Source organism: Pannonibacter phragmitetus DSM 14782 (assembly GCF_000382365.1).
GTDB classification, from domain to species: domain Bacteria; phylum Pseudomonadota; class Alphaproteobacteria; order Rhizobiales; family Stappiaceae; genus Pannonibacter; species Pannonibacter phragmitetus.
This window is the reverse complement of record NZ_KB908219.1, coordinates 173015-220441: the sequence shown is the minus strand read 5'-3', so window position 1 is coordinate 220441 and position 47427 is coordinate 173015. Positions and strand designations below refer to the sequence as shown.

Genomic DNA, 47427 nt, shown 5'->3' with positions numbered 1-47427 from the left:
AACGGTGGAGACCGCAAGCTTCACCATCACCGCAACGGACGCCAACAGCGATACGGGCGCTAACGCCTACTCCCTGCAGATCAATGCAGCCCCGGCCTCAAACGTCGCCACCCTGGCGAACCTCGTCCTGTCTCAGGGTACGCTGACGCCTGGCTTCGCCAGCGGCACAACCAGCTACACCGCCTCCGTAGGAGACGCCGTCACATCGCTGAGCGTCACACCTGCAGCTACAGACGCAAATGCCACCATCACCGTGAACGGAATGCCCGTCACTTCCGGCAATGCCTCGGGTGCAATCAACCTCGTCACCGGCACCAACGCCATCACCGTTGTGGTGACCGCACAGGATGGCGTCACAACCCAGACCTACACGATCACCGTCAACCGTGCAGCGCCACCGGCAAGCATTGCCTTGTCACCTGCGGCAGGCGGCCTCACAGCCGCTCAGGCGGGCACAGCCTACAGCCAGACCTTCACCGCATCCGGCGGGTCAGGATCCTACAGTTATGCCGTTACCAGCGGCGCCCTGCCTGCTGGCCTCACCCTTGCCGCCAACGGCGCGCTGACCGGAACCCCGACCACCGAAGGCACCGCGAACTTGACCTACCCAGCGACGGACGCCAACAACGACACGGGCAGCGCGGCCTATTCCCTGCTGATCAATGCCGCCCCGGTCACCATCACCCTGTCGCCCCCAGCTGGCAGCCTCACAGCCGGACAGGTGGGCACTGCCTACAGCCAGACCTTCACTGCATCCGGCGGCACAGGCCCCTACACCTATGCCATCACCAGCGGTTCCCTGCCTGCAGGCCTCACACTTGCCGGAACGGGCGAGCTGACCGGCCCCCCCACAAGCGCAGGGACCGCAAACTTCACCGTGACGGCAACGGACGCCAACAACGATACGGGCAGCGCCGCCTATTCCCTGCAGGTCACCGCGCCCCCCGTTTCAATCAGCTTCTCGCCCGCAGGCGGTGCTCTGCCTGAAGCGATGGCCGGGGAGGATTACACCGCCGCCATCACGGTGAGTGGCGGGACTGGCCCCTATCTCTTCAGCGTCAGTGCCGGAGCTCTGCCTCCCGGCATGGTTCTGAACGTTTCGACCGGCGCGCTGAACGGGCCTCTCAATGCGGATGCAGAAGGCAGCTACAGCTTCACCATTCAGGTGAGCGACGCCAGCAACGCCGTTGCTTCTGCTGCCTATACGCTCGAGGTCAAGAAGCGTGCCGTGACCGTGACGGACAAAGTCGTAACTGTTCCGGCCGGATCGACGCCCGGCAACGTCAATCTCGCCACGGGAGCGACCGGTGGGCCGTTCATTGATGCAAACCTTCTCTCGGTCGAACCTGCAAATGCTGGGACGGCACGGATTGTAAACAGCCAGTTTGCCCAGGCTGGCGGCGGCGGCTCGGCAGGCTTTTATCTGAAGTTCACGCCCAATCCGTCCTACTCCGGTCAGGTGATCATTCGCTTCTCCCTGACCAGTGACCTCGGCGTCTCAAACACCGGCAGCGTGATCTACAACCTCGGATACAATCCGGAAAAGGTCGCCACAGAAATCGACAGCATCGTTCGGGGCTTCGTGCGGACCCGGCAGGGCCTCATTGCAAACGCAGTGAAGGTGCCCGGGCTGCGTGACAGGCGTCGGATGCAGACGGCGAATGAGATCGTCAGCATGCGTTTCACGCCCTCGGAGCGCGGCATGTCGCTTGGATTTGCCACCAGCCTGGAGCAGATGAATGCGGCCAGCAATGCCCTGACGCCGGATCTCAAGGCTGAGGCGATGGCCTTCAACGTCTGGATCCAGGGCTCAGCCACCGCCCATACGCGCAAGCAGAATGACGGCCGCTGGGGCAGCTTTGCCATGCTTTCCGCCGGTGCGGACTATCTTCTGGCCGACTGGGCTCTGCTTGGTGTGTCTTTCCACTATGACCGTATGAGCGACCCAACCCCCAACGGGGCGCGGCTGAGCGGCAACGGCTGGCTGGCCGGTCCCTATGCCTCCATCGAGGTCTACCGGAATGTCTTCTGGGACACGCGGCTCTTCATCGGCGGATCGTCCAACGACATTGACACGGAGTTCTGGGACGGCAACTTCGACACCACCCGCTGGATGGCCGACACGGCTCTGTCCGGTGAGTGGAACCTGGATGCTGCCACGACGCTCTCCCCCACCTTGCGTGCAGTCTATCTGTCAGAGAAGGTCAAGGACTACGGCGTCCGGAACAGCGCCGGTGACCAGATTCTCATGGACGGTTTCATCGAGGAGCAGTTCCGGGTCAGCGGTGCCCTTGAACTGGCACGGCTGTTCATTCTGGACAATGGCATGCTGCTGACGCCCGCCGTTGAACTCACGGGCGGCTATGCCGGTCTTGGCGGCCGGGGTGCCTTTGGCGCCGCCGAAGGCAGCCTGACGCTGACCGACGGCTCCAGATGGCGGCTCAACGCCGGTGTCAAAGTCAATGTGGAGGGAGACGGCAGCACGTCCCTCACCGCAAAGGCCGGCGCGGGTATCCGCTTCTGATACCAAGGCGCCGAGGTCCTCAAACGCCTGCGGATCTGGCCCTTTCCCGGTGTCTCAAGACCACCGGGAAAGGGTGTTACAGAAACCGGAGGGGGGACAGGGGCGCGGGGTCGATGACCGGCGGCACGCCGGTGATGAGATCGGCCAGAATATGCCCGGTGACCGGTCCCAGCGTGAAACCGCAATGGCCATGGCCGAAGTTGAGCCAGAGGCCGCTCTCGCCGGGGGCAGCGCCCAGCACCGGCAGACTGTCCGGGAAACAGGGGCGCGAGCCCATCCAGGCACCGGGTTCGGCAGGAACCGTCAGCGGAAAGATCTCGCGGGCCTTGCGGAAAGCCCGCTCCACCTGCACCGGCGTCGGCGCCGCATCCCGTTCGGCCAGTTCAATGCCCGTCGTCAGACGGATGCCCTTTTCCATCGGCGCCAGAACATAGCCCATTTCCGCATCCACCACGGGCCGCGACAGCCCCGCCCCGGCCCTCGCCTTGTAGTGCTGGTGGTAACCGCGCTTGACGGCGAGCGGGAAGCGGTAGCCGAAGCCTTTCAGGATATCCATGGACCATGGCCCCAGACACAGGGCAACGGCGCGCCCGCGCACCGGCCCCTTGTCCGTGGCAATGGCCCAGCCCCCGTGCGAGCGCGTCAAACGCCTTGCATCCCCGATCATGATCTCCCCGCCCTTCTCCGCCAGCGACCGGGCAAAGGCCTTGGTGACGGCGCCGGGATTGGACACCGATTCGCTCTCGGGCCAGAAGATGCCCCGGCAGCCTTCCGCCGTGAGATAGGGCTCCAGTTCATTCAGATCGAGATCATCCAGTTCGTGATAATCGACGCCGAAGATCCGGGCATAATGACGCTCGGCCACCGTCGCCTCGAACCCTGCCTCCGTGCGGTAGACATGAACGGCCCCCGTCCGGCGGTAGTATTTCAGCGCCTCAGCCGCCTCAGCCAGCACCCGGTGCTCGCCGGCGGCATAGGCCTCCAGCGCATTCATCGCATGGGCAAGGCGCTGCACGCCCGTGCGGCTGCCATGGCGGCGGAACGCCATCAGCCAGGGCAGCAGACGCATCACGGCAGAAAGGCTGTAATTGGCGCCGGGCCAGCGCCCCAGCGCGATGTTGAGCAGGAATTTCGCATCTCCGGGAAAACCGGGCGGCAGGAATCCGTTGCGCTCTATGATCCCGGCATTACCATGGGACGTCTCTTCGCCGGGCTGGCGGCGGTCGACAAGGGCAACGTCAAGCCCCCGTCGCTGCAACTGCAGGGCGGTCGAGGTTCCGACCATGCCGGCGCCAAGCACGATGACGTCAACTGTGCGCACCTGCCACCCTTCCAGCCCTGCCTTCACCCGCCCGAGTTGCTTAACATTCTGACGCTTATAGCCTCTTTCGCCAACACCTAAAGGAGAGAATTACCGTATGGCCCTTTCCCTCACAGGCGCGCTCGGCTGGCTGGGCCGCCGGGGCACGGGGGCGGTGGCCCTGAGCGCCTTCGCCGGCATGGTGCTGCCGGGCCTCTCCTCCCTGGCGCGGCCCTTTGTGTCCGAAGCCATTTTCGCGCTGCTGGTGCTGGCCTTCCTGAAAGTGGACCAGACCGCCGTTCTGGCCCGGCTGCGCCGCCCCGGGCTGGTGCTGGCGGCCAGCCTCTGGATGATGCTTCTGTTGCCCACGGGCGCCGCCCTCCTCGCCGCGGCGGCGGGCTTGCGGGAGGCTGCGCCCGATCTTGCCATGGCGCTGTTCATCGTCACGGCAGCCCCGGCCATCATGTCCTCGCCTGCCTTCATGTATTTCCTGAAGCTTGACGGCGCGCTCAGCCTCACGGTTCTGGCCCTGTCCATGCTGCTGGTGCCGCTCACCGCTCCCTTCACCGCCTATCTCATTCTGGGCGAGACGCTGCCGCTCGACAGCCTGACACTGGGCCTCAAGCTGTTCGGCCTGCTGGCCGGGTCCATGGCTGTTGCCGCGCTGCTGCGGCGGCTGGCAGGCGAAGCAAGGATCGCCGCCGCGCAGGATGTGATCAGCGGCGGCAACGTGCTTTTGCTGTTCTTCTTCGCCGTCGCCGTCATGGATGGTGTGGCGGCAAGCTTTGCCAGCCGCCCGCTGGTGTCGCTCGGCATCGTGGCCCTCACCTATGCGGTGACGCTGACACAGGCCGGCCTGACGATGCTGGTCTTTGCCCCGGCCCTGCGCAGCGATGCCTTCGTCATCGCCTATTCTGCCGGAAACAGGAACATGGGGCTGATGGTTGCCGCCCTTGGCGGCACCCTGCCGGACCTTGCCTGGCTCTATTTCGGCCTGGGCCAGCTGCCGATCTACACCCTGCCCTATCTCGCCCGCCCGCTGGCCCGGCGGCTGACGGCATCAGCCCCGGCAAAGCAAGCCTAGCAACGCTGTTGCTTGCAGGGAAATGACGGCTCACCCTGCGGAAGGCAATCAAGTCAGGTGTTACACCTCAGGAACTGCTTGTCCTTGCCGGGACGAGTGAGGCCATGCGCAGGGCTGTCTCAGGGTCGGCGGGCAGGAAGGCTTCAATCGCAAGCTCAGACAGGGTCACGTCGAGCGCTGTCCCGAAGATCGTGGTTGTGCTGATGAACGAGAGCAGGCCTTCTTCAGTCTGCAGCCGCAGGGGAACGGCGATACCCTCAGCACCGGAACAGCCGCTTACCCCCGCCATCTCGCGGCTTGTCGCGGCCGGATAGCGCCGCAGCTCTGCTTCAAGGGCCTGTAGAGAAACATCAGCAGAGGCTTCGATCTGCGCGGCAAGACGGGCCAGAACATGGCGGCGCCATTCGCCGAAGTTCACAATCCTCGGCGCCAGCCCTTGCGGATGCAGGCTGACGCGGAGGGCGTTCACCGGCGGCTCCAGCAGCTTTGGATCCACACCGGCAAGCAGAACGGCAAGCGCACCGTTGGCGTCGACCATGTTCCAGTGGCGGTCGACGGCCAAGGCGGGGTGCGGCTCAAACGCCTTGAGGATGGTTCCGACGGCCTCGCGAGCCGCCGCCATTCCCGGATCTTCCAAGGCGCGGCCCGCGAACATGGGGGCATAACCGGCGGCCATCAGCAAGGGGTTCTGGTCTCTGAGCGGCACCTTCAGCTGCTCCACAAGGCGTAAAATCACGTCCTTGCCCGGCACCGACCGGCCCGACTCGATAAAGGAGAGATGCCGTTGCGAGATACCGGCGTCCAGAGCCAGTTCAAGCTGGCTGAGCCTCCGGCGCTGCCGCCAGACGCGCAGCATCGTGCCGATTGAACCGGGATTTGTGACATTGGCGGAAGCCGTCATGGTTTTCATGGACGCAGAATAGTGGGAGCCGCTGCTTCGAAGCTATTACCTTGGAGGTAATCGCCTTCAGAAGCAATCCGGAGAAGTCTGGGCATAGCAGAGGCGGGATGGTCCCGCTTCCAGCACTCGACAGGACAGTCCAATGCCTCTTCTTTCCCTGAAAACAATCCTTCTCGCAGATGCAGCAGCCTGCCTTGCCATGGGCGCGCTGCTGATTGCCGCAGCCTCGCCCCTGGCAGCGATCACGGAAATACCTGCGGCACTCTCCACCTGGGTTGGCGTGCTTCTTCTGCCCGTCGCCGCTTTCATTGCCGCCATCGCGTTCCGCTTCTGCCACATGACCGCAGTGGCAGGGATCATCATCCTGGGAAACATTGGCTGGATCGTGGCCAGCATGGCGCTGCTCGTCATGGACGTGATTGCGCCGAACGCTTTTGGAACGGCGTTTATCATCGCCCAGGCTCTGGCCGTTGCCGTCTTCACATGGCTTGAAACCACAGTAGTGGCCCGGCGTTTCCATGCTCATTCCGCTTGAGCCGGAATGTCTGCATCAGGAAGGATTGAGACATGACAGCCTATGCCATCGCCCGGATCAGCAAGATCGAAATGGGTCCCGGCATCGTGACCTATCTGGAGATAGATCGACGGCACCCTGGTGCACTTTGGCGGCCGGTTCATTTTCCATGGCGGCGGAAAAACCCTGCTGGAAGGTGACTGGAGTGAAGACCTCGTCATCATCGCCTTTCCGTCGATGCCAGATGCTCAAGCATGGTATGCATCTCCGGCCTATCAGGCGATCCTGCCACTGCGAACGGAAAACGCCGCTTCGGATGTCATCCTCATGCAAGGGGTGGATGCAGATCACCGGGCAACCGGTATTCTTGCCAATTGAGCAAATCCGCTTGCTGCGCGCCTCTGCCGGTCCTGACGGCAAGCGCGCAGCGGTTTCCCGCAGTTGCAGCCTGAACAGCCACGCCATGCCGATACGCCGGAGCGGGCTCGGACTGTACTTTGGCCAAATCTTCGCTTTCGCTCAGTTTCGTGCCCCTTCACCGCCGCATGGCATTGAGCCTCTGGCCCGTCTCTGATAGACCCCAGCCAGTTTTCCCAGAATGAGGACCCGCGATGATCCCGCGCTATTCCCGCCCCGACATGGTTGCCATCTGGTCTCCCGAGACGAAATTCCGCATCTGGTTCGAGATCGAAGCCCATGCCTGCGACGCGCTGGCTGATCTTGGCGTGATCCCGCAGGAAGCGGCGCAGACCATCTGGGAAAAGGGCGGCGCGGCCACCTTCGACATTGAGCGCATCGACGAAATCGAGCGCGAGACGAAGCACGATGTCATCGCCTTCCTCACCCATCTGGCCGAGATCGTCGGCCCGGATGCCCGCTTCGTCCATCAGGGCATGACCTCCTCGGACGTTCTGGACACCTGCTTCAACGTGCAGCTGGTGCGCGCCACCGATCTTCTGCTGAAGGACATGGACGCGCTGCTGGCCGCCATCAAGCGCCGCGCCCTTGAGCACAAGGACACGGTCTGCATCGGCCGTTCGCATGGCATCCATGCCGAGCCCGTCACCTTCGGCCTGAAGATGGCAGAGGCCTATGCCGAGTTCGACCGCTGCCGCAAGCGCCTGATGAATGCGCGTGAGGAAATCGCCACCTGCGCCATTTCCGGCGCCGTCGGCACCTTCGCCAACATCGACCCGCGTGTGGAAGAGCATGTGGCGCAGGCTATGGGCCTCAAGGCCGAGCCGGTCTCCACGCAGGTCATCCCGCGTGACCGCCACGCCATGTATTTCGCCACGCTCGGCGTCATCGCCTCGTCCATCGAGCGTGTGGCCACCGAAATCCGCCACCTGCAGCGCACGGAAGTTCTGGAAGCGGAGGAGTATTTCTCCCCCGGCCAGAAGGGCTCTTCCGCCATGCCGCACAAGCGCAACCCGGTGCTGACCGAAAACCTGACGGGCCTTGCCCGCCTCGTGCGCGGCTTCTCCATCCCGGCGATGGAAAACGTCGCCCTGTGGCATGAGCGGGATATCTCCCACTCCTCCGTCGAGCGCATGATCGGCCCGGACGCCACCGTCACCCTCGACTTTGCGCTGGCCCGCCTCACCGGCGTCATCGACAAGCTGCTGGTCTATCCCGAGCGCATGATGGGCAACATGGACCGTCTCGGCGGCCTTGTGCATTCCCAGCGCATCCTGCTCGCCCTGACCCAGGCCGGCTCCTCGCGCGAGGAGGCCTACCGTCTGGTGCAGCGCAACGCCATGAAGGTCTGGGAGAGCTATCAGGTTTCCGGTTCGGCCGGTGTGGACTTCCTGAGCGAGCTGCTGAACGATGCAGATGTGCGCCAGTATCTGTCCGAAGACCAGATCCGCGACCGGTTCGACCTCGGCTATCACATCAAGAACGTGGACGTGATCTTCAAGCGCGTCTTCGGGGACAGCTGAGACCATGAAGATCGCCGACGCCGACATCCTGCTCATTCCCGGCTATGCCAACAGTGACCCCGGTCACTGGATGCGCCGCTGGGAAGAGAAGATGGCCAACGCGCGGGTGGTGGAACAGGACAACTGGTTCACGCCCTCGAAGAAGGTCTGGATGGAGACGCTGCTGGCCGCCATCGCGGCGGCGGAGCGCCCGGTGGTGCTGGCCGCCCATTCCCTCGGTTGCATTCTGGTTGCCCATGGCGCCCATGTGCTGCCGAAGGACAAGGTGAAGGGCGCCTTCCTCGCCGCCCCGTCCGACTGGGACCGGCCCGGCCTCGTGCCCGCCTTTGACGGCGGCGACTTCGTGCCGGTGCCGCGCATGCCCCTGCCCTTCCGCACCCATGTGGTGGCAAGCCAAAACGATCAGTACTGCGATTTCGAGGTGGCCAAGGGCTTCGCCCACAGCTGGGGCGCCACGTTCCAGGATGCGGGCTACGCCGGCCACATCAACCTTGAGAGCGGCCACGGCCCCTGGCCGGAAGGCATGATGTCCTTCGCCCATTTCATGGCGCGGATGTAATTATACCCTCTCTCGATGAGCTTGCCTCATCGAGAGAGGGTTAAGCCCGTGCGGCGCTTGAGCAAATTCAAGGCGTGATGCGTCAGCATCTTAGCGCCTTGGTATTATACCCTCTCTCGATGAGCCAGTCTCATCGAGAGAGGGGCAAAGTCCTTACGGCGGCTGACAAGTCTTTCAACATTCCCGCGCCAGCCTTTACCCCCTCACGCAACCCGGTTGCGGGGCTGGATCATGTCGCGGATGTGCTTGCCGGCCAAAACACTGGCCGGAATGGCGAGAAGCAGGCCGCAGGCTGCAGCCCCTGCCAGCATCAGCGGATTGAAGTGGTCGAGACCATAGACCGACAGCGGCACAAGAGCGCCGATACCGGCCAGTGCCGGTCCGATGATGATGAAGAGAATCGCGGCAAGCTTCCACATGACACAGGCTCCGGTTACGTATGCCCGGCGCGCAGAAGCACGCCGCAACATCCCGATCACCGCGCCTGCCGTCCGGGCGCCACTGCCCCATGCCGGTGATCTTCCCCGTCAAGTTGCGCTGGCCGGAACGGATGGTCCTTGATCCGGATCAAGCAAGCCGTGCCAGAACGTCGCGGAAGGCGCCCTGAATGACCGGCAGATCCATGCCATGGGCGAGCAGACGGTAGCCCATGGCCTCAGCAGCCTTCACATCCTCCGGCGTCATGCAGAAATAGCCCGCAATGCGCCCGGCGGTGCGGGTCTTGCCGATGATCAGTTCTGCGGCCTCCCGAACGGCATCGCTGTGGGGGTTGAGCGCAGCGCCATTGGACAGCGTCAGCGACAGGTCGCCCGGCCCGACGAACACCCCGTCAATGCCCGGCACAGCCAGAATTTCATCCAGCGCTGCGACGGCCTCCGGCGTTTCGATCATGGCAAAGGCCAGAACCTCGCTGTTGGCGCTGGCGAGATAGTCCGGCATGGTCTGCCCGGCCAGCATCGATGCACGCACGGGACCCCAGCTGCGGCTGCCCAGCGGCGGATATTTCATCGCAGCGGCAAAGGCTCTGGCGTCTTCCGCAGAATTGATCATTGGCCCAATCACCGCCTCGGCACCCGCGTCGGCGGCACGGCTGGCCATGGCATTGCCGCCCACGGGAATACGGACGATCCGGTGCGCTCCGCCCAGCGCCACGGCAGCCAGACAATCGCGGATGCTGCCCGCATCATGAATGCCGTGCTGCATGTCCAGCGTCACCGCGCCGAAGCCCGCCCGCGCCATGGCCTCGGCCACCACGGGCGCCGGCAGCACGGACCAGGCCGTCACCACCGTTTCATCTGCCTTGAACCGCGCTGCGAGTGTCTTCCTGTCTGCCATCCGGACCTCCCTTTTTCTGCCTCATCAGACAGGATGTCAGACAACCCGGCAAGGCAGAATCAGGCTGCATCCGTTCGCCATCCCCATGCCCAGCAAAAAACCTCCGCACCGGAGGCACGGAGGTTCTGTCACACGTCCAATCAGATGATGCTTCAGATGCCCTTCTGGATCTGGTCGATCGCGGTGTGCATCAGCTCGTCCATGGTACGGCGAATCTGGTGGTCGGACTGATCCACATGGCCCTTGTCGAAATCGGCGCGGATCTTGCGGAAAACGTCCTCATCGCCAGCTTCCTCGAAGTCGGCACGGACCACTTCCTTTGCGTAGTCATCTGCCGCTGCAGCAGAAAGCCCAAGCTTTTCCGCAGCCCACAGGCCCAGAAGCTTGTTGCGCCGGGCGTTCGCCTTGAAGCGCAGCTCCTCGTCATGAGCGAACTTGTTTTCGAAACTCTCCCCACGACCGTCAAACGTGCTCATGAAATGCCTCCTCTTGTGCAGACAGCAAACCTTCAACCACCTGCGTGGCCCCACTCATATGGTATCTGTTCCGCGCTCTGCATATCCCCCGCAATGATGCAAATCAACGCGCTAGCGCAGAGACTGACGCGACGTGAGCCGCTCCCTCAAATGATTACCCCGGCTCCATTGTACTTTTGCAAAGGATCGTTTAAGTTCCGCGCCGCTGATGCGGGGCTGATTGTCGATGTTGAATGAAATGGCCAGCACTTGCGCCACTTCAGAATCGCACGCACAGGAGTTTCCCGCATCGATGGATTTTCTCAAGCAAACACGGTACGTGCCCATGAATCGCCGCCGGCGTATCTATGAAGGCAAGGGCAAGATCCTCTATGAGGGCCCTGAGCCTGGAACCTTGATCCAGCATTTCAAGGACGATGCAACCGCCTTCAACGCCAAAAAGCACGAGATTGTGGACGGCAAGGGTGTGCTTAACAACCGCATCTCCGAATACATCTTCAATCAGCTGAATGGCATGGGCATCCCGACCCATTTCATCCGCCGGATGAACATGCGCGAGCAGCTGATCCGCGAAGTCGAGATCATCCCGCTCGAAGTCGTGGTGCGCAATGTTGCAGCCGGTTCGCTCGCCACCCGCCTCGGAATCGAGGAAGGCGTGCAGCTGCCGCGCTCCATCATCGAGTTCTATTACAAGAACGACGCCCTCAACGACCCGATGGTCGCTGAAGAGCACATCACCGCCTTTGGCTGGGCCACCCCGCAGGAACTCGACGACATCATGGCGCTCGCCATCCGCGTCAACGACTTCCTGTCCGGCCTGTTCCTCGGCGTCGGCATCCGCCTTGTCGATTTCAAGATCGAATGCGGCCGCCTGTTCGAAGGTGACATGATGCGCATCGTCGTCGCGGACGAAATCTCGCCGGACAGCTGCCGTCTGTGGGATATCGCCACCAACGACAAGATGGACAAGGACCGCTTCCGCCGCGACATGGGCGGGATGCTGGAAGCCTATCAGGAAGTCGCGCGCCGTCTCGGCATCCTGAACGACAACGAGCGCCCGAACGGCTCCGGCCCGACGCTCGTCCAGTAAGGCTCAACACCCTCAAGGCCCCGTCCAGCTTCTGCCGGACGGGGCCTTTTGTGTTTGCGGGCAGCTATCTGCAACTTGCCGCAGTCACTTGCGCCAGGCCCCCTCCTCCACAAACGCATCCCGCGTGGTTGCCGCGAGCATGCGTTCCAGCTCTGCCCTGTTCAGCCGCATGCAGTAAGCCGGCCGGGCACGCTCGAAACGCCAGCCTTCACTCAGCGGCCCGGCATCCACCACATCGAAACCGAATTGCCCGGTCAGACGGGCAACGGTAGCCTTCGCGTCCGCATCATCCCCAGCAATCGGGAGCGCGCGGCGGTCTGTTGCACCGGACGGGCGCCCATCCTTTGCAACATCAGCCATCACGATGGCGTTGAACGCCTTGACCACACGCGATTGCGGCAAATGCGCCGCCAGCAATTCGCTTGTTGTCGTTTGCTGCCGGTCCAGCTCTTCAATCGTGCCATCCCGTTCCGGATAGTAGTTGTTCGTGTCGATCACGATCTTGCCCGCGAGCAGCCCGGCCGGGATAGATCTGTACGCCTTCAGCGGCACAGCAAAGACGACGATGTCACCGAATGCAGCGGCTTCTGCCGCCGTTCCGGCAGCGCAGCCGAGGGCACTGCGCACGCTGAACAGCGTGTCTGGTCCGCGCGAGTTGCTGATCATCACCTCATGGCCATTGGCGCCGGCAAGCTTCGCAATGGCCTGACCAACAAAGCCTGCACCGATAATTCCTATTCTCATGACTCACTCCCTTTTCAGGTGTTGCAGCCATGATCTAAATTAACAACCAATCAGGAATAAATTTCACATTTGGCGCAACACTAACAACATCAGGTAGGCAATTGATGGACAGGCTCACCAGCATGGCTGTTTTCGTGAAGGCTGCGGATCTTGGCTCCTTTGCCAAGGCAGCGGCTGCGCTGAACCTGTCACCGCAAATGGTCGCCAAGCATGTGCTCTTCCTCGAAGACCGGCTCGGCACGGCCTTGCTCAACCGGACGACACGGCGGCAAAGCCTGACAGATATCGGCCGGGCCTATTACGACCGCTGCAAACTTGTGCTGGCGGAAGCAGAGGCGGCGGACGGTCTTGCCAATGAAATGCGCAAGACCCCGCGCGGCATCCTGCGGATCGGCGCGGGCAAGACATTCGGAGCTTTCGCACTGGCTCCGTTCCTCAAGAACTGGCTGTCGGAGCATCAGGGCGTGGAGGCCGACCTGGTACTCGAGGACCGCTACACCGACCCGCTGGACGAAGGACTTGATGTGATCATCCGCATTGGAGAGCTGGCGGACACGAATCTGATTGCTCATCCGCTGGCGCCCTACCGCCTGATCACCTGCGCTTCACCGGCCTATCTTGCCGAACACGGCACGCCCGTTCATCCCTCAGACCTCGAAAGCCATCAATGTCTGGGCTTTGCCAGCTGGTCACGCACCTTCGGCTGCGAGTGGACATTTGCAAAGGATGGCAGAACTCAGACAATCAATGTGCAGGGACGGCTGCGAAGCAACGACTGGGCGGCGCTGCTGAATGCTGCTGTAGCAGGAATGGGGATTACACTCGGCCCGGAAAGTGTCCTGACGGCGGAACTGACGTCCGGACGGCTTGTCCGGGTGCTGCCGGATTATGATGGCCCGGCCAAGCCGGTACATCTTCTTTATCCGGCATCCCGCCGTCCGGCTGCAGCCTTGCGCGCCTTCATCGAGGCAGCCGTAAGAGAATTCGGCGATCCCCGACCAACCCGGCAAAAGCCGTCGCGCGCCGGCACCTGATCCACCGGAACAGGGAGGAAACGGCCCTGCCCAAGTGCAGCACAGCAATATGCCCTTAAGTTTGTGCCTATGGGGCGAAGCCCCTTCCGTCACGGGGCTGGTTGGTGTAAGCAGCGCGGCAGAAAAGGGCCAAATTGGCCATGGCGATTAACGGAAAGACGAGAGCGATGAAGGCACGTGTCACCGTCACCCTGAAGAACGGCGTTCTGGACCCCCAGGGCAAGGCCATCGAAGGGGCGCTCGGCGCTCTCGGTTTTGACGGCATCAATGGCGTGCGCCAGGGCAAGGTCTTCGACGTGGAGCTGAGCGACCGCGATGCGGCCAAGGCCCGCGAAGAGCTGACCGCCATGTGCGAGAAGCTGCTCGCCAACACCGTCATCGAGAACTACGCCATCGAAATCCTCTGAGGCAGAATGAGGCTGCGGCCATGGATCCGGATGCAAAAAGGGCAATCCGCTTTCTCCTGATCAAGGCCGCCATTTTCATCCTGCTGCCGGCGGGGCTCAGTCTTCTGGCTGTGCTCTTCCTGCTCAAGAGCTGAATTTCAAGCTGAACTGCCGGGCCGCACGGCCCATCCGATCCGCCGCAGTCCGCCAGGACGACACACGGGAAGCCTGCCATGAAGTCCGCCGTCATCCTCTGCCCCGGCCTCAACCGCGACCGTGACATGCTCTACGCACTGGAGCAGATCACCGGCCAGAAGCCTGCCACGGTCTGGCACACGGACACGGACATTCCGGATGTGGACCTGATCGTCATCCCCGGCGGTTTCTCCTATGGTGATTATCTGCGCGCCGGTGCCATTGCCGCCCGCTCGCCGGTGCTGCAGGAAGTGATCGCCCGTGCCGCCAAGGGCGTGCATGTGCTGGGCGTGTGCAACGGCTTCCAGATCCTCACCGAGGCAGGCCTGCTGCCGGGCGCGCTGATGCGCAATGCCGGGCTGAAGTTCATCTGCAAGGAAATCGAGCTGGAAACGGTCAACGCCAAGACGGCCTTCTCCAATGCCTTCCGGCAGGGTGAGGTCTGGCGCTGCCCGATCGCCCATCACGACGGAAATTACTTCGCCGATGCCGAAACGCTGAAGGCCATCGAGGACAACGGCCAGGTGGTGTTCCGTTACGCCAACGGCTGCAACCCGAACGGCTCGCTCAACGACATCGCCGGTGTGATGAACAAGGCCGGCAACGTGCTCGGCATGATGCCGCACCCGGAAAACCTGATCGAAGACCTGCAGGGCGGCACCGATGGCCGCAAGATCTTCGAAAGCCTGCTCGGCCAGCTGGTGGCCTGAGGCAGCCAGGACAAGGGGAAAGATCCATGAAGAAGCTGGAACTCCCCCGTGACCTGCAGACCCGGATTGCCAGCCGTCTTTCGGATTTCTGCCGGGATGAGCTGGACGTGGATCTGGGAAACATGGACGCGCTGCGGCTCCTGGATTTTCTGGCACAGGAAGCCGGCAGCGCCTTCTACACCCTTGGTGTCCGTGATGCCGCCGCACAGGCTGCAAAGCGCTTCGAAGATCTCTCGGACGATCTGTCCGGCCTTGAGCGTCAGGACTGGCGCTGAAACCCTCTTGTCCTCCCCTGCCCCCACCGGGCATGCTGGGAAAAACGGGCAAGGGGCACAGCATGGACGACACTTTCTTTCAGCCGGTATCCGGGTTCGAGCTGCCGCGTTTTGCCGGCATTCCCACCTTCATGCGCCTGCCGCATGTGAACATAGCCTCGCCGGAGGCCGAGCGCGTCGACATCGGCCTCATCGGCGTACCCTGGGACGGCGGCACCACCAACCGTGCTGGCGCCCGCCACGGGCCGCGGCAGCTGCGCGATCTCTCCACCATGATCCGGCAGGTGCATCCGCACACGAGGGTCAATCCCTTCGGTCTGGCCAATTGTGCCGACCTGGGCGATGCACCGGTCAATCCGGCCGATGTGCAGGATGCATTGGCGCGGATTACCGGTTTCTATGACCAGATCGTCGATCTCGGCATCACGCCGCTGACGGCGGGCGGCGATCATCTGGTCTCGCTGCCGGTCCTCAGGGCACTGGCCCGCAGCGGGCCGCTGGGCATGATCCATTTCGATGCCCATACCGACCTCTTCGACAGCTATTTCGGCGGCTTCCGCTACACCCACGGCACGCCCTTCCGCCGCGCCATCGAGGAGGAGTTGCTGGACCCAGAACGTGTCGTGCAGATCGGCATTCGCGGCACGATGTATGACGGGGAGGATATCGAGTGGGGCGAGGCGCAGGGCGTGCGCATCATCATGATCGAAGAGCTGATGGAGCGCGGGGTCGATCACGTGATGGCTGAGGCCCGTGAGCGGGTGGGGAGAACACCGGCCTACATCAGCTTCGATATCGACGTGATCGACCCCGCCTTTGCCCCCGGCACCGGCACACCGGAAATCGGGGGCATAACCTCGTTTCAGGCGCAGCGGCTGATCCGGCGGCTGGCGGGCGTCAATGTGGTGGGCGCCGATCTTGTGGAGGTGTCACCCCCGTTTGATCCTTCGGGCGGCACCGCATGGCTCGGTGCCTCGCTTATGTTCGAACTGCTTTGCATTCTGGCCGCAGCCAAAGCGCAAGAGAGTTGATCACCACCACCACACGAGAGAGGCATCAGTCGCGCGGACGCTCCCGGTAGACCCAGAAAGGCCGCGCAGCCTCCTGCGCCGCCTGCTCCCGGGTGATGCCGATATCGGCCAGTTCATCATCCGTCAGTTCAGACAATTGCGCCCGTGTCCGGCCAACAGTCAGCCACATGGCCAGCGTCGAGATCACAGCCTTGAGCAGCCCGGAAAAGCGGCGCGCCGGACGCACTTCACTCAAGACAATTTCTGGCTCTTCGCACTGATGAACGTGGGACATGTCACTCTCCAAGCGGTACAATTGATACAATTTCGTTTCATTGACCCCGTAACCGCTGTATGAATTGACTCACTTTCCAGCGCAAGCTATAGAATTGTCACCATGACAAATTGGCTCCCTGACCTCCCCTCGGGCAAAGGCCCGCTCTATGTCCGCCTTGCCCAGCGCATCGCCGATGACATCGTCTCCGGCACCTTGCCTGCAGGGGCAAAGCTGCCGCCGCAGCGGGACCTCGCCTATGATCTGGGCGTCACCGTTGGAACGGTGGGCCGCGCCTATGGCATCGTGCGCGAGCGCGGGCTGGTCAGTGGCGAGGTGGGCCGCGGCACCTATGTGCTCGCAGGCGGCGCAGCACCGGCACCCGCCAGCCCGGTGAACGGGTCCGCCTCCCCTGCCCTGTCTCATACCCTTGAAGAAAAGCCGGTTGCGATACCCGTTAGCACCCCCGCCTGGACCCATCTGGCGATGGCCAATCCCGACGCCAGCTTCGGCGGCACCCGTCACGCCGTTGCCCCAGCCGGTGCCTTGCGGCTGGACAGCACCTCCGCGCCGGAAGTCGGGCAGGCACAGGCGATCGAGCAGATCATATCCGGGATAGCCCGGGAAATGCCCTACGAGATTGCCAGCTACACCCGGATGGTGCCGGACAGCTGGCGGCTGGCCGGCCAGCAGTGGCTTGCCCGCTGTGGCTGGACGCCCGCATCAGAAACGATTGTTCCCACCACGGGCGCACGCGGCGGGCTGATGGCCATCATCAACGCCACCACAATGCCAGGCGACCGGGTGGTCTTCGAGGAACTGACCTACAGTTCCATCGTCAGAGGCATCACGCTGACCGGCCGCCAGGCGGTTGCCGTGGCGCGCGATGACGAAGGCCCAATCCCGGAGGATCTGGCCCGCCTTTGCGCCCAGCAGCATCCGCGTGCCATCTTCCTGATGCCGACCGTACACAATCCGACGCTGGGCCAGATGAGCCCGGCACGTCAGGCAGAGATCATCGCCATCGCCCGCGAGCACAATCTCTGGATCATCGAGGATGAGGTCTACGGCTCCCTGCATGCAGACGGCATCCCGCCCTTTGCAGAGCTTGCCCCGGAGCGGACCTTCCATGTGGGCTCCCTGTCCAAATCCGTCTCGGCAGGCATTCGCGGCGGCTGGATCGCCTCTCCCCCCAGCCACGCGCAGCGGCTGTTCACGGCTCACAACATGCTGACGGGAGGCCTGTGCTTCCTGATGGCGGAACTCGCCGCCCGGCTCGTGCTTTCCGGCACTGCGGATGACTTGCGGCAGCGAATCTTGCAGGAACTGGCTGCCCGGCACGAGATCACGATGGGCCTTCTTGCCGGACAGACCTTCAACGCCTCCCCGCAGACGCCCTTCATCTGGCTGAAGCTGCCGGAGCCCTGGATGTCCGGAACCTTCAAGACCGCCGCCGCCGCGCAAGGGGTGCTCGTGGATGACGAGGACGAGTTCAAGACCGGCCGCAGCGCCCGCGTCTATCACCGTGTCCGGCTCGGCACCAGCAACACCCACACGCGGGAAGAACTGATCAAGGGCCTCGGCATCATCCGCGATCTTCTGCGCAATGCCAGCACCGGTTACGACAGTTTCGAATAAAATGAAGGCCCTCCCCGGAACGGGAAAGCCTCCACGAAAGATCAGCGCGTGGCCCGCAACAGGGCGTCGATGCGGGACAGGACTTCGTCGGAGGCCCGCTCCATGGCGGCGATTTCAGCTTCGGCGCCCTTCATATCCCCCTTCGCATGCAGATCCGCAGCCTTCTTGCCGTGGGCATGGACAGCCTCATGCACCGGCAGAAGTGCCGTGAAGGCGGGATTGGAGCGAAGCGCCTTGTCGGACACCGCGTCATACCACTTGCCCAGGCGGCACTGGTGATGATCCGAGAGCTCCGCACTCTTCAGGCTGTTGAGGCCGACGAGCATTTCCGAAAGCCGCTTCTTCCAAAGCAGATGATCGGATTTGGCCCGGTGCAGCACGTAGTTGCGCACATTGCGCCCTTCGAGGCTCGCAAACTGGGTGTTGATCACGGCTTCGGAACTGCCAACCGCCTTGATGACATCATCAGCATAACGGCTTGCTGCCTGAGAATGGCTGGCAACGGCATGAATGCCTTCGGCAATCTCCCGCACTGCTTCGCTCTGCGCCTGCAACAGGCCGGAGATGGCGTTCATGCGGGAACTGTTGGAGCCGACATGCCCCAGCACCGAGCCGATCTTCTCGGCGGCTTCTTCAGCCTGTTCCACGCTGGAGCCCACAAGGTCCTGCACCACCGAAACAGTGTCCAGAACCTCGGAGACATGCACCTGCAGCCGCTCGATACGGGCACGGATATCGTCCGTGGCCTTCTGCGTCTGGCCGGAAAGCTGCTTCACTTCGCTGGCCACCACGGCAAAGCCCTTGCCGGCTTCACCGGCCCGCGCGGCTTCAATGGTGGCGTTCAGTGCCAGAAGGTTCGTCTGCTGGGCAAGGCCGTCAATGGTCGAGACAAACATGCCGATCTGCTCGGCGGCAGCCGCAAGCTGGCGGGCGCCCTCGCTCATGCGGTCAAAGGAATCGCCGATACGGCGGGATGACACGGCGGCGCTGCGGGTGGCGGCTGCCCCGCCATCCAGCACGGAATGGGCCTCCTCCATGGAAGAAGCTGCTTCACTTGCCGTCGCTGCGATCTGCTCGATGGAGGCCGTCAGCTCATCAACGCCGCCGGAAATTGCCCGGGCGCGATTGTCCGTCTCCCGGATTTCGCCGGTGATACGTGCCGTCGCTGCCATGGCGCGGCTTGCCTGCAAGGAATAATCCACCGTCTGCTGCAGCTGCGTTTCGTTCTCCCGGTCGAGAGCCATCTTCAACGAAGCGAGGGCGGAGACAACTTCAGCCGGCAAACTGCCGGTTCCCTGAAGCTCCAGGTGCCCTTCAACGGCACGCAATGCGCCCACAAGGGCTGCTACATCAAATTCTGGCTGCTTCACCGCAATGGCGGGCGCTGCAGACTTCAAGCCGAACATCATGACCTCCCGAGGATATCTTTCCGAGAGGTATTGGCAAATGACTGAAGCAATCTTTAACTTTCACAGTGACTTGCATGCGTAAAAACCCGAGGGCGGCAGTCCCTGCCCACACTTTACGCCGGCCTTTGCAGCGAAGGCAGTAGGGAGCCTGAGGAGGGCCGCACGGCACACATCAGGCTGTCCATGGGCGGCAAACAGATGCGGTTTCACACTTCGGCCAAAATAGCCCCAGGAAACCACGCAACAGTCTCCCATTCCTGCCGATGATCTGTTAAACCGGCCCCGAACATCATCCCCGGCACGACCCTGCCAGACGACTGCGGACGCCCATGATCCCCAACGACATCAAAATCACGCCAGATCTCGTCGCGGCCCACGGCCTGAAGCCCGACGAATACCAGCGCATTCTGGATCTGATCGGCCGCGAGCCGACCTTCACCGAACTCGGCATCTTCTCGGCCATGTGGAACGAACACTGCTCCTACAAGTCCTCGAAGAAGTGGCTGAAGACCCTGCCCGTCACGGGCGAGCGCGTGGTGCAGGGCCCGGGCGAGAATGCCGGTGTCGTGGACATTGGCGATGACGATGTGATCGTCTTCAAGATGGAAAGCCACAACCACCCGTCCTACATCGAGCCCTATCAGGGTGCGGCGACGGGCGTGGGCGGCATCCTGCGTGACGTCTTCACCATGGGCGCACGCCCGGTGGCGGCCATGAACGCCCTGCGCTTCGGCGCCCCGGACCATCCGCGCACCCGCCACCTCGTCTCCGGCGTCGTTGCCGGCGTCGGCGGCTATGGCAATTCCTTCGGCGTGCCGACAGTTGGCGGCGAGGTGGAATTCCACCCGCGCTACAACGGCAACTGCCTCGTCAACGCCTTTGCCGCAGGCCTTGCCAAGAAGGACGGCATTTTCCTGTCCAAGGCCGAAGGCGTCGGCCTGCCGGTCGTCTATCTGGGCGCCAAGACGGGCCGTGACGGCGTCGGCGGTGCGACCATGGCTTCGGCCGAGTTCGACGACACCATCGAGGAAAAGCGCCCGACCGTGCAGGTGGGTGACCCCTTCACCGAAAAGTGCCTGCTGGAAGCCTGCCTTGAGCTGATGGCCACCGGTGCCGTCATCGCCATTCAGGACATGGGCGCGGCCGGCCTTACCTGCTCTGCCGTCGAGATGGGCGCCAAGGGCGACCTCGGCATCGAGCTGGACCTCGACAAGGTGCCGGTGCGCGAAGAGCGCATGACCGCCTATGAAATGATGCTGTCGGAAAGCCAGGAGCGCATGCTCATGGTTCTGCGCCCTGAAAAGGAGCAGGAAGCCGCCGCCATCTTCCGTAAGTGGGGTCTGGACTTTGCCATCGTCGGCATGACCACGGACACGCTGCGCTTCATCGTCAAGCATCAGGGCGAGGTCGTGGCCGACCTGCCGATCAAGGAACTGGGCGACGAAGCCCCCGAATATGACCGCCCGTGGGTGGAGCCGGTGAAGCGCCCGCTGCTGGTTGCAGCCAGCATTCCCGCCCCTGCCGATTACGCCGCTGCCCTGCTGCAGCTGGTGGGCGGCGCCAATGGCTCGTCCCGCCGCTGGGTCTATGAGCAGTATGACACGCTGATTCAGGGCAACACCGCAGCCCGCCCGGGCGGCGATGCCGGTGTCATCCGCGTCAATGCTGCGGGCAAGGGCCTTGCCTTCTCCGCCGACGTGACGCCGCGCTACTGCGAGGCCGATCCCTTCGAGGGCGGCAAACAGGCGGTGGCTGAAGTCTGGCGCAACCTGACCGCCACCGGCGCCGAGCCGCTGGCCGTGACCGACAACCTGAATTTCGGCAACCCCGAGAAGCCGGAGATCATGGGCCAGTTCGTCTTCTGCATCAAAGGCATCGGCGAGGCTTGCCGCGCGCTGGACTTCCCGATCGTCTCGGGCAATGTCTCGCTCTACAACGAGACCCACGGCCAGGCGATCCTGCCTACCCCGGCCATTGCCGGTGTCGGCCTGCTGCCGGATGTGAATGTGCGCGCCTCTTCCGCCTTTGCGCAGGACGGCGACGTGATCTTCCTCATCGGCGGCACCGGCACGCATCTGGGCGCCTCGCAGTATCTCTACGAGGTGCTGGGCCGCGAGGAAGGCGCACCGCCGCCGGTGGATCTGGCCGCCGAGCGCCGCAACGGCGATCTGGTGCGCGGCTGGATCCGCGAGACCCGCGTCAGTGCCGTGCATGACATCTCCTCCGGCGGCCTTGCCGTGGCACTGGCTGAAATGGCCATGTCCGGCAAGCTGGGCGCAAGGGTGAAGGTGGATGGCCCGGCCCATGCCGCACTCTTCGGCGAGGACCAGGCCCGCTACGTGGTTACCGTCAAGGCGGACGAGGCGGACTCAATCGAGGAAGACGCGCTGGACGCAGGCGTTTCCGTGGAGCGCCTCGGCGTGGTGGGCGGCAGTGAATTGACTGTCGAGGGTATCCTCACCATATCCGTTGCAAAGCTCAAGGAAGCACACGAGAATTGGTTCCCGCACTTCATGGCAGCCGGTTAACGGCTGCCATACCCCGCCACAAGCGGACGGAACTTCAGAGGGAAGAGGACTGACCACATGCCGATGGACGCAAACGAGATCATCACCCTGATCAAGGCCGCCCTGCCCGACGCAACCGTCGATGTGCGCGATCTGGCGGGCGACGGCGACCACTACGCCGCCAACGTGGTCTCGGAATCCTTCCGCGGCAAGAGCCGCGTCCAGCAGCATCAGATGGTCTATCAGGCGCTGAAGGGCAACATGGGCGGCACGCTGCACGCCCTCGCCCTGCAGACCAGCGCCCCCGATTGAGCAATGGACTGAGACTGAACCGGAGCGGGCCAGCCGGAGCCGCAAGGCACAGGCCCGCAGCTGATTTGTAAAACGCACAGGCCGGCCCACGCCCGGCCCCATCAGGGACAAGGCTCCCGGAAGGACAAGGCAATGAGCATCCAGGACTGGATCAAGAACGAAGTCGAGACGAACGATGTCGTGCTGTTCATGAAGGGCACGCCGAACTTCCCGCAGTGCGGCTTCTCCGGTCAGGTCGTGCAGATCCTCGACTACATCGGCGTGCCCTACAAGGGCATCAACGTGCTGGAAGACGCGGACCTGCGCCAGGGCATCAAGGACTTCACCAACTGGCCGACGATCCCGCAGCTTTACGTGAAGGGCGAATTCCTCGGCGGCTGCGACATCGTGCGCGAGATGTTCCAGAACCAGGAACTCCAGGCCGTCTTCACCGAAAAAGGCATCCCCACGACAGCTGCCTGATGCGGTTAACCTGAGAGATTGAAAAAGGCCGGAACGCTGGACGCTCCGGCCTTTTTCGTTTGACGGCTGCAGCGCCCCCTACTCTGCAGCGAAGAGATTGCGCGTCATGGCAAGGCCCGCGCCGCAGGGCTCTTCCGCATCGCGCGCTTCACCGCCGTTGTTTTCGCCGGGGCGCAGGGAGGCGAAGTCGAAGAGGGTGCGGTCGAGGAGATGGGAGGGGCGTGTATGGGCGAGTCCCCGCGCCATGACGCCGAGGCGGCCCGGGGAGGCGCGCTCCCAGTCCATCAGCATGCGCTTCACTTCCTCGCGCTGCAGGCCATCCTGCGAGCCGCAGAGGTTACAGGGGATGATCGGGAACTGCATGCCGGCGGCAAACTTCGCCACATCGCTTTCGGCGCAATAGGCGAGCGGGCGCAGCACCATCAGGTCGCCCTCGTCATTGACCAGCTTCGGCGGCATGGAGGCAAGGCGCCCGCCGTGGAAGAGGTTCATGAAGAAGGTTTCCAGAATGTCCTCGCGGTGGTGGCCCAGCACGATGGCCTCGCAGCCCTGCTCCCGCGCGATGCGGTAGAGAATGCCGCGGCGCAGGCGCGAGCACAGCGAGCAATAGGTCTTGTGCGCCGGGATCTTCGACGTGACGATGGAGAACGTGTCCTCGCGCACGATGATGTTCTCGATGCCGTTCTTTTCAAAGAAGGCGGGCAGGATTTCCGGCGGAAAGCCCGGCTGGGCCTGATCAAGATTGCAGGCCAGAAGATCCACCGGCAGCAGCCCGCGCCACTTCAGATCCATCAGCACCGCCAGCAGCGTGTAGCTGTCCTTGCCGCCGGACAGGCACACCAGCCACTTCGGCCGCTTGACCGCCGCATCCGCAGGCACCATGCCGTAGTCGTCAATGGCCTGACGCACCTCACGCAGGAGGCGCTTGCGCAGCTTCTTGAACTCCACCGTCGATGGCGCAGTGCGCAGCATCACCGGGCAGCCGCTGTCATCCTCCGGCAGGTCCATCAGGACTGCGGATGCAGCCGCATCGGCGGTGAGGCCCGCCTCGGGGCCGCTGGTCATGTCGGTGGCACTCATCGTGGTGGTCCGGATTGCGAAAAACTGGGCGAACACTGGCGGGCCCTTGCGCATGCGGAATGCCGCCGCGCGCCCGGCCCTTCCCCTTAGACGGCAGAGCCGCCGCTTGTAAAGGGCTGCAAGGCCACAGGGCCAGCGAAACCCGTCCGGAAGCCGCATTTGGGCATGAAGCGCAAATGGGTTAGACAGGGAGACAAACCAACACTCGGATGAGTCGGCACCCGCATGACCTATTGCCTCGGCATCCTGCTTCGCAACGGCCTGATCCTTGCCTCAGACTCCCGCACCAATGCAGGCGTCGACCAAATCGCCACCGTTTCCAAGATGACCACCTTCGAGACACCGGGCGAGCGCGTCATCACCGTGCTGTCGGCGGGCAACCTTGCCACCACGCAGGCGGTGATCTCACAGCTGAAGCAGAGCTATGGCAGCGGCGATTTTCACCGGGACCTTGCCCAGTCGCTCACCCTGTTCGATGCAACGCAGAAAGTGGGCGACACCCTGCGCGACGTGCTGAACCGGGATGCCTCATTCGTGCAGCCCTATGGCGACCCGGCAGCCTCCTTCCTCGTCGGCGGGCAGATCCGCGATGAGGAGCCGCGCCTGTTCCAGGTCTATTCCGCCGGCAACTTCATGGAAGCTTCAGAGCGCACGCCCTTCCTGCAGATCGGCGAGACGAAATACGGCAAGCCGATCCTTGACCGGCTGCTGACGCTGGAAACAGACCTTGCCGAAGCGGCCAAGCTGGCGCTGCTTTCCTTCGACGCCACCATCCGCTCCAACCTGTCCGTCGGCCCGCCCATCGACCTGATGGTATATGGCAAGGACAGCCTGACGGCAGAGCACCTGCACACCTTTGACGAGGACGACGCCTATCTCCTCAGCCTGCGCCAGGGCTATTCCCAGGGCCTGCGTGACCTCGTGCGCGGGCTGCCCGTGCCGGAGGTGTGAGGGCGAGCGGGTTCGGCATCCAGGAGAGCTGCGCCTGAAGACAGGAGCCTCCCTAACGGGTCCCGGCACAAGGCCGGGACGGCGTGGTGGGAATGCCTCATGCCTGAAGGCAGGCTGTGCCAGTCTGATCTCCAGTGGGAGACAAGTTTCCGCGCCGCCCCGGTCTTGTGCCGGGACCTGTCTGGTGAGCACGAGAGTTCTCCTATCGGAGCCTGCCCCCAAATGCAAAAAGGCCGCCCCGGAGGGCGGCCTTTTCTCCAGCGGGGCTGGAAACCTTAGCGCGAATAGAATTCGACGATGAGGTTCGGTTCCATCTGCACCGGGTACGGCACTTCCGAGAAGGACGGCACGCGGGTGAAGGTGACGGTCATCTTGCTGTGGTCAGCGGCCAGGTATTCCGGCACGTCACGCTCGCTCGACTGGGAAGCCTCGAGAACCAGAGCGAGCTGCTTGGAGCGGTCGCGGACCTCGATGACGTCGCCCGGGCGGCAACGGTAGCTGGCGATGGTGACGCGCTTGCCGTTGACCTTGACGTGGCCGTGGTTGACGAACTGACGGGCAGCGAACACGGTCGGGACGAACTTGGCGCGGTAGACGATGGCGTCCAGGCGGCGCTCCAGCAGGCCGATCAGGTTCTCGGAGCTGTCGCCCTTCATGCGCGAAGCTTCGGTGTAAACCTTCTGGAACTGCTTTTCGGAGATGTTGCCGTAGTAGCCCTTGAGCTTCTGCTTGGCGCGCAGCTGCACGCCGAAGTCGGAGAGCTTGCCCTTGCGGCGCTGGCCGTGCTGGCCGGGGCCGTATTCACGCTTGTTGACCGGGCTCTTGGAGCGGCCCCAGATGTTCTCGCCCATGCGGCGATCAATCTTGTACTTTACGCTGTGGCGCTTCGACATCGCTGTTTCCTTGTGTCGGTTGGCTCATTTTATAAGGAAACGCGCCCTCCTTTACCCCGCTCGCAAGGAACAGGATCGACAGGGGTCCAGCTGAACGGCGCCGGCCGGAAAACCCCACGGGTGCGTGGACCGGCGAAGCAAAGCCCCGCACGGATCGCGGGTGCATAGACGAGGCAGGGGCGAATGTCAAATGCAGGCAGGCATCTCAGCCGTTTTTGCGCGCAATCCTGCGGTTTTTCCTAAACCAGCAAGGAGAGGCCAAAGCCCTGCATCAGGCGGCGGGTGGCAAAATCCGGCGAGTCTGACGTGAAAACCACCCGGTCTGGCCGGGAATCGGCGCGCAGCACGTCCATCACCGGCACGATGCGCCGCGCCTGCCGGGCGATGGCCTCGGCCGGATCGATCCAGTCCACAGGCCAGGGGGCAAGGCGGCGGAAGACATTGGCAAGGAAAGGATAATGGGTGCAGGCCAGCACGACGATATCCGTGCGCGCGCCTTGTTTTTCATAGAAGCACTCGCGGATCTCGGCCGTCAGCGCCTCGTCATCAACGCCCTCGCCCCGGATATAGGCCTCTGCCATGCTGGCAAGATTGACCGAGCCGACCAGCCGCACATGGCACTGGCTGGCGAAAGACTGGATGAGATCGCGCGTGTAGGCGCGCTTCACTGTGCCGGGCGTTGCCAGAACCGAGACGAGCCCCGATCGGGTGCGTTCGGCGGCTGGCTTGATGGCTGGCACCGTGCCAACGAATTTCATGTGCGGGAAGGCGGCTCGCAGATCCGCCCCGGCAAGGGTGAAAGCCGTGTTGCAGGCCACCACCGCCACTTCCGGGTCAAACCGGTGCAGGAGATCGCGGAACAGGGAGATGAGCCGCGCCTTCAGCGCCTCTTCCTCCCAGCCGCCATAGGGAAAGCCTGCATCGTCGGCCACATAGACAAAGCTGCGCTCAGGCATCAATACCCGCGCCTCGCGCAGCACCGTGAGCCCGCCTATGCCAGAGTCAAAGACGAGCACCGGTTTTGTCATTCGTGGTCATCCTCTCGCGCAGCCTCTTCGCCAGCGGCGTCCTCATTGACACGGCGGGCGCCATCTGGCTGATCCTTGCGCGGCCGTGTGGGCCGGCCTTCCAGTGCCGCGATGATGCCGCGAAGCGTCTTCACTTCGTGGTCGGTCAGCGTGGCCTTCTGGAAGATATTGCGGATATTGCGGACAATGTGTGGCCGCCGTTCGACGGGACGGAAAAAGGACACCCGGTCCAGCGCCCCTTCCAGATGCTCGAACAGGCGCAGGATATCGTCCTTCGCTGCAGGCGGATTGGCATCCACATCCAGAGCAAAGGGCAGCGCACCGGCGGTGGCCGTCTTGCGCCACTCGTAAGCGCAGACAAGCACCGCCTGGGCGATGTTGAGCGAGGCGAAGTTCGGATCAACCGGCAGGGTCAGGATTTCGTCCGCCAGCGCCACTTCCTCGTTGTTGAGGCCCCAGCGCTCGCGCCCGAAGAGATAGCCCGTGGCCATGCCCTTGGCACCCAGCGGCACGACCCTGGCTGCCGCTTCATCCGGCCCGCGCACGGGCTTGGCGACTTCCCGCGGGCGGGCGGTGGTGGCGTAGACGAGAGTGAGATCGGCAATCGCCGCCTCGACGCTGTCGAACACCTGCACCTTGTCGATCACGTGGTCGGCACGGGAGGCTGCCGCGCGGGCCTTCTCGCTCGGCCAGCCGTCACGCGGGTTGACGATGCGCAGGTCGGTCAGGCCGAAGTTGGCCATGGCACGGGCGGCCGTGCCGATGTTCTCGCCAAGCTGCGGTTCACACAGGATGACGGCCGGCGGGCGCACGTCCACGCTCAGGGCTTCATCGCGGATATTTGCGTTTCTGGTCATGGGCCGGGGATTTAGCGGAAAGCAGCGGCAAATTCCAGCGCCAGCAGCAGCTCCAGGTGCCCTTGCGGCCAAATTGTCCAACTGATTGCGGCGGATCGTCCATTCATGCCGCTGGCCAGCGCAGCCATCATGGCCACAAGAGGACGGGCAAGGCCGTTTCCCTCACGGGGAAGCGCGGGAGATCCCGTCCGCATGAGGTAATGAGGAGGAACTCCATGCGCACCCAGGTCGTCATCATTGGCGCGGGCCCATCCGGCCTGCTGCTGTCCCAGCTTCTGCATCTGTCCGGCATTGATTGCCTCGTGCTGGAGCGCAAGAGCCCGGATTACGTGCTCTCGCGCATCCGCGCCGGCGTGCTGGAACAGGGCATGGTCAACATGCTGGAGAAGGCAGGCGTGGCGGAGCGCATGCACAAGGAAGGCCTGCCGCATGACGGCTTCACGCTTTCGGTCGGCGAAACGCGCCTGCGCATGGACCTCAAGGGCCTGACCGGCACGCCGGTGATGGTCTATGGCCAGACGGAAGTGACCCGCGACCTGATGGAGGCCCATTCGGCCCGGAGCGCGCAGGTGATCTATGACGCCGAAGACGTGACACCGCTCGACTTCGATACGGATCACCCCCGCGTCACCTGGAAGAAGGACGGGGTCAGCCACGAAATCGCCTGCGACTTCATCTGCGGCTGCGATGGCTATCATGGTGTGGCGCGGGCGAGCGTTCCGGAAAAAGCCATCACCACATATGAAAAGATCTACCCCTTTGGCTGGCTTGGCATTCTCTCGCATGTGCCGCCCTGCGACCATGAGCTGATCTATTCCAACCACCCGCGCGGCTTCGCCCTCGCCTCCATGCGCTCGCACACCCTCAGCCGCTACTATGTGCAGGTGCCGCTGGACACGCCGCTGGAGGAATGGCCGGACGAGCGCATCTGGGATGAACTGAAGCTGCGCCTCGGCGAGGAAGCCGCCGCCAACATGAAAACCGGCCCTTCGATCGAAAAGAGCATCGCACCGCTGCGCAGCTTCGTTGCCGAGCCGCTGCGCTTTGGCCGGCTGTTCCTCGCCGGTGACGCCGGACACATCGTGCCGCCGACCGGCGCCAAGGGGCTGAATCTTGCCGCCTCGGACATTCACTACCTGTCATCCGGCCTCATCGAATTTTACGGCGAGAAGTCCAGCGCAGGCATCGATGCCTATTCGGCCAAGGCGCTGGCACGCATCTGGAAGGCGGAACGCTTCTCCTGGTGGATGACCACCCTGCTGCACCAGTTCCCGGAACTGGGCACCTTCAACGCCCGCATCCAGCAGGCCGACATGGACTATCTGGCCAGCTCCAAAGCCGCCCAGACCAGCCTGGCCGAGAACTACGTGGGACTGCCTTACTGAGAAGGATCCTGCCGGGAAACAGTCATCCGCAAGCGGAAGAGACAGGTTGAAGCGGCCCCCATTTGGCCGCAGCACCTCTCTCCCCCCTTGAGGGGGAGATGTCTGCGTCAGCAGACAGAGGGGGGTAGCAGCACTCCAGCACAGCACCGCTTCTCTCACAAACGGACAGTCAGTTACCCCCCTCTGCCCCCTCCGGGGGCATCTCCCCCTCAAGGGGGGAGAGGGGTTGGTGCCCGTCAGAGACGCCAGAGTGAGCCACATCACCACGCCGGGCAGCATCGGAAAGGGTGCTGTCCGGCGCGCTGCCACTCATGTGGCGGGCGCGGAAGTCAGCGGGGGCCTCGCCGGTTTCCTTTCGAAACACGCGGGAGAAATAAGCCGGGTCCTCGAAGCCGAGGTCATAGGCCACCTGCGAGACGGAAAGCCCCGAGAAGGCCAGCAGGCGCTTGGCTTCCAGAATGAGCCGGTCACGCACATTCTGCGCCACGGTGCGCCCCGTAAACAGGCGGCAATAGCGGTTGAGCCGCTGCACCGTCAGACCCATTTCCGCCGCATAGGCCTCCGCCCCCTGCCCGCTGCGGAACATGTCTTCCACCAGCTGGCGGAAACGGAACAGCGAGAAGCCGGGCGCACGGTCTGCAGAGCCCGCCACCTCGCCAGGAAAGACGATCAGCAGGCTGAGTGCCACCAATGGCCGGAAGAACGCCCGCCGCCGCGCGCCTTCGTCAAACTCCCGCGCCATCTCGCCGAAATAAAACGATAGCCGTGCCTCATGCCCTTGCGGATGCAGGAGCGTGTTGCCGGCCGAGGTCAGCGCCGCCCGCTCAGCATCGCTGCGGCTCTCCCCGCCCGCCACCAGATAGTCGGGCGTGAAGGAAACCACATAGCCTTCCGTTTCCGGTGAAAAGCTCCAGCCATGCAGCACGCCCGGCGGGGTGAAGGCAATACCGCCCGCCCGGATCTCCCGCTCCCCGTCCGCCTCGATCAGGCGCCCGCCGCCCTTCGAGATATGGAGGATCTGCGCCAGATGCTGATGGGCATGCAGCTCCAGCTGCCAGCCCAGCGCCAGCGACCGCGCCCGGATCGTTTCAATGTGAAAGAAATCAAATTCGGAAGCGCCTTCCGTCTCACCATAGAGGTGATAACGCGGCAGGGATGCAGCGGCGCTCATCGGGTGAGGCCTGCGCTGCAAATGACCGCAGCGCCCCTCTCCCCCTTGTGGGCAGCGCTTACAACGGACAGCCAGTCAGGCTCCAGCCCCTCTCCCCCCTTGAGGGGGAGATGCCCCCGGCAGGGGGCAGAGGGGGGTGACGGACTGTCCGCCCGCGCGAGATCCTGCCGTATTGAGGCGCAGCTACCCCCCTCTGTCAGCTTGCGCTGACATCTCCCCCTCAAGGGGGGAGAGGGGCGCTGCGGCAAAACGAAGGCCCAATCCTTCTCAGTGCGCCCCAAGTGAACAGTGCCCCGCTGGAGGGGAGCTGAAACGCCGCACCATGCGAACGAGCCTGCGCTCTGCCATCCGAACAACCCGTTCCCCATCACCACCCCCTCCCCGGCAGACATTCAGCCCGCCGCGTGGTGGGCGTGCCAGTGCCAGGCGATGTCGATGCGCCGGGCGAGCCAGACCTTTTCATGTGATGCGACATAATCGAGGAACCGCGCCAGAGCCGCAGCGCGCCCGGGCCGCCCAACGAGACGGCAGTGCAGACCGATGTTCATCATCTTCGGGCTGCCCGCCTCGCCTTCGGCGTAGAGCGTGTCGAAACTGTCCTTCAGATAGGCAAAGAACTGATCGCCCGAGTTGAAGCCCTGAGGCGTCGCAAAGCGCATGTCGTTGGCGTCCAGCGTATAGGGGATCACCAGATGCGGGCCGGAGGGGCCTTCCACCCAATAGGGCAGATCATCGGCGTAGCTGTCGCTGTCATAGAGGAAGCCGCCCTCCTCCATCACCAGCTTGCGGGTGTTCATGGAGCAGCGGCCGGTGTACCAGCCAAGCGGCCGCGAGCCGGTGACCTCTTCATGCAGGCGGATGGCCTCCTGCATGTGCGCCCGCTCTTCCTCTTCGGCCATGTTGGCATATTCAATCCACTTGAGCCCGTGTGAGGCGATTTCCCAGTCGGCCTCCTTCATGGCCGCAACCACATCCGGATTGCGGGCGAGCGCGGTGGCAACACCATAAACGGTGACGGGGATGTTGCGGCTGGTGAACATGCGCCACAGGCGCCAGAACCCTGCGCGCGAGCCGTATTCGTAGATGGATTCCATGTTCCAGTGGCGCTGGCCGGGCCAGGCCTGCGCCCCGACGATTTCCGACAGGAAGGCTTCGGATGCGGCATCCCCGTGCAGGATGTTGTTCTCCCCGCCTTCCTCGTAATTGATCACGAACTGAACAGCCACATTGGCCTCGCCGGGCCATTGCGGATCAGGGATCTGGCGGCCATAGCCGATGAGATCACGCGGGTAGGATGCGTCCATGCGCCTTCAAATCCTTTTGCAAATCAACTCGCAAACAGGATCCATGGAAGCCGGAACAGGCCGCTTTGGCAAGCCGTGTTCTGACGGCAGGCACTGCAAAGAGATTAATCAGCCGCGCCGCACCGTCCGCTGCGGGGCGGAGCGCACCGGCACCGGGATCAGAGCCGGCTCACCCGGCAGCCCCCGGTAAGCCCGTTCGCGGCGGCCACGGCCGCTGTCATTCCCGCCATCGCGCGGCAGCATCATGACGGCCGTTCCCATGGCGGCGGAGCCCAGCGTGATGATGAAGCCGAAGGCAAGCAGGATCACCGGCACCGCCGGATCACTGGCATTGGCAACCAGATCGTAGAGCCCGCCCGCATTGGAGGCAAAAAGACCACCCACCACCACAAGCGCCACGGCAGAACCGGACAGGGCATTGACCGCCAGAAGCCGCAACAGCGGATTCCCGGGCAGAAACCTGGCCCTACGAAGACTGAGGCGCAGACGGGACAGAATGGGCATGAACGGAGCCTCCTCACGCGGCGAAGCAGTTTCGCCATACTGAAACAATGCTCCTCCCCGCCCCGGCAATCAATCCTCCAAAAGGCGGCAAAACGTCTCTTTGAATTTTACCTTTCCGCCCTCTTAAAGTTCGTTTCGTGAACTCTATATACTCAACCGATATATATCGGTATGATACATCGAAAGCCCGTCTCCGGGCCTGGTATCAGGGACCCATCCAGATGAGTGTACGCCGCCTCTGCCTTGCCATGCTCTCGGCGGGAGATGCCACTGGATACGAGATCCGCAAGGAATCGACCTCCGGCTGTTTCAGCTATTTTGAAGATGCAAGCTACGGGTCGATCTATCCGGCCCTGGCGAAGCTGGAAGCGGACGGTCTCGTCACCATGCGGGAGGAAAAGCTGCCCGGCAAACCCGCCCGCAAGGTCTACAGCATCACGCAGGCCGGGCGTGCCGCCTTGCTGGACATGCTGCAGGAAGAGCTGCCGCCTGACATTTTCCGCTCTCCGTTCCTTCTGGTGGCCATGTGCGCAAAGCAGGCTGGCGGGCTCGCCATACGCAGGGCATTGGACCAGCAGATCGAGCAGACACGCCTCAAGCTTAATCAGCTGAGCGAGCTGAGGTCCCGGGTGCCGGATACAGCCGCAAACAAGGGCATGCTCTGGAGCATCGGCTACGGCATCGACTGCATGACCCGGAAAATTGAATATCTGGAGGCCAACCGCACAGAGCTGGAGACCATCGCTGATGGCGAAGCCGTGCAGGAAACAAGCCCTCCAGTCATCCAGACACCGCTGGCCGCCGAATATGCAGGCCCTGACCAACGGAGCGAGTTCCATGCGTGTTAATTTTTCTGTGCTGCTGGCAGCAGGCATTGCCGGTGGCGTCGGCCTGTGGATGTGGAGCGGCACTCTGGTGGTTGGCGGACTGGGGGACGAGGCCCATGCCGCCCCTCCGATTGCCGAAAGGCAGAACGCTGCGGATGTGAAGCCCTTCCGTGTCCAGGTCTCCCGGCTGGTGGCAGAACAGCGCTCGGCCATGCTGGAAGTGCGCGGCAGCACCGAAGCCTTCGCCAAGGTTTCCGTACGCGCCGAAACAGCGGGACGGATTGTCGAACGCCCGGCCCGCGAAGGCGGCACGGTCAGCGCAGGCGATGTGCTTTGCGTGATCGACAAAGGCACACGCGAGGCCCGCGTGCTGGAGGCAAAGGCCGTCCTAGCACAGGCCCGCGCCGATTATGACGCTGCAACGCAGCTCAGCTCGAAAGGCTTTGCCACGGAAAACCGGGTGGCTGCGCTGAAGGCATCGCTAGATGCCGCCGATGCGCGCCTGCAGGAAGCCGAGCTGGAGCTGGACCGCACCATCATCCGCTCGCCCATTGCCGGCGTGGTGGAGAGCCCGATGGCCCGCGTGGGCGATCATCTTTCCGTGGGCGCGGCCTGCGGCACGGTGGTGAAGTCAGACCCGATGATTGCCGTCGGCCAGGTGTCCGAGTTGAGCATTTCAGGCCTCAGCCTCAACATGCCGGCCAGTGTCGAGCTGGTCGGCGGCGTGAAGATGGAAGGCCATGTGCGCTACATCGCGCCGGCCGCAAATCCCGACACCCGCACGTTCCGCATCGAGGTGGAATTGCCCAACCCGGACGGCCTTGCCCGTGATGGCGTGACCGCCGTTACCCGGATGGAACTGTCTCAAGGTCAGGCCCACCGCGTCAGCCCGGCAATCCTGACGCTGGATGATGACGGGCGCGTCGGTGTGCGCAGCGTCGATGCAGATAACCGCGTGCGCTTCCTGCCTGTGGTGATTGCAGGCGGCGAGAGTGACGGCATCTGGATCACCGGACTGCCGGACACGGTTGACGTCATCACCGTCGGACAGGATTTCGTCGGTGAGGGCCAGTTGGTCGAGCCGGTGATGAGCGCGGAGGCAAAAGGATGATCAGCGCCCTCGAAGCCATCCTGCGCCGCCCCAAGACGGTGCTCATGCTGATGCTGGCGCTCGTCATCGGCGGAACGCTCAGCTACATCAGCATCCCGAAGGAAGAGAACCCGGATATCGACGTTCCGGTCTTCTATGTTTCCATTTCCCAGCAGGGCATTTCGCCGGAGGATGCCGAGCGCCTGCTGGTGCGGCCCATGGAAACGGAGCTGCGCGGCCTCGACGGCCTGAAGGAACTGACGGCCATCGCCTCGGAAGGCCATGCCGGTATCGTGCTCGAATTCGACATCTCGTTCAACAAGGACGAGGCCATGTCGGATGTGCGCGACAAGGTGGATCAGGCGAAGTCGAAGCTGCCCGCCGATGCGGACGAGCCCACGATCTCCGAAACCAATTTCGCACTTGCCCCGACCCTGACCGTCGCCCTGTCCGGCAATGTGCCCGAGCGCACACTCTACACCTATGCCCGGCGGCTCAAGGACCAGATCGAGGCGGTGGACACCGTCCGCTCCGCTGATCTGGCCGGACACCGGGAAGAATTGCTGGAAGTGCTGATCGACAGCCGCAAGCTGGAATCCTATGCGATCACCCAGCAGGAGCTGATCAACTCCCTGACACAGAACAACCAGCTGGTTCCGGCAGGCTTTCTCGACAGCGGTTCAGGCCGTTTCAATGTCAAGGTTCCCGGCCTTCTGGAAACGGCGGGAGATGTCTATTCCCTGCCGCTGAAACAGGCGGGCGAAGGTGTCGTGACGCTGGGCGATGTGGCCGAGATCCGCCGCACCTTCAAGGACGCCACCTCCTTTATCCGCGTCAACGGCGAGCCCGCCATTGCGCTCAACGTGACCAAGCGCATCGGCACCAACGTCATCGAGAACAATGCCGCCGTCCGCGCCGTCATCGCCGAAGCCTCGAAGGACTGGCCGCAGACCATCCGCGTCAGCATCATGCTGGACATGTCGGAGAACATTTTTGAGGTTCTGGGGTCGCTGCAGTCCTCGATCCTGACCGCCATCTTCCTCGTCATGGTGCTGATTGTCGGCTCTCTGGGCCTGCGCTCGGCGCTTCTGGTGGGCCTCGCGATTCCGACCTCCTTCATGGTCGGCTTCCTCATTCTCACCGGACTTGGCTACACCGTGAACATCATGGTCATGTTCGGCCTGGTGCTGACCGTCGGCATGCTGGTGGATGGCGCCATCGTCATGGTGGAATATGCCGACCGCAAGATCGCCGAGGGCATGGAAGACAGGGAGGCGTATATCCGCGCCGCCAAGCTGATGTTCTGGCCGATCTTCTCCTCCACGGCAACGACACTCGCCGCCTTCCTGCCCATGCTGATGTGGCCGGGTGTGGCGGGCGAGTTCATGAGCTATCTGCCCATCATGGTGATCATCGTGCTGGCGGCATCGCTGCTGACGGCAACGGTGTTCATCCCCGTCACCGGCGGTCTGTTTGCGGTCATCTCCCATTGGGTGGCGCGGCATGCAGCAGTGCTGCTGGCACTGGTGTTCTCTGCACTGGCCGCATCCGCGGTTCTGGGCGCTCCTGCTCTCAAGGCGCTGCCCGCACTCGCCGTCAACGGCCTTGCCATTGCAGCCTTCATCCTTGCGGGTCTTATCAGCCACCGGCTGCTCGTCCCCGCTGTTGCCATCCTGAAGCGCCGGGCTGCCCTGCGTGCCGAGGAAGCCCGCGTTGAAGCGGAAGTGCTCTCGGGCAGCCATGCTTTCGACGTGCGTGAAGTCAGCGGCCTGACCGGTCTTTACGTGCGCGGGCTCAAGCTGCTTGCCGGGAACCCCGTCGGCAATCTTGCCGCCCTTGCCGCGATGGCGGGGCTCTGCGCCTTCATCACCATCGGCTTCATGACCCACAGCACGGGCGTTGAGTTCTTTGTCGATGAGGAGCCGAAACAGGCGGTGGTGCTGGTCTCGGCCCGTGGCAACCTCTCCGCTGCCGAGGCGCGCGACATCGTCATGGGCGTCGAGCGGGAAGTGCTGCAGACCGCCGGCGTGATGAACGTGGTCACCTCCGCCTTCCCCCCCGGCGGCAGCGGCGGCGGTCCGAAGATGGACGGCGTGCGGGACAAGCCCGCTGACGTGATCGGCGAGTTGCAGCTGGAATTCGAGGATTATTGCTGCCGCCGCAAGGCCGTTGAGATCTTCCAGGAAATCCGCGAGCGCACGGCCCCTCTGCCCGGCATCAAGGTGGAAACCCGCAAGATCGAGGGCGGCCCGCCGACCGGCAAGGACATCCAGCTTGAAGTGAAGTCCACCGACTACAAGACGCTGGTGGAAACCGTCGCCCGCGTCCGCGCGCATGTGGACACCATGCCTGACCTGATCGATCAGGAGGATGACCGGCCGCTGCCCGGTATCGAATGGCAGATTTCCATCGACCGGGCCCATGCCGGGCGCTATCAGGCCAGCATCGTGCCGGTGGGCAGCATGGTGCAGCTCGTCACCAATGGTGTGCTGATCGGCAAGTACCGTCCGGCGGACAGCGAGGACGAAGTGGACATCCGCGTGCGCCTGCCGCGCGACGAACGCACGCTCGACCGGTTCGACGAGCTGCGTCTTCAGACCCCGCTGGGCTTGGTGCCGCTGGCCAACTTCATCACGCGCGAGGCGGCACCCAAGGTCTCGTCCATCACCCGCCGGGACGGGCTTTATTCGATGATGGTGAAGGCCACCGTCGATCCTGCCTCAGGTTTCACACCGGACGACAAGGTGAAGGACCTGGGCAACTGGCTGACCACCCAGACCTGGCCTTCCAACGTGTTCCTGAAGTTCCGTGGTGCAGATGAGGACCAGAAGGAGTCCGGCGAGTTCCTGATGAAGGCGATGCTTGCCTCGCTCTTCCTGATGTTCCTGATCCTGCTGACCCAGTACAACTCCTTCTACCAGACCTTCCTGACCCTCACGACCGTAGTCCTGTCGGTCTTTGGCGTGCTGCTGGGCATGTGGGTGACGGGGCAGAAGTTCTCGATCATCATGACGGGCACCGGCATTGTCGCGCTGGCGGGTATCGTGGTGAACAACGCCATCATCCTGCTGGACACGTTCAACCGCTTCCGTGAAGACGGCCTGCCCACGCTGGATGCCATCCTGAAGACCTCGGCCCAGCGCCTCAGGCCAATCATGCTGACCACCATCACCACGATTGCAGGCCTCATCCCGATGGCCGCCCAGATCAATCTGGACTTCCTCAACCGGGAAATCGCCCTCGGCGGCGTCACCTCCGGCTGGTGGGTGCAATTGTCTACGGCTGTGATCTTCGGCCTCGGCTTCTCCACCCTGCTGACGCTGGTGCTGATCCCGGTGATGATCGCCATGCCCGGCGTCTGGGCGGGTTCTGCCAGACGGCTCTGGCAGCGGGTGACGGGCAGACAGCCGGGCTCCGGCCCGGGTTCGGACGGTGATGCAAGCCAGCAGGCCGCAAACAGCCCCGGAACGCCGATGACCAGCGCTGCGGAATAGACCCAGGGCCCAAAAAGCAAAAGCCCCCGTCCGATGGATGGGGGCTTTGTTCATTGAGAAGACCTTGTCAGCCCGTCAGGGCGTATCATTGCCCGTATTTTCGCCGGGATGATCAAGGCCCGGCCCGCTCTCATCCTCCACGCTCTCACCCCCCTCATCCCCGGCTTTTGCCAGCGTTTTGTCCGCGCGCACATGTGCCCGGTAGCTGCGCAGGGCGAAGGGGATCGACGCGAGATAGGCAAGCGTGCCCAAGGTCAGCATCTGGAACGGATAGCTGACGGTCAGCGCCACCACCAGCACGGTCAGCACGAAGAGCGGCAGCACCAGATCGCGCCGGACGCGCATGCCAACCTTCTTGCCGGAATAGGTCGGCAGGCGGCTGATCATCAGGAAGCCGATCAAGACCGTATAAAGCGCAACGGCCGGAGCAAATTCCGGCCAGTGCGGCAGGATGCCAAGGAACTCCAGATAGATGGGCAGCAGCACGGTCAGCGCACCGGCAGGCGCCGGAACGCCGGTGAAGAAATTCACCGACCAGGCCGGCTTGTCTGGATCATCCAGCGCCGCATTGAACCGCGCCAGGCGCAGGGCCGCACAGATGGCAAAGGCGAGCGCGGCAATCCAGCCAAGCGACTTCACCTCGTTGAGCAGCCAGATGTAGAGCATCAGCGCCGGAGTGACGCCGAAATTGACGAAATCGGCCAGCGAATCCAGTTCTGCCCCAAACCGCGACGTGCCCTTGAGCATCCGCGCCACACGCCCGTCCACCGCATCCAGCACGGCTGCAAGCAGCACCGCCCCAACGGCAAATTCCCACCGGCCCTCGAAGGCCATGCGGATGCCGGTCAGGCCGGAGCAGAGCGCCAGGAGCGTGACAAGATTCGGCAGGATGAGACGCAAGGGCACCTGCCGGAAACGCCCGGACCGGCGCGGCTTGCCATCTTCGTGGCCGGGTTCATAGCTGGCGAAAGGCGTCTCCAAAAGGCTTCTCCTCAGCTGACGCGGGTGATGTGCTGGACCGCCTGCGGGCCTTCGCGCAGATCCGCCAGCACGGTTTCACCGGCAATCATGATCTGGCCCATGGCAACTTTCGGCACGGTGCCAACCGGCATGTAGATGTCGAGGCGCGAACCGAAGCGGATCAGGCCGAAACGCTCGCCGGCACCGATGCTCTCCCCTTCGCGCACGAAGCAGACAATGCGGCGGGCCACAAGACCTGCGATCTGAACGACGCCGATCTTCGTGCCGCCATTCTCGATGACGAGGCCATTGCGCTCGTTGAACTCGCTCGCCTTGTCCAGTTCCGCGTTGAGGAACTTGCCCGGCTTGTAGGCCACCCGCGCAATGCGGCCACCGACAGGAGCGCGGTTCACGTGGCAGTTGAACACGTTCATGAACACGGAAATCCGCATCATCGGCTCGGTGCCAAGGTCTGCCGCCAGTTCGGCAGGCGGCACGCAAAGGCCAAGCTGGTTGACGACGCCGTCAGCGGGCGAAATCACCAGCCCGCCGGTCACAGGCGTGACGCGGGGCGGATCGCGGAAGAAGTAGCAGACCCAGCCCGTGAGAAAGAGCCCGATGTAGAACAGCGGTGTGAGGAACCAGCCAAGGATCAGCGTCGCCACCAAGGCGATGGCAATGAAAGGCCAGCCCTCACGGTGGATGGGAACGAAGGTCTTGGTGATGGTATCGGCAAGCGACATGGGTTTTCCCGTTGATCTTGGGTCCGGAGCCGGAGATTGAAGTGGTCTGCCTCTCTCTTAGTGCCTTTGCCGCCGCAACTGAACCCCGAAAGTGCCTCAGCCCACCAATGCTCCGGCCTGCCGGTAGTCCGTTTCCCAGTAGGCAGGACTGCCATATTTTCCGGTCAGGAAGTCAGCCAGCACGCGGGCCTTTGGCATCATCGCGCGCCCCGGCGGCGCGACGGCCCAGATGGCTCCGGTTCTGGTCACCGGAAAATCCGTCATGACCGGCACCAGCCGGCCATCGCGCAGATCCTCCCACACATGGGCAAGCGATTTCACCGCAAGCCCCAGCCCCAGCAGGGCGGCATCATAGGCAAAGTCCCCATTGTCGCCGCTGATCGCGGCATCGATGGGACAGGCTATCTCCCCCTGAGGCCCCTCGAAATACCAGACCGGCATGGACCGGAAGCTCAGGCAGTCATGCCGGGTAAGGTCTGCGGGCGTCTCCGGCATGCCCTTGCGGGCGAGATAAGCAGGCGAGGCACAGAGCACGCGGGGATTTCCGGCAAGCCGGCGTGCCCGCAGAGTGGAATCGGCGAGCGGCGCCCCCCGGATGGCAAGGTCATAGCCCTCCGCCAGCAGATCGACGATACGGTCCGAGAAATCGAGCTGCAGCCGCAGCTCCGGATAGAGGTCGCGGAACTCGGCCAGATACGGCAGCACATGCTTGCGGCCAAAGAACATGTTGAGAGAAACACGCAGCGTCCCGCGCGGACTGACCGCCTCATCCTCCAGTTCGCGCAAGGTGCCGTCGAGCAGATCCAGCGCCTCGCCAGCCCGTCGCAAGAGCAGCTCACCCGCGTCGGTCAGCTGAAGACGGCGTGTTGTTCGGCTGACCAGCTGCACACCGGCGTCACGCTCCAGCGACGCCAGACGGGAACTGGCGGCGGATGGTGACAGACCGGTCTCGCGCCCCGCGGCGGAGAGATTTCCGAGTGCAGCAGCCCTGACAAAAAACCGGAGATCCTCCAAGCGCATTATCCGAATCCTTGGGAAGGTTTATGCGATACTGGCCAGATTATCAGAAATCGACGGAGATGCGAAGGTGGCTGCAGATCCACTCCAGCGGAGAAACAGCCATGATGCACACAGGCGGCTATTACGAATACCGGGCCAGACAGGAACGCGCCCTGGCCTTGCGGCAAGCGTGGCACGGGTTGCGGCACTTGCTCCGCAGGCTCGTCCATCGCCCGCGCCCGGCAAACCACCGGCATGCGGAAACCGGGCGCCAGTTCAGCGCTGGATGCGCGTCGACAGGATGATGGACGAAAGCGTGCGCTCCACGCCGTCAAGTTCGCCGATCCGGTCGATCAGATGGTCGAGTTCGGCAACAGAAGCCGCCTCGACGATGGCGATGAGATCATGGCTGCCGCTGACCGAATGCAGCTGGCGCACCTCGCGGATGCCGGACAGTTCCGCGCTCACCCGCGCCAGCGCCTTGGGCACCAGCGTGATCAGCACATGCGCCTTCACCTGCGCCGCCTCATAGGCCAGCGACAGGCGCAGGCCATAGCCGGTGATCACCCCCGCCTGCTCCAGCCGCTCGATGCGGGCCTGCACCGTGGTGCGCGACAGGCCAAGACGGCGCGCAAGCTCTGCCACTGGCATGCGGGCGTTTCCGGACAAAAGGCCGATCAGGGCCCGGTCCGCTTCGGTGATGGTCAGAGTGTTCATATGGCCCGTCATTCTGTTCAATAAGACACTTCATTATGTCATATCCGCAGCTGTGAATCGACAAGCTCTTCAGTCAATCTGGATTCCATAACGCCCGCAAAGGGCAGAGGGGTTCGACACATGAAGACGATTGCCATCATCGGCGCCGGCAAGATCGGCGCCACCATCGCCCGCCTGCTCACCGGCCCCGGAGACTACAAGGTCACCGTGATTGACCGCTCGGCGGGGGAACTGGCAGCCCTTGCCGGCGAACCCCGCATCGAGACGCTGGCGCTCGATATCAGCGACAGCGCAGCGCTGACGTCGGCCCTGACCGGCAAGTTCGCGGTGCTGAGCGCCGCGCCGTTTCATCTGACGATTGCCATCGCGGAGGCGGCCGCAAAGGCTGGCGTGCATTATCTCGACCTGACGGAAGATGTGGCCGCCACCCGGCGGGTGAAAGAGATCGCCGCCACAGCGGGCACTGCCTTCATCCCTCAGTGCGGCCTTGCGCCGGGTTTCATTTCCATCGTTGCCAGTGATCTGGCCGGCCGTTTCGACAGCCTCGACACGCTGCGCCTGCGCGTCGGCGCGCTGCCGCAATATCCCTCCAACGCGCTCAACTACAATCTGACCTGGAGCACGGACGGGGTGATCAACGAATATATCGAGCCCTGCGAAGCGATTGTGGACGGCCACATGGCCGAGGTGCCCGCACTGGAAGAGCGCGAGGAATTCGCCCTTGACGGCGTTACCTACGAGGCCTTCAACACCTCGGGCGGGCTCGGCACCCTGTGCGAGACGCTGAAAGGCAAGGTGCGGACGCTCAACTACAAGACCATCCGCTATCCCGGCCATGCCGCCATCATGAAGGCGCTGCTGAACGACCTCGGCCTGCGCCACCGGCGAGAGGTGCTGAAGGACATTCTGGAAAACGCCCTGCCCGCCACCCTGCAGGACGTGGTGATCATCTTTGTCACCGCCAGCGGACGCCAGAACGGACGCCTTCTGCAGGAAACCTACGCCAGCAAGGTCTACAGCGGCGTCATCGGCGGGCGGCTCTACAGTGCCATCCAGATCACCACAGCCAGCGGCATCGCCGCCGTGCTGGACATGCTCGCCACCGGCCAGCTGCCGCAGCAGGGCTTCCTCCGCCAGGAAGACATCCCCCTCCCCGCCTTCCTCGCCAACCGTTTCGGCCACGCCTATGCCCAGGATACGGGGCAGCGTATGGCGGGGTGATGCCTCACTTTCACGCAAGCTCACCGCAGACACCGGCCCGCGCTTATGCAAAGCTGCGGGCCGTTTCATATGCTGCTGCTCGCGAAGGGTGCTTGTATCGCCGCCTTGAGTTCCCAAGCGGTTGGGTTTATCTTTGGGGGAAACTCGATTGCCAACGGTGCTGAATTTTGATGGCCTGCGAGTGGTGATCTATCCGAACGATCACAGGCCCGCCCATGTGCATGTGATCGGCCGGGGCAAGGAAGCGGTGCTCCTGTTGAACTGTCCAGATGGTCCGGCTGATGTTCGGGAGAATTTTGGTTTCTCCCGCCGGGAGCTGCAGCATATCGTGACAGGGCTTGCCGCCAGCATTGCCGCTCTCTGTCAGAAGTGGAGTGAAGTCCATGGATCTTACTGAGAAGGCCCTTGAAGAGGCCAACAGCCGGGGCGGAGAGGCACGCAGCGGCGGGTATGCCGTGAGTGCCAGCTATGATGCGGCTCAAAGCCGTCTTGTGGTTGAACTCGACAGCGGTGTGATCTTACTGGTCCCGGTACACTTGGTGGAAGGGATCGCAGGGGCAAATCCGGAAACTCTGCGGGATATTGAGCTCAGCCCCTCCGGGCTTGGCCTGCACTGGCCGAAGCTGGACGCCGATGTCTATGTGCCCGCACTTCTGCAAGGCATCTTCGGCACAAGGCGCTGGATGGCTGCACTGCTTGGCGCCTCGGGAGGCAAGGCCTCCAGCCCTGCAAAAGCCTCCGCCGCCCGCAGCAACGGCGCCAAAGGCGGCCGGCCTCGCAAGCAGGCGTGAGCGGAACATTGGATGATGCAGATACGTCCCTGACGGATCCCGGCACGGAGGCCGGAACGGCGTAGTGGGGAGGCTTTGGGCAAACCGAACAAGACCCACCTTCCGCGCCGCCCCGGCCTTGTGCCGGGGCCTGTGAGGAGAGCAACGTCCCGTCAGGCAAGCTTACACTCGCTCAGGCTCCCCTGCCTTCTGGCCGCGCACGATGACGCCGAGTTCATCGGCTTCCCGGGCAGCACGCAGGCGTTCTTCGGCTTCGTCTGCCTCGCGCTGGCGGCTCCACATGGAGGCGTAGAGGCCGCCCTTGGCGAGCAACTCCGCATGGGTGCCGCGTTCGGCGATGACACCGGCCTGTAGCACGAGGATCTGGTCCGCATTGACCACGGTGGACAGGCGGTGGGCGATGACCACAGTCGTCCGGTTGCGGGAAACCTGATCCAGCGCCGACTGGATTTCCCGTTCCGTATGAGTGTCGAGTGCCGAGGTCGCCTCGTCCAGAATGAGAATGGGCGGCGCCTTCAGGATGGTTCGGGCGATGGCGACACGCTGCTTTTCGCCGCCGGAGAGCTTCAGCCCGCGCTCGCCCACCTCGCTGGCATAGCCCTTGGGCAGCGTCTCGATGAAACTGTCGATCTGTGCCATCCGGGCAGCGGCACGCACGTCTTCATCCGCAGCACCCGGACGGCCATAACGGATGTTGTAGGCAATGGTGTCGTTGAACAGCACCGTATCCTGCGGCACCATGCCGATGGCCTGGCGCAGGCTTTCCTGCGTGACGTCGCGCACATCCTGCCCGTCGATGGTCACCCGTCCGCCGGTCACGTCATAGAAACGGAACAGCAGCCGGGAAATGGTGGACTTGCCCGCCCCCGAAGGCCCGACGATGGCAACCGTGTTTCCGGCAGGCACGTCGAAGCTGATGCCCTTGAGGATCGGACGGTCCGGATCATAGTGGAACACAACATCCTCGAAGCGGATGGCGCCGGAGCCGATGGCGAGCGCCGGGGCGCCTTGCTTGTCCTCGATTTCGGCAGGGACTGCGAGGACGGCGAACATCGCCTCGATATCGGCAAGCCCCTGCCGGATCTCGCGGTAGATGAAGCCGACGAAATTGAGCGGAATGGCGATCTGCAGCAGCAGCGCGTTGATCAGCACGAAATCGCCGATGGTCTGCTCACCGGCCATGACCGAGCGGGCGGAGAGGATCATGCAGGCTGCCGTGCCAAGCCCGAGAATGAAGGACTGGCCGAAGTTGAGCCAGGCGAGCGAAGTCCAGGTGCGGGTCGCGGCGCGCTCATAGACAGCCATGGAGGCATCAAAGCGGGCGGCCTCCATCTTCTCGTTGCCGAAATACTTCACCGTCTCGAAGTTGAGCAGGCTGTCGATGGCCTTGGAATTGGCTTCCGTATCGCTCTCGTTCATCTCGCGGCGGATGGAAATGCGCCAGTTGGACGTCTGCACCGTGAACCAGACATAGGCGGCGATCATCAGCGCCACGATAACCACATAGGCAAAGCCGAACTGGTACCAGATGATGCCCGCCATGATGGCAAATTCCAGCAGGGTCGGAATGCCGTTGAGAATGGTGAAGCGGACGATCGCCTCGATGCCCTTGACCCCGCGCTCGATCACCCGGCTGAGACCGCCCGTGCGGCGGGAGAGGTGAAAGCGCAGCGACAGGCGGTGCAGATGCGAGAAGGTGATGAAGGCAAGCTGGCGCACCGCATGCTGGCCGACACGGGCAAACAGCGCATCGCGGAACTGGTTGAAGGCCACCGCCAGAACGCGGGCGGCGTTGTAAGCGATGACCAGCATCATCGGCGCCACCAGAAAGCCCGGCAGACCCATGGTTTCGCCGGTCAGCGCGTCGGAGGCCCAGGCGAAGAAATAGGGAGAGACGACCGTGACGAGCTTGGCCACCACCAGCGCCAGCACCGCCCATATGACCCTGAGCTTCAGGTCCGTCCGCCCTTCCGGCCAGATATAGGGCCATAGGTTGGCGAGCGTGGTCATGGTCGAACCATCGTCTGCACTCACCTTTGCCGAAGCAGAACCGGGGCCATGGGGGTTTGCACGTCTTGTCATTCCTGTATCTCCCGCGCCCTTGAAGAGGTTTGAGCGGCAGCCGTGAGTTCAGTGAAAAAGGTAGCAGCTTCAGCCAGAAGGCGGGCGCCGGCAGCGTCATCGCTTGCCAGAAAGGCCTCGTTGATCCGGTAGGAACAGGTGCGCCCGCGGATGTCGCAGGTCAGAAGCCCGGCCTCTTTCAGCACCTGCAGGTGCTGGGAAACGGTGGACTGGGCCAGCGGCAGGCAGCCGACAATCTCGCCGCAGCTCGCTTCCTGACGCTGAGTGATTTCCTTGAGAATGCCAATGCGCACCGGATGGCCCAGCGCCCGGAACAGGTCTGCCAGGGCCAGAGTCTCTGCGTTCCGGCAGGCTTTCTCCTTCGGAGCACAACAAGCCCCCCCGCCGCTGCCGTGATCCGGCCGCTCAGCACCATGACTGGACATGATCTCTCCCTCTGCCTGCCAGCCTCACCGCTGCCCGCAGGTATATTCATCGTCTAAATACGATGAATATACCGCCCCGCAAAGCCCGGAAAGGAATTTTATGCGGGAGAAGACCGCGATACCGGCACCTGCATGCCCGGTATCTCACATCATGGCAGCGTCAAGCCGCCCTCAGGGTTTTCGCTTGATTGCCTTTTCCCCCGCGTTTGTTAGAACTCCTTGCGGATTTCCGGCCGGGGCAGGCGTCCGGAAATTGCGCACAACTGTATACGTGTCTATGGTGGCGCTCTCCGGAGCTGCCCCGGCACCTCCGCCTGACCGTTTCAAACTGTGGGAATGATTGAACATGGCCGACACCGGACGTCCCGACATCATCTACACCAAGGTCGACGAAGCGCCTGAACTGGCGAGCGCGTCCTTCCTGCCGATCATCAAGGCTTTTGCCAAACCGGCCGGGATCTCCATCGGCACCAGGGACATTTCGCTGGCGGGCCGCATCCTTGCAGCCTTCCCGCAGTATCTGACGGACGCACAGAAGCAGTCCGACGATCTGGCCGAGCTTGGCCGTCTGGTGATCGAACCGGATGCAAACGTCATCAAGCTGCCGAACATCTCCGCCTCGCAGCCGCAGCTCAATGCCGCGATCAAGGAACTGCAGGCACAGGGCTATGCCATCCCCTCCTATCCGGACAATCCGGCAACGGACGAGGACAAGGCCGTGAAGGCCGCCTATGAGGCGATCAAGGGCTCGGCCGTGAACCCGGTTCTGCGCGAAGGCAATTCCGACCGCCGCGCTCCGAACGCGGTGAAGGAATTCGCCAAGAAGAACCCGCATTCGATGGGCGCCTGGCTGCCCACCTCCAAGACCCATGTCTCCACCATGGGCAAGGATGACTTTGCCGCCAACGAAAAGTCCGTGACCATTGCCGCCGCTTCCGCCGGCACGGCGCGCATCGAGTTCGTGGCCAAGGATGGCGCGGTCACCGTTCTGAAGAACAACCTGAAGCTCACCGAAGGCGATGTGCTGGACGCCACCTTCATGAGCGCCAAGGCCATGACCGCCTTCATCGAGACGGAAATTCAGGACGCCAAGGACAAGGGCGTGCTGTTCTCCGTGCACCTCAAGGCAACGATGATGAAGGTCTCCGACCCGATCATCTTCGGCCATGTGGTCAAGACCTTCCTGAAGGACGTCTTCGCCAAGCACGAGGCCACCTTCACCGAGATCGGCGTCAACCCGGACCTCGGCATCGGCGATCTGGAAGCCAAGATTGCCACGCTGCCTGCTGACAAGGCCTCAGAAATCAAGGCCGACCTCAAGGCTGCGCTCGACAATGGCCCGGCCATGTACATGGTGAACTCGGCCAAGGGCATCACCAACCTGCATGTCTCGTCCGACGTCATCATCGACGCTTCGATGCCTGCCCTCATCCGCGCTGGCGGCAAGGGCTGGGGTCCGGATGGCAAGGAACATGACGCCAAGTGCGTGATCCCGGACTCGTCCTATGCCGGCGTCTATGACGCGGTGATCGAGTTCTGCAAGAAGAACGGCGCGCTCGACCCGTCCAAGATGGGCACCGTGCCGAATGTCGGCCTGATGGCCCAGAAGGCCGAGGAATACGGCTCGCATCCGCAGACCTTCAAGGCGCAGGCTGATGGCTCCATCCGCATCGTTGATGCGGCCGGCACCACGCTGCTGGAGCATGCGGTTGAAGGCGGCGACATCTGGCGCGCCTGCCTCACCAAGGACGCCCCGATCCGTGACTGGGTGAAGCTCGGCGTCAGCCGCGCCCGCCTCTCCGGCATGCCGGGCGTGTTCTGGCTGGACAAGAACCGCGCCCATGATGCCGAGCTGATCAAGAAGGTGGAAGCCTATCTGCCGGAACATGACACCAGCGGGCTGGACCTGCAGATCATGTCGCCGAGCGATGCAGCCCGCTACTCGACGGAGCGGATTGCCAAGGGCCTCGACACCATCTCCATCACCGGCAACGTGCTGCGCGACTACCTGACGGACCTTTATCCGATCCTGGAAGTCGGCACTTCGGCCAAGATGCTGTCCATCGTGCCGCTGATGAACGGCGGCGGCCTGTTTGAAACGGGCGCCGGCGGCTCTGCCCCCAAGCACGTGCAGCAGCTGGTGGAAGAGAACTACCTGCGCTGGGATTCGCTTGGCGAATTCTGCGCCCTCGGCGCCTCGCTGGAGCATCTGGCGCAGGTCAAGTC

General features: G+C 63.3%; 46 protein-coding genes and 1 pseudogene (1 of these 47 running past the window's edge). 26 read left to right on the top strand and 21 right to left on the bottom strand.

Annotation, left to right across the window (positions count from 1 at the left end):
• A partial coding sequence (locus tag H163_RS22690; protein ID WP_019964637.1) for a putative Ig domain-containing protein occupies nt 1-2524 on the top strand: 2524 nt, incomplete at its 5' end.
• A 76-nt stretch (nt 2525-2600) separates the two neighbouring features.
• Here the strand turns inward: H163_RS22690 and H163_RS0111000 are convergent.
• The gene (locus H163_RS0111000) at nt 2601-3845 is read right to left on the bottom strand and encodes an NAD(P)/FAD-dependent oxidoreductase (RefSeq protein WP_026355724.1); all 1245 of its coding nucleotides are present in this window, start codon (nt 3843-3845) and stop codon (nt 2601-2603) included.
• Nucleotides 3846-3942: 97 nt separating this feature from the next.
• Here H163_RS0111000 and H163_RS0110995 point away from each other — a divergent pair, with 97 nt between their 5' ends.
• Nucleotides 3943-4908 (top strand): hypothetical protein, encoded by a 966-nt coding sequence (locus H163_RS0110995; RefSeq protein ID WP_019964635.1) that lies wholly within the window; start codon nt 3943-3945, stop codon nt 4906-4908.
• Between the two features lie 67 nt (nt 4909-4975).
• Here the strand turns inward: H163_RS0110995 and H163_RS0110990 are convergent, their stop codons facing one another.
• Nucleotides 4976-5818: a helix-turn-helix domain-containing protein gene (locus tag H163_RS0110990; RefSeq protein WP_019964634.1), complete on the bottom strand. Its 843-nt coding sequence runs from the start codon at nt 5816-5818 to the stop codon at nt 4976-4978.
• A gap of 133 nt (nt 5819-5951) precedes the next feature.
• Between H163_RS0110990 and H163_RS0110985 the strand changes: the two genes are divergently transcribed.
• The 4 genes from H163_RS0110985 (at nt 5952) to H163_RS0110970 (ending at nt 8822) form a co-directional block, all read left to right on the top strand.
• Nucleotides 5952-6344 (top strand): hypothetical protein, encoded by a 393-nt coding sequence (locus tag H163_RS0110985; protein ID WP_019964633.1) that lies wholly within the window; start codon nt 5952-5954, stop codon nt 6342-6344.
• Nucleotides 6345-6464: 120 nt separating this feature from the next.
• A complete protein-coding gene (locus H163_RS22685; protein WP_019964632.1) occupies nt 6465-6701 on the top strand; it encodes a DUF1330 domain-containing protein in 237 nt (78 codons plus the stop codon).
• A 233-nt stretch (nt 6702-6934) separates the two neighbouring features.
• On the top strand, nt 6935-8263 hold the full coding sequence (purB, locus tag H163_RS0110975) for an adenylosuccinate lyase (RefSeq protein ID WP_019964631.1): 1329 nt from the start codon (nt 6935-6937) through the stop codon (nt 8261-8263).
• Between the two features lie 4 nt (nt 8264-8267).
• On the top strand, nt 8268-8822 hold the full coding sequence (locus H163_RS0110970) for an RBBP9/YdeN family alpha/beta hydrolase (RefSeq protein WP_019964630.1): 555 nt from the start codon (nt 8268-8270) through the stop codon (nt 8820-8822).
• Between the two features lie 203 nt (nt 8823-9025).
• Here H163_RS0110970 and H163_RS0110965 read toward each other — a convergent pair whose 3' ends face one another.
• The 3 genes from H163_RS0110965 to H163_RS0110955 all read right to left on the bottom strand — a co-directional run bounded on the left by H163_RS0110965 (nt 9026) and on the right by H163_RS0110955 (nt 10633).
• The gene (locus tag H163_RS0110965; RefSeq protein ID WP_019964629.1) at nt 9026-9241 is read right to left on the bottom strand and encodes a hypothetical protein; all 216 of its coding nucleotides are present in this window, start codon (nt 9239-9241) and stop codon (nt 9026-9028) included.
• Nucleotides 9242-9389: 148 nt separating this feature from the next.
• Nucleotides 9390-10157 carry an HpcH/HpaI aldolase family protein gene (locus tag H163_RS22680; protein ID WP_019964628.1) on the bottom strand — a complete coding sequence of 256 codons (768 nt, stop codon included), beginning with the start codon at nt 10155-10157 and terminating at the stop codon, nt 9390-9392.
• 152 nt (nt 10158-10309) lie between these two features.
• Nucleotides 10310-10633 (bottom strand): DUF1476 domain-containing protein, encoded by a 324-nt coding sequence (locus H163_RS0110955; protein ID WP_019964627.1) that lies wholly within the window; start codon nt 10631-10633, stop codon nt 10310-10312.
• Nucleotides 10634-10925: 292 nt separating this feature from the next.
• Between H163_RS0110955 and purC the strand changes: the two genes are divergently transcribed.
• Nucleotides 10926-11723: a phosphoribosylaminoimidazolesuccinocarboxamide synthase gene (gene purC, locus H163_RS0110950; protein WP_019964626.1), complete on the top strand. Its 798-nt coding sequence runs from the start codon at nt 10926-10928 to the stop codon at nt 11721-11723.
• Between the two features lie 84 nt (nt 11724-11807).
• On the opposite strand, the gene H163_RS0110945 is transcribed toward purC, so the two are convergent.
• On the bottom strand, nt 11808-12467 hold the full coding sequence (locus H163_RS0110945; protein ID WP_019964625.1) for an NADPH-dependent F420 reductase: 660 nt from the start codon (nt 12465-12467) through the stop codon (nt 11808-11810).
• A 104-nt stretch (nt 12468-12571) separates the two neighbouring features.
• Here H163_RS0110945 and H163_RS0110940 point away from each other — a divergent pair, with 104 nt between their 5' ends.
• The 6 genes from H163_RS0110940 to speB all read left to right on the top strand — a co-directional run bounded on the left by H163_RS0110940 (nt 12572) and on the right by speB (nt 16098).
• Nucleotides 12572-13501, top strand: a complete 930-nt coding sequence (locus H163_RS0110940) for a LysR family transcriptional regulator (protein ID WP_019964624.1) — start codon at nt 12572-12574, stop codon at nt 13499-13501.
• A 167-nt stretch (nt 13502-13668) separates the two neighbouring features.
• Nucleotides 13669-13908, top strand: coding sequence for a phosphoribosylformylglycinamidine synthase subunit PurS (gene purS / locus H163_RS0110935; protein ID WP_019964623.1), 240 nt, complete (start codon nt 13669-13671; stop codon nt 13906-13908).
• Between the two features lie 20 nt (nt 13909-13928).
• Nucleotides 13929-14042 (top strand): phosphoribosylformylglycinamidine synthase-associated small membrane protein, encoded by a 114-nt coding sequence (locus H163_RS24800; RefSeq protein WP_019964622.1) that lies wholly within the window; start codon nt 13929-13931, stop codon nt 14040-14042.
• A gap of 78 nt (nt 14043-14120) precedes the next feature.
• Nucleotides 14121-14792 (top strand): phosphoribosylformylglycinamidine synthase subunit PurQ, encoded by a 672-nt coding sequence (purQ, locus tag H163_RS0110925; protein ID WP_019964621.1) that lies wholly within the window; start codon nt 14121-14123, stop codon nt 14790-14792.
• A gap of 26 nt (nt 14793-14818) precedes the next feature.
• Nucleotides 14819-15067: a DUF2164 domain-containing protein gene (locus H163_RS0110920; RefSeq protein ID WP_019964620.1), complete on the top strand. Its 249-nt coding sequence runs from the start codon at nt 14819-14821 to the stop codon at nt 15065-15067.
• 62 nt (nt 15068-15129) lie between these two features.
• Nucleotides 15130-16098 carry an agmatinase gene (gene speB / locus H163_RS0110915; RefSeq protein ID WP_026355723.1) on the top strand — a complete coding sequence of 323 codons (969 nt, stop codon included), beginning with the start codon at nt 15130-15132 and terminating at the stop codon, nt 16096-16098.
• 25 nt (nt 16099-16123) lie between these two features.
• Here speB and H163_RS0110910 read toward each other — a convergent pair whose 3' ends face one another.
• Complete coding sequence (locus tag H163_RS0110910) at nt 16124-16372, bottom strand: DUF1127 domain-containing protein (RefSeq protein WP_081626007.1); 249 nt, start codon at nt 16370-16372, stop codon at nt 16124-16126.
• A gap of 102 nt (nt 16373-16474) precedes the next feature.
• Here H163_RS0110910 and H163_RS0110905 point away from each other — a divergent pair, with 102 nt between their 5' ends.
• The gene (locus tag H163_RS0110905; protein ID WP_019964617.1) at nt 16475-17989 is read left to right on the top strand and encodes an aminotransferase-like domain-containing protein; all 1515 of its coding nucleotides are present in this window, start codon (nt 16475-16477) and stop codon (nt 17987-17989) included.
• Nucleotides 17990-18030: 41 nt separating this feature from the next.
• Here H163_RS0110905 and H163_RS22675 read toward each other — a convergent pair whose 3' ends face one another.
• A complete protein-coding gene (locus tag H163_RS22675; RefSeq protein ID WP_160118266.1) occupies nt 18031-19395 on the bottom strand; it encodes a methyl-accepting chemotaxis protein in 1365 nt (454 codons plus the stop codon).
• Between the two features lie 332 nt (nt 19396-19727).
• Here H163_RS22675 and purL point away from each other — a divergent pair, with 332 nt between their 5' ends.
• From purL to grxD, 3 genes are all read left to right on the top strand, one after another.
• Complete coding sequence (purL, locus tag H163_RS0110895; RefSeq protein WP_026355721.1) at nt 19728-21926, top strand: phosphoribosylformylglycinamidine synthase subunit PurL; 2199 nt, start codon at nt 19728-19730, stop codon at nt 21924-21926.
• 57 nt (nt 21927-21983) lie between these two features.
• Nucleotides 21984-22217, top strand: a complete 234-nt coding sequence (locus H163_RS0110890) for a BolA family protein (protein ID WP_019964615.1) — start codon at nt 21984-21986, stop codon at nt 22215-22217.
• 132 nt (nt 22218-22349) lie between these two features.
• On the top strand, nt 22350-22679 hold the full coding sequence (gene grxD, locus H163_RS0110885) for a Grx4 family monothiol glutaredoxin (protein ID WP_019964614.1): 330 nt from the start codon (nt 22350-22352) through the stop codon (nt 22677-22679).
• Between the two features lie 78 nt (nt 22680-22757).
• Here the strand turns inward: grxD and ttcA are convergent, their stop codons facing one another.
• On the bottom strand, nt 22758-23687 hold the full coding sequence (ttcA, locus tag H163_RS0110880) for a tRNA 2-thiocytidine(32) synthetase TtcA (RefSeq protein WP_115336592.1): 930 nt from the start codon (nt 23685-23687) through the stop codon (nt 22758-22760).
• Between the two features lie 297 nt (nt 23688-23984).
• Between ttcA and H163_RS0110875 the strand changes: the two genes are divergently transcribed.
• The gene (locus H163_RS0110875; protein ID WP_019964612.1) at nt 23985-24710 is read left to right on the top strand and encodes a proteasome-type protease; all 726 of its coding nucleotides are present in this window, start codon (nt 23985-23987) and stop codon (nt 24708-24710) included.
• Between the two features lie 275 nt (nt 24711-24985).
• Here the strand turns inward: H163_RS0110875 and rpsD are convergent, their stop codons facing one another.
• The 3 genes from rpsD to H163_RS22670 form a co-directional block, all read right to left on the bottom strand.
• Nucleotides 24986-25603, bottom strand: coding sequence for a 30S ribosomal protein S4 (gene rpsD, locus H163_RS0110870; RefSeq protein WP_019964611.1), 618 nt, complete (start codon nt 25601-25603; stop codon nt 24986-24988).
• A 239-nt stretch (nt 25604-25842) separates the two neighbouring features.
• Nucleotides 25843-26631 carry a glutamate racemase gene (gene murI, locus H163_RS0110865; protein ID WP_019964610.1) on the bottom strand — a complete coding sequence of 263 codons (789 nt, stop codon included), beginning with the start codon at nt 26629-26631 and terminating at the stop codon, nt 25843-25845.
• Entirely contained in the window at nt 26628-27488 is an 861-nt protein-coding gene (locus H163_RS22670; RefSeq protein WP_019964609.1) for an RNA methyltransferase, read from the bottom strand. The genes murI and H163_RS22670 overlap by 4 nt, the downstream gene beginning before the upstream one ends.
• Nucleotides 27489-27703: 215 nt before the next feature.
• On the opposite strand from H163_RS22670, the gene pobA reads away from it, so the two are divergent.
• Complete coding sequence (gene pobA / locus H163_RS0110850; protein ID WP_019964607.1) at nt 27704-28873, top strand: 4-hydroxybenzoate 3-monooxygenase; 1170 nt, start codon at nt 27704-27706, stop codon at nt 28871-28873.
• Nucleotides 28874-29042: 169 nt separating this feature from the next.
• Here pobA and H163_RS0110845 read toward each other — a convergent pair whose 3' ends face one another.
• The 3 genes from H163_RS0110845 to H163_RS0110835 form a co-directional block, all read right to left on the bottom strand.
• A complete protein-coding gene (locus tag H163_RS0110845) occupies nt 29043-30044 on the bottom strand; it encodes a helix-turn-helix domain-containing protein (RefSeq protein ID WP_019964606.1) in 1002 nt (333 codons plus the stop codon).
• Nucleotides 30045-30436: 392 nt separating this feature from the next.
• Complete coding sequence (puuE, locus tag H163_RS0110840; protein WP_019964605.1) at nt 30437-31348, bottom strand: allantoinase PuuE; 912 nt, start codon at nt 31346-31348, stop codon at nt 30437-30439.
• A 108-nt stretch (nt 31349-31456) separates the two neighbouring features.
• Nucleotides 31457-31852 (bottom strand): hypothetical protein, encoded by a 396-nt coding sequence (locus tag H163_RS0110835; RefSeq protein WP_081626010.1) that lies wholly within the window; start codon nt 31850-31852, stop codon nt 31457-31459.
• Between the two features lie 221 nt (nt 31853-32073).
• Here H163_RS0110835 and H163_RS22665 point away from each other — a divergent pair, with 221 nt between their 5' ends.
• The 3 genes from H163_RS22665 to H163_RS24795 are packed head-to-tail and all read left to right on the top strand — an operon-like array spanning nt 32074 to nt 37263.
• Nucleotides 32074-32700, top strand: coding sequence for a PadR family transcriptional regulator (locus tag H163_RS22665; RefSeq protein WP_051105367.1), 627 nt, complete (start codon nt 32074-32076; stop codon nt 32698-32700).
• Nucleotides 32690-33790 (top strand): efflux RND transporter periplasmic adaptor subunit, encoded by a 1101-nt coding sequence (locus tag H163_RS0110825; RefSeq protein ID WP_019964602.1) that lies wholly within the window; start codon nt 32690-32692, stop codon nt 33788-33790. The genes H163_RS22665 and H163_RS0110825 overlap by 11 nt, the downstream gene beginning before the upstream one ends.
• Nucleotides 33787-37263 (top strand): efflux RND transporter permease subunit, encoded by a 3477-nt coding sequence (locus tag H163_RS24795; protein WP_019964601.1) that lies wholly within the window; start codon nt 33787-33789, stop codon nt 37261-37263. The genes H163_RS0110825 and H163_RS24795 overlap by 4 nt, the downstream gene beginning before the upstream one ends.
• Nucleotides 37264-37338: 75 nt before the next feature.
• Here the strand turns inward: H163_RS24795 and H163_RS0110815 are convergent, their stop codons facing one another.
• From H163_RS0110815 to H163_RS0110800, 4 genes and pseudogenes are all read right to left on the bottom strand, one after another.
• Nucleotides 37339-38244: a CDP-alcohol phosphatidyltransferase family protein gene (locus H163_RS0110815; RefSeq protein WP_019964600.1), complete on the bottom strand. Its 906-nt coding sequence runs from the start codon at nt 38242-38244 to the stop codon at nt 37339-37341.
• Between the two features lie 11 nt (nt 38245-38255).
• Nucleotides 38256-38969, bottom strand: a pseudogene (locus H163_RS0110810) (phosphatidylserine decarboxylase); the annotation flags it as partial.
• Nucleotides 38970-39062: 93 nt separating this feature from the next.
• On the bottom strand, nt 39063-39986 hold the full coding sequence (locus H163_RS0110805; protein WP_019964598.1) for a LysR family transcriptional regulator: 924 nt from the start codon (nt 39984-39986) through the stop codon (nt 39063-39065).
• 255 nt (nt 39987-40241) lie between these two features.
• Nucleotides 40242-40694: an Lrp/AsnC family transcriptional regulator gene (locus tag H163_RS0110800; RefSeq protein ID WP_019964597.1), complete on the bottom strand. Its 453-nt coding sequence runs from the start codon at nt 40692-40694 to the stop codon at nt 40242-40244.
• A 108-nt stretch (nt 40695-40802) separates the two neighbouring features.
• Between H163_RS0110800 and H163_RS0110795 the strand changes: the two genes are divergently transcribed.
• From H163_RS0110795 to H163_RS0110785, 3 genes are all read left to right on the top strand, one after another.
• A complete protein-coding gene (locus H163_RS0110795; protein WP_019964596.1) occupies nt 40803-41903 on the top strand; it encodes a saccharopine dehydrogenase family protein in 1101 nt (366 codons plus the stop codon).
• Between the two features lie 157 nt (nt 41904-42060).
• On the top strand, nt 42061-42300 hold the full coding sequence (locus H163_RS23980; RefSeq protein WP_244296234.1) for a DUF4160 domain-containing protein: 240 nt from the start codon (nt 42061-42063) through the stop codon (nt 42298-42300).
• Nucleotides 42287-42694 carry a DUF2442 domain-containing protein gene (locus H163_RS0110785; protein WP_019964594.1) on the top strand — a complete coding sequence of 136 codons (408 nt, stop codon included), beginning with the start codon at nt 42287-42289 and terminating at the stop codon, nt 42692-42694. Before H163_RS23980 ends, H163_RS0110785 begins: the two co-directional genes overlap by 14 nt.
• Nucleotides 42695-42856: 162 nt before the next feature.
• Here H163_RS0110785 and H163_RS0110780 read toward each other — a convergent pair whose 3' ends face one another.
• Both H163_RS0110780 and H163_RS22660 read right to left on the bottom strand, forming a co-directional pair.
• The gene (locus H163_RS0110780) at nt 42857-44776 is read right to left on the bottom strand and encodes an ABCB family ABC transporter ATP-binding protein/permease (RefSeq protein WP_026355717.1); all 1920 of its coding nucleotides are present in this window, start codon (nt 44774-44776) and stop codon (nt 42857-42859) included.
• Nucleotides 44773-45201 carry an ArsR/SmtB family transcription factor gene (locus H163_RS22660; protein WP_019964592.1) on the bottom strand — a complete coding sequence of 143 codons (429 nt, stop codon included), beginning with the start codon at nt 45199-45201 and terminating at the stop codon, nt 44773-44775. The genes H163_RS0110780 and H163_RS22660 overlap by 4 nt, the downstream gene beginning before the upstream one ends.
• A gap of 346 nt (nt 45202-45547) precedes the next feature.
• Here H163_RS22660 and H163_RS0110770 point away from each other — a divergent pair, with 346 nt between their 5' ends.
• Nucleotides 45548-47427, top strand: partial view of an NADP-dependent isocitrate dehydrogenase gene (locus tag H163_RS0110770; protein ID WP_019964591.1) — the 5' portion only. It continues 352 nt past the right edge of the window; 1880 of the gene's 2232 nt are visible here — the first part of the coding sequence; the start codon lies at nt 45548-45550; its stop codon lies beyond the right edge, outside the window.

Excerpts from the sequence above, each read along its gene's own strand:
- H163_RS0110995 (WP_019964635.1), top strand. The coding sequence starts at position 3,943 with ATGGCCCTTTCCCTCACAGGCGCGCTCGGCTGGCTGGGCCGCCGGGGC.
- H163_RS0110990 (WP_019964634.1), bottom strand. The coding sequence starts at position 5,818 with ATGAAAACCATGACGGCTTCCGCCAATGTCACAAATCCCGGTTCAATC.
- H163_RS0110985 (WP_019964633.1), top strand. The coding sequence starts at position 5,952 with ATGCCTCTTCTTTCCCTGAAAACAATCCTTCTCGCAGATGCAGCAGCC.
- purB (WP_019964631.1), top strand. The coding sequence starts at position 6,935 with ATGATCCCGCGCTATTCCCGCCCCGACATGGTTGCCATCTGGTCTCCC.
- H163_RS0110970 (WP_019964630.1), top strand. The coding sequence starts at position 8,268 with ATGAAGATCGCCGACGCCGACATCCTGCTCATTCCCGGCTATGCCAAC.
- H163_RS0110965 (WP_019964629.1), bottom strand. The coding sequence starts at position 9,241 with ATGTGGAAGCTTGCCGCGATTCTCTTCATCATCATCGGACCGGCACTG.
- H163_RS22680 (WP_019964628.1), bottom strand. The coding sequence starts at position 10,157 with ATGGCAGACAGGAAGACACTCGCAGCGCGGTTCAAGGCAGATGAAACG.
- H163_RS0110955 (WP_019964627.1), bottom strand. The coding sequence starts at position 10,633 with ATGAGCACGTTTGACGGTCGTGGGGAGAGTTTCGAAAACAAGTTCGCT.
- purC (WP_019964626.1), top strand. The coding sequence starts at position 10,926 with ATGGATTTTCTCAAGCAAACACGGTACGTGCCCATGAATCGCCGCCGG.
- H163_RS0110945 (WP_019964625.1), bottom strand. The coding sequence starts at position 12,467 with ATGAGAATAGGAATTATCGGTGCAGGCTTTGTTGGTCAGGCCATTGCG.
- H163_RS0110940 (WP_019964624.1), top strand. The coding sequence starts at position 12,572 with ATGGACAGGCTCACCAGCATGGCTGTTTTCGTGAAGGCTGCGGATCTT.
- purS (WP_019964623.1), top strand. The coding sequence starts at position 13,669 with ATGAAGGCACGTGTCACCGTCACCCTGAAGAACGGCGTTCTGGACCCC.
- H163_RS24800 (WP_019964622.1), top strand. The coding sequence starts at position 13,929 with ATGGATCCGGATGCAAAAAGGGCAATCCGCTTTCTCCTGATCAAGGCC.
- purQ (WP_019964621.1), top strand. The coding sequence starts at position 14,121 with ATGAAGTCCGCCGTCATCCTCTGCCCCGGCCTCAACCGCGACCGTGAC.
- H163_RS0110920 (WP_019964620.1), top strand. The coding sequence starts at position 14,819 with ATGAAGAAGCTGGAACTCCCCCGTGACCTGCAGACCCGGATTGCCAGC.
- speB (WP_026355723.1), top strand. The coding sequence starts at position 15,130 with ATGGACGACACTTTCTTTCAGCCGGTATCCGGGTTCGAGCTGCCGCGT.
- H163_RS0110910 (WP_081626007.1), bottom strand. The coding sequence starts at position 16,372 with ATGTCCCACGTTCATCAGTGCGAAGAGCCAGAAATTGTCTTGAGTGAA.
- H163_RS0110905 (WP_019964617.1), top strand. The coding sequence starts at position 16,475 with ATGACAAATTGGCTCCCTGACCTCCCCTCGGGCAAAGGCCCGCTCTAT.
- H163_RS22675 (WP_160118266.1), bottom strand. The coding sequence starts at position 19,395 with ATGTTCGGCTTGAAGTCTGCAGCGCCCGCCATTGCGGTGAAGCAGCCA.
- purL (WP_026355721.1), top strand. The coding sequence starts at position 19,728 with ATGATCCCCAACGACATCAAAATCACGCCAGATCTCGTCGCGGCCCAC.
- H163_RS0110890 (WP_019964615.1), top strand. The coding sequence starts at position 21,984 with ATGCCGATGGACGCAAACGAGATCATCACCCTGATCAAGGCCGCCCTG.
- grxD (WP_019964614.1), top strand. The coding sequence starts at position 22,350 with ATGAGCATCCAGGACTGGATCAAGAACGAAGTCGAGACGAACGATGTC.
- ttcA (WP_115336592.1), bottom strand. The coding sequence starts at position 23,687 with ATGGACCTGCCGGAGGATGACAGCGGCTGCCCGGTGATGCTGCGCACT.
- H163_RS0110875 (WP_019964612.1), top strand. The coding sequence starts at position 23,985 with ATGACCTATTGCCTCGGCATCCTGCTTCGCAACGGCCTGATCCTTGCC.
- rpsD (WP_019964611.1), bottom strand. The coding sequence starts at position 25,603 with ATGTCGAAGCGCCACAGCGTAAAGTACAAGATTGATCGCCGCATGGGC.
- murI (WP_019964610.1), bottom strand. The coding sequence starts at position 26,631 with ATGACAAAACCGGTGCTCGTCTTTGACTCTGGCATAGGCGGGCTCACG.
- H163_RS22670 (WP_019964609.1), bottom strand. The coding sequence starts at position 27,488 with ATGACCAGAAACGCAAATATCCGCGATGAAGCCCTGAGCGTGGACGTG.
- pobA (WP_019964607.1), top strand. The coding sequence starts at position 27,704 with ATGCGCACCCAGGTCGTCATCATTGGCGCGGGCCCATCCGGCCTGCTG.
- H163_RS0110845 (WP_019964606.1), bottom strand. The coding sequence starts at position 30,044 with ATGAGCGCCGCTGCATCCCTGCCGCGTTATCACCTCTATGGTGAGACG.
- puuE (WP_019964605.1), bottom strand. The coding sequence starts at position 31,348 with ATGGACGCATCCTACCCGCGTGATCTCATCGGCTATGGCCGCCAGATC.
- H163_RS0110835 (WP_081626010.1), bottom strand. The coding sequence starts at position 31,852 with ATGCCCATTCTGTCCCGTCTGCGCCTCAGTCTTCGTAGGGCCAGGTTT.
- H163_RS22665 (WP_051105367.1), top strand. The coding sequence starts at position 32,074 with ATGAGTGTACGCCGCCTCTGCCTTGCCATGCTCTCGGCGGGAGATGCC.
- H163_RS0110825 (WP_019964602.1), top strand. The coding sequence starts at position 32,690 with ATGCGTGTTAATTTTTCTGTGCTGCTGGCAGCAGGCATTGCCGGTGGC.
- H163_RS24795 (WP_019964601.1), top strand. The coding sequence starts at position 33,787 with ATGATCAGCGCCCTCGAAGCCATCCTGCGCCGCCCCAAGACGGTGCTC.
- H163_RS0110805 (WP_019964598.1), bottom strand. The coding sequence starts at position 39,986 with ATGCGCTTGGAGGATCTCCGGTTTTTTGTCAGGGCTGCTGCACTCGGA.
- H163_RS0110800 (WP_019964597.1), bottom strand. The coding sequence starts at position 40,694 with ATGACGGGCCATATGAACACTCTGACCATCACCGAAGCGGACCGGGCC.
- H163_RS0110795 (WP_019964596.1), top strand. The coding sequence starts at position 40,803 with ATGAAGACGATTGCCATCATCGGCGCCGGCAAGATCGGCGCCACCATC.
- H163_RS0110785 (WP_019964594.1), top strand. The coding sequence starts at position 42,287 with ATGGATCTTACTGAGAAGGCCCTTGAAGAGGCCAACAGCCGGGGCGGA.
- H163_RS0110780 (WP_026355717.1), bottom strand. The coding sequence starts at position 44,776 with ATGACAAGACGTGCAAACCCCCATGGCCCCGGTTCTGCTTCGGCAAAG.
- H163_RS22660 (WP_019964592.1), bottom strand. The coding sequence starts at position 45,201 with ATGTCCAGTCATGGTGCTGAGCGGCCGGATCACGGCAGCGGCGGGGGG.